Here is a 56,352-nt window from a genome sequence, read left to right as displayed (position 1 = left end):
ACCTGCGCGACGGCATCGAGCTCGGCCACGTCAACAACCTCGCGCCGGGCGCCGTCTGCGCCGACCTCTACGGCGCGACCGGCGAACGCCGCTACGCCGACGCGTGCGAGCGCATGCTCGACTGGCTGCACGGCGACGAGACCGTGACCCGCGCGCCCGGCGGCGCCATCGAGCACTGGCCCGGCGGCGTCTGGGCCGACACCGTCTACATGGGCGGCACCTTCCTCATCCACTACGGCGTGCACGCCGGCCGGCCCGAGCTGATCGAGGAGGCGGGCGAGCAGATCCTCGCCCATGCCGACATCCTCCAGCACCCCGAAACCGGGTTGTACGCGCACGGCTCCCACGAGGGCCGGACGATCTGGAACTTCTGGGGCCGCGCCAACGCCTGGACCGCCCTGGCGTCGGTCGAATACCTCGAAGCCGGCGGAGCCCTGTCGCAGCCGATCCGCGAGGTGCTGCGCCGCCAGCTGCTCGCCCTGGCCGACCACCAGCCCGACCACGGAGTGTGGGACGTGCTGGTCGACGGGCAGCCGGAGAACCGCGGCATCCTCGAGACCTCCGCCGCCGCCGGCATCGCCGCCGCCATGTTCCGCGCGGCCGCCCTCGGCATCGAGCCGGAGCGCCTTCGCCCCTGCGCGTGGCGCGCGCTCGCCGGTGTGCACGCGTACGTCGCCGACGACGGCACCCTCACGCGCACCAGCGCCGGCACGATCCTGCAACTGCTGCCGTTCGGCTACTCGGTCATCCGCGACGACATGATCCAGCCATGGGGTCAGGGACTGGCCCTGCAGGCGTATGCGGCCGCACTCAGGGAGACCACATGAAGATCAGGTACGCCACCGACCCGGACCAGATCCCGGGATTCGACACCGACGCGCTCCGCTCGCGCTTCCTCATCGAAGACCTCTTCGGCGACGGCATCAGCATGGTCTACAGCCACGAGGACCGCATGGTCGTCGGCGGTGTGCGTCCGTCGGGCGCGCCCGTGACGCTGGAGACGGCCGATCCGCTGCGCGCCGACTACTTCCTCGCCCGCCGCGAGCTCGGCGTGGTCAACGTCGGCACCGACGCGGGCACGGTCACCGTGGACGGCGCCGACCACGAGCTCGGTGCCAAAGAGGTCCTCTACGTCGGCAAGGGCAGCCGCGAGGTCTGCTTCGCCGGCGCCGGAGGGGCCGCCTTCTACCTCGTGTCCACGCCGGCGCACGCCACGTATCCGACGCGCAAGGGCACGCTGGCCGACGCCGCCCCGATCCACCTCGGTGAGCAGCGCAGCTCCAACGAGCGCACCATCTACAAGTTCATCCACGCCGAGGGCATCCAGAGCTGCCAGCTCGTCCTCGGCATCACCGAGCTCGCGGCCGGCAGCATGTGGAACACCATGCCCGCGCACCTCCATGACCGGCGCACCGAGGTCTACCTGTACTTCGGCCTGGAGCCGAGCGATCGGGTCGTCCACCTGATGGGCCGCCCCGACCAGACCCGCAACCTCATCGTCGCCGACCGGCAGGCCGTCATCTCGCCGCCCTGGTCGATCCACTGCGGCTTCGGGACCGGCGACTACGCGTTCGTGTGGGCCATGGGCGGGGAGAACGTCGACTACACCGACGTCGAGCCGTACCCGATCACGGAGCTGCGCTGAGCCGGCCGTTCAGTCCCGCCGGACGCGACGCCCGTTGATCCACACGTCGTGCAGGACGAGGCCGGTCACGTCCTGCACGACGCCGGCCTCGGTCATCTCCGCGAACACGCTGTCGGTCACCCGGACGTCGCGGATCGGGTTGCCCGGGTTGCCGATCAGGTTGAACGCCCGCGGCGCCCGGCCGGCGCGCAGGCTCCGGATGTCGCGGTCGCGGACGTCGGGGAAGTACGGGCCGGTGTGCTTGTTCTCGTAGTTCAGCGCCACCTCGACGACCGCGTCGGCGGCCTGGCCGACGGTGATGTCCTTGAAGTAGAGATCGCGGACGTAGCCGCCGCGTTCGGGGTTGGTCTTGACGCGGATCGCCCGTTCCAGGCGTTCGCTGCTCATCGTGCAGTTCCACGCGAAGACCCACCGCACCCCGCCGGTGGTCTCGCCGCCGACGGTCACGCCGCCGTTGCCGTCGCGCATGACGCACGAGCCCACGAGCACGTTCATCGACGGGGCGTCGACGCGGCGGCCGTCGGCGTTCTCGCCGGCCTTGATCGCGACGCAGTCGTCGCCCGTGCTGAACTCGCACCGTTCGATGAGCACGTCCACGCACGACTCCGGGTCGCAGCCGTCGTTGTTCGGGCCGTGGGGGCTGTCCACGGTGACGTCGCGGATGGTGACGTTGACGCACAGGACCGGGTGGATGTTCCACATGGGGGAGTCCTTGACCGTCACCCCCTCGATGAGGACGTTGCGGCAGCGGTAGAGCTGGATCAGGTTGGGACGTAACGTGTGGCCCTCGCCGAAGACGCGCTCGGCCACCGGCACGCCCAGCTCGGCCATGGCGGCCAGCAGCTTCTTGTCCGGGCCCTCGGACGGGGGCGGGTCGCCGGACCAGTCCCACCAGTGGGCGGCGCCGGCCTGGCCGTCGATCGTGCCGCGGCCGGTGATCGCGACGTTCGTACGGCCGTAGGCGTAGATGAACGGGGAGTAGTTCATCAGCTCGATGCCCTCGTAGCGAGTGTGCACGACGGGCAGGTAGTCGGCGGGGTCGCGGCTGAAGCGGATCGTCGCGGCGGGGGCGAGGTGCAGCTCGACGGCGTCGGCCAGGTGGATGGCGCCGGTCAGGTACGTCCCCGCGGGGACGAGCACGCGCCCACCGCCCGCCGCCGCGCACGCCGCGATGGCCTGCTTGAAGGCGTCCGTGCACTTCGTGGTCCCGTCGCCGATCGCGCCGTGGTCGGTGATGGGGAAGGTGCGGCCGGGGAAGCGGGGCGGCCGGATCCGGCGCCTGATCTGCGGCACTCTGGCCCAGGCCGGGGCATGGACCGCCGCGTTCCCGGCGAGAGGATCCCCGCCCGCGCCGACGGCCGCCGCCCGGCCCGGCGGCTGGGTCAGCAGCAGGCCGCCTCCGACCGCCCCTGCCAGGAACGTCCTACGCGAATGCCTGCCCGATGACTCGCCCATCATGTCCTCCGATCAGCCATGTGCCATCGAGATGCCGCGGCGCTCGGTCAGCGTGTGTCCGCCGACGCGGTACGGCTCGCAGCGCCGCACCGCCGTGTAGAAGTGGTGGACGCGGCCGCCCCGGGTGATGATCGCGGGTTTGTGCGCGTAGGTGTCGTCGGCCGAGCCCGGCGGGCCGACGTCCACGAGGATCTCGCCGCTCTTGTGCCACGTCCGCAGGTCGCGGGAGACGGCGTAGCTCTCGCGGGCGTGGCCGCCGTACGAGAGGCCGAACTAGAACATCACCCACCAGTCGCCGTCGCGCTGGACGATCTCGAGCGGATCGGGCGGCGCAAGGAGCCCGCGCCCACGGGGTGACGCCCTAGGACGACCTCCGGCGGCGCGGGCTGCCGTTCCTGCTGTGCGAGTACGCTCACGCCATGGGGAACGGGCCCGGCTCGCTGAGCGACTACCAGGCGATCCTGGAGTCGTCCGAGCGGTTCTGCGGGGCGTTCGTGTGGGAGTGGATCGACCACGGGCTCACCGGGTCCGACGGTGGGTTCCTGCACGGAGGGGACATCGACTACGAGCCGAACGGCGGCGCCGGGCGGGCGCCGACCGACAACGACCGCGGCCAGGGCACCAGGAACGCGCTGGCCGCCGATGGGAAGGCCGTGGGGCTCGACCGGTTCCTCCACCGCAGTGGCGGCATTGAAAGACCCGACGACCGCACCCTGGTCGTGCGCGGGCGCAGCGGCCCCGCGACCCGGTCCCTCGGGTTCCGCACCGCCTACACCTACCGTTGGCAGGACGACGGCACGCTGCACCTCACGATCGAGGCCGACCCGGTGGGGGACTGGCATGACACGGCCTACGGGCACCTCAGCGTGACCCCGCCGCGCATGGGCGCGCGGTTCGCCCTGCCCGGCGGCTACACCGACGCCACCTGGTTCGGTCTCGCGCCCGGCGAGACGTACGCCGACAGCCGGGCCGCGGCTCGCGTCGGACGATTCTCCCGACCCATCGACGCGCTCCAGACCCCGTACGTCGTGCCGCAGGAGAACGGCAACCACATCGAGACCCGCTGGCTGGAGCTGTCGGGGCCGGGACTGGCGACGCTGCGGGTGGACGCCGAGCCGTACCTGGACTTCACCGCGCGCCGGTGGAGGAGCGAGGCCCTGCAGGCGGCCGACCTGCGGGACTCCGGCCGGGTGTGGCTGAATCTGGACCACGGCCGGCAGGGGCTCGGCAGCGCCTCCTGCGGGCCCGCGCTGCCCGAGCGGTACCGGCTGGCGGTCCGCCCCTACCGCTGGTCGATGATGCTGACGTTGGCGGATTGAAAGGACGTTGACCATGACCGAGTTCGACTTCTGCCCGTGGCTGTTCTGGGACCAGGCGAGCGAGGAGGACCGGAGGGCCCAGGCCGAGCACGTGGCGGAGCTGCGCGGGCGGACGGAGCTCGAGGTGCCGGAGAAGGTGTTCATCTCGCCGCTGGCGGCCGTGTACGCGGATCGGCTCCGGATGGGGGAGCGCAGCTACATCGCGGCGCACGCGTACGTCACCGACGACGTGGTGATGGGTGACGACTGCACGCTCAACCCGTACTCCGTGGCGCGGGGGCGGGTGGTGCTCGGCGACGGCGTGCGGGTGGGGGCACACACCTCCCTGCTCGGCTTCAACCACTCGGCCGCCCCGGACCGGCCGGTCTTCCGGCAGCCGATCACGTCGAAGGGGATCCGGATCGGGAACGACGTATGGATCGGGTCGCACGTGGTGGTGCTGGACGGGGTGACGATCGGCGACCACGCCGTCATCGGCGCGGGCTCGGTGGTCACCAAGGACGTGCCCGCCTGGGCCATGGTCGCCGGCAACCCGGCCCGCCCCCTCCGCGACCGCCGCACTCCCCGCCGCACTCCCCGCCGCGCGACCCACCACACCACCTCTTCGGCCACTTCGGCCGCCACTTCGGCCACCGTCACGTCGGTCACCGTCACCGCCTCGGCCACCGGCGCGACCGATTCGGGTGGCGGGGCGCAGGGGGCTGTGGGGGGCGATCTGGCGCGGTTGCTGTCCGGCTTCGCCGACCGGGCCAGGGACCAGGCCGAGGCGGTGCTGCGCCGCTGCTGGACCGGCGAGCGGTACGTGGACCGCCCGGAGGCCGAGCCGACCGTCCGCGCCTGGTGCGACGCGGTCGAGATCGCCGACCTCCTCCTCGGCGGCCCGCCCCCGATCCCCGCCAGGGAGGAGATCGTCGCCTTCCTGCGGGACCGGCAGGACCCGGCCACCGGCCTGGTCCCGGAGCTCGGCGCCACCGGATCGCCGGCGCTCGACGGAGCCACCGCGTACCACGTGCTCTGCGTCGGCTACGCCCTCGACCTGCTCGGCACCCGCTTCGAGCACCCCGTGCACGCCGTCGCCAGCCTAGGCTCTCAGGAACTGATCGCCGCACTCGACGCCCTCGACTGGACGCGGCAGGCATGGACGGCCGGCTCATGGGTGGACGCCGTCGGCACCGGCCTCTACCGCAACCTCGCCGACTTCGGCCTGCGCGGCGAGATCGAGACCCTGTACGGCTGGCTCCTGACTAGATGCTTCCAAGCCCACGGGATGTGGGGCGAACCGGACCCCGACGCCGGCCTCCTGCAGATCGTCAACGGCTTCTACCGGCTCACGCGGGGCACGTTCGCGCAGTTCGGGATGCCGCTGCCGTACCCCGAGAGGGCCATCGACACCGTGCTCGCCCAGGCCCGCGACCCGCGCTACTTCCGCCCGGACGCCGGGAACGCCTGCAACGTCCTCGACGTCATCCACCCGCTCTGGCTGCTGGGCAGGCAGACGCCGTACCGGCGCGCGGAAGGCGAGGCGTGGGCCAGGGAGCGGCTCGTCCGCGCGCTGGGCGGCTGGCACGACGGCGAGGGCTTCAGCTTCGAGCTGACCCGGGGGAGCGGCCCCACGCGCACGCCGGGGCTGCAGGGCACCGAGATGTGGCTCGCCATCATCTGGCTGCTCGCCGACTACCTGGGCGTCTCCGACGCGCTCGGTTACCGCCCGCGCGGCATCCACCGCCCGGAACCGGCCATCCGCTTCGCCGGCGGGCGCTAGGCGCGGCTGCGGGAGCGGCATGATCGTGAGAGTCGGCAGCGTGGGCCTGCTCCGAGCTGCTCGCCCGCTTCGTCACTCATCAGCGAAGGGATCCGCATCGATGGCTCTCGACCGCGGCCGCCATCGCGTGGTGGCCCGACGCGCTGGGGTGCAGGTGGTCGCCGGAGTCGTACGCGGCGTGCAGGCGGACGGGCGCGGCGGGGTCGCGGAGCGCCGCGTCGAAATCCGCCACCCCGTCGAACGCGCCGCCGTGCCGGATGAACGCGTTCACGGCCGCGCGGGTCCGTTCGCCGGCGGCGGTGAAGTACTCCGCCCCGGCGAACGGCGGCAGCGTGCCGCCGATCACGCGTGCTCCGGCGGCGTGCGCGCGCCCGATCATGCGGCGGTACGCGGCGACGAGCGCGTCCGGGCGGTCGCCCGCGCCGATGTCGTTGATCCCGGCCAGCAGCAACACGGCGTCGATCCCTGGCTTGGTCAGCACCTCGGCGGCCAGGCGTTCCTCAGCGTGGCGGCCGGTGCCCGGCGTGAGGACGCGCCCGCCGGACACGCCCTCGTTCGCGACGGCGAGCGGCCACGACTCCAGGTGGGCGCGGTGGGCGAGCAGGTCCGGCCAGCCGTGCCCGGTCTCGGCGCCGACGCCCGTCGTGATCGAGTCCCCGAGCACCGCCACGCCCGGCACAGAGGCTGTGACGATCAGCGCGTCCAGCCAGTGCCAGGTCGCCACCGGCTCGGTGAACGGGGCCCCGGTCTCGTCGGCGGCATGATCTCCGGGCCGCGACCGGTAGGCGGCGGCGGTGGGCATGGTCGGCTGCGAGCGGTGGGCGGCGGCGGGCGTGCTCGGCCGAGAGCGGTCGGCGGGGGTTGTGGCGCGGTTGCGGCCGGTCGGCGCCGCGCATTCGCCGCGCAGCCAGAGGCTCACGGCGAGGCGGCGCAGCGGTGCCACCTGGCCCAGCAGCGGGTCGCTGAGGGCCGTCCCGCCCGATGCCACCGTCACGTCGGGACGGCCGCCGAACGTGAGCATCCGGTTCGAGCCCGGCTCCAGCGCCGCGCCGGTCACGCCGACGGCCTCGACCAGCGGCGCGCGGGCGGCTGCCGATGAAGACGCGGGTGGATGATCGGTGGCCGGCGCGGGGATCGGGGCGCCGGACTCGCGGACCGACGACGGGTCCGTGGTCGGGACGTGGACGGTGGCGACGGCGCCGGGCGGGATCCGGACCGCAGGCGCAGCGTCCCGCCGTCCGCCTCCCACCGGCTGCTCAACCGCCCCAGCGGCGTGTCGTACGAGGCCCCGGCCCACGTCAGCGTCCCGCCGGGCAGCGGGCGGACGAGCGGCCGGCGGAACCCCACGGACCCCTCCTCCTGCCCGAGCCCCGCCACCCCGCTGTAGAGCCACGCCCCCACCGATCCCAGCGCGTAGTGGTTGAACGAGTTCATGGCGACGGGACCGAAGCCGCTCTCCTCGGTCCAGCCGTCCCACCGCTCCCAGATCGTGGTCGCGCCCCGCTTGATCGAGTACCCCCAGGACGGGTACCGGTCGTCGTGCAGCAACGCGTAGGCCAGGTCCGCGTGCCCGTGCGCGGACAGGACCGGGCCGAGCAGCCCCACTCCGGCGAAGCCGGTGGTCAGGCGGCGGCCGCGGCGTTCCAGGTCGGCCACCAGGCGCCCCACGGCCGCCGGCACGAGGGGCTCGGGCACCAGGCCGTGGGCGAGCGCCAGCAGGTAGCCGGTCTGCGTGTCACCGGTGATCCGCCCGTCCGGCGACACGAACCCCCGGGCGAACGCCTCCCCGATGCGCGAACGCAGCGCCGCGTACCTCTCGGAGGCGACGTGATCGCCCAGCACGGCGGCGGCCTTCGCGGTCAGGTCCGCGCTCAGCGCGAAGAACGCGGTGGCCAGCACGTCCCTGGAGGTCCGCACGCCTGCCTGCAGCCAGTCGCCGTAGTGGCTGCCGACCCGGTCGCGCCAGACGAGATCGGGGTTGTGGCGTTCGACGTGATCCACCCAGCGGCGCATGCTGGGCAGGCTGTCACGCAGCACCCGCTCGTCCCCGTACACCCGGTAGAGGTGCCACGGCACGATCGTCGCGGCGTCGCCCCAGCCGGGCGTGCCGTGCCGCTCGGTCATCACGTGCGGCACCACGTCGAGCACCGCGCCCTCCGCCGTCTGCGCGCAGCGCAGGTCGGCCAGCCAGCCGGTGAAGAACGCCGCCACGTCCGCGTTGTAGCAGGCCGTGGGCAGGAACACCTGCGCGTCCGCGGTCCAGCCGAGCCGCTCGTCACGTTGCGGGCAGTCGGTCGGCACCGAGACGAAGTTGCCGCGCTGGCTCCACCGGCGTTGCCGATGAGCTGCCGCACCGTCGCGTCGGAGCAGGAGAACTCGCCCGCGACCGGCGTGTCCGAGTGCAGCACCCGCCCGACCAGCTCGAAGTCGCCGGGATGGCCGGTGATCTCGACGTGGCGGAAGCCGTGGACGGTGAAGCGCGGCTCGAACGTCTCGACTGGGCGGCCGGCGGCGACGTAGTGGTCGGTGGCCTCGGCGGAGCGCAGGTTGGCGGTGTAGAGGCCGCCGTCGTCGTCGAGCGCCTCGCCGTGGCGGAGCGTGACGCGGTCGCCCGGCCGGGCGCCGCGGATCGTCAGCCGCACCCGGCCGGCGAGGTTCTGGCCCAGGTCGACGATCGTCCGGCCGTCGCTCCGCCTGACGTCGACCGGCTCGACGTCCTGCGTGACCCGGACGGGCTCGGCGGGCGAGGGCACCAGCACGCCGTGGTCGAAGGAGAGCACGCGGGCGGGCGCCCAGGCGGAGTCGTCGAACCCGGGCCGGTCCCACCCGTCCAGCTCCAGCCGGGCGTCGTACCACTCGCCCATCAGCAGGTCGGCGTAGCGGAGCGGGCCGGTGGTCTCCCGCCAGCCCGCGTCGGTGCCGGCCACCGTACGGGGGTCCGTCACGTCGTACACCTGGTACGGCACCCGATGGCGGTAGTCGGTCCAGCCGGGGGTCAGCTCGCCGTCGCCGACGCGCACGCCGTTGACGTGCAGTTCGTACAGGCCGCGGGCGGTGCACGCGATCCGGACGGAGGTGGCCGGGCGCAGGTCGAGCTCGCGCCGGAAGTACCGGGGCGCGGGCAGGTGCGCGGTGCGGGGCGTGCGCGGCTCGCGGTCGTCGGCCGGCGGCTCGAACGGCGGCTCGGTCTCCGGATCGTGGCCGATCCACGCCGCCTTCCACTCGTCGGCGTGCATGACCCCGGTGCCGAACCACGACTCGGCGGAGCCGCCGGGGCGGACCGAGACCTTCCAGCGGCAGCGGGCGAACGACGCCAGCGGCGCGCCTCCGTAGTCGGCGCTCACGTCCTGGCCGTCGACCCAGCCGCTGTCCAGGCCAGGACGTCGTCGGGGCCTTGGACGCGGATCCGGTACGCGACGGGGGCGTCGCCGCGCCGGTCGGAGGCCAGGCGCCAGCTCAGCCGGGGCACGGGCGTGCCGATGCCGAGCGGTGTGTCGTGATGCGCCTGCTGTCCTCCCTCGACCACTACCTCGCCACCCAGGACGGCGACGGCGTCCAGCTGCACCTGTACGCGCCCGCCACGATCCGGTCGGGGGCGGTGCTGCTGGAGGTGGACACCGGCTACCCGTGGAGCGGCCGCGTCGAGGTCGTCGTCCGCGAGACCCCCGGCCATCCGTGGACGCTGTCGGTTCGCGTCCCCGCCTGGGCGGACGCGGCGGGCGTGGACGGCCGGCGCGCCGAGCCCGGGCCTACCACCGCATCGCGCGCCGGTGGCGGCCGGGCGACCGGGTCGTCATGGACCTCGGGGTCCGGCCCCGGCTGACAGCCGCCGTGCCCCGGCTGGACGTGGCCCGCGGCCAGGTCGCGGTCGAACGCGGCCCGCTCGTGTACTGCCTGGAGCAGACCGACCACCCCGGAGTCATCGTCGACGACCTGTGCGTCGCGGGAGACCGTCTCGCCGACGGGACGGCGGTGACCGGGCTGCCCGCCGGCGTGGTGCCCGTCATCGCGCGCGGCCGGGTCCACGTGCACCGCGAGGACGACGGCGGCTTCCCCTACCGCACCGCCGCCGCGCCCTTGGAGCCGGAGCACGCGGGCCCGGCCGAGCTCACGTTCGTCCCGTACTACACGTGGGCCAACCGCGGCCCCGGCCCGATGACCGTCTGGGCCCCCATGCACAAGGCTTGATCTCGCCCCCGATCCCCGGGCGCGCCAGGCTCGACCGCAGCCGTCGCCGGGCGCGTCCGGTCACCACCTCAGGTCTCCGCCCCCCGCTGCGCCGCCCGCCGGAAGCATGTGATGATGATTGCCGACGCTCGACCGGGAGGAAGCGATCGTGGGGTCTTTCGCGGGCAGCACGCTGCCCCCGGATGACGTCGTCGTCTCAGCCCTGCGGGCGGGCGATGAGGAGATGTTCGCGACGTTGCTCGACACCTGGTCGCGGGGCATGCTGCGGGTGGCCAGGTCGTACGTCTCCACCGACGACTCCGCCGAGGAGGTGGTGCAGGACACCTGGCTGGCCGTGATCGGCGCGATCGACGGCTTCGAGGGCCGCTCGTCGCTCAAGACGTGGATCTACCGCATCCTCGTCAACACGGCGAAGAAACGCAGCGTGCGCGAGAGCCGTACACTGCCATGGAGCACCTTCGAACAGGACGGCGGGCCGACCGTCGATCCGTCGCGGTTCCACGGCGCCGACGCCGCTCTGCCGGGAAGCTGGAAGGAGTCGCCGGCGGCCTGGCCGACGCCGGAGAACCAGGCGCTCGCCGCGGAGGTCCGCGGGCTGATCGGCGCGGCCCTCGCGGGGCTGCCGCCGCGGCAGCGGATCGTGATCACACTTCGTGACGTGGAGGGATGTACCTCCGAGGAGGTCTGCGAGATCCTTGAGATCTCCGCGGCCAACCAGAGGGTTCTGCTGCACCGCGCGCGTGCGACGGTCCGCGGGCGGCTGGAGGACTACTTCAACTCGGTGAAGCAGTCAGAATAGGTGAAACGGTTCATGTGGCAGAGGGTAAGGCGGGCAACGTCGTGAAGCGGTTCACGTGCGGCGAACTGGTGGAAGTCATCACCGCCTACCTCGACCACGCCCTCGACGAGCCGTCCCAGGTCGCCGTCGAGACCCATCTGGCCTGCTGCGACGACTGCGGGCACTACTTCGACCAGTTCCGCACCACCATCCGGGCCGTCGGCGACGCGCCGCCGGAGAAGCTCTCGGCGCCCACGCGCGACCGGCTGATGGCCGCCTTCAGAAACCGGCGACAAAACTAAGAGATCTCCCGTAACGCTCGCGGCGCTCGCGGGTCTGTAGACCCATGTGCCACGCGAGGGGGAGACGATGACCGGCCGGCCCGCCGGCCCGCCGCTCAGGGGAGCCACCGAGGCGGCCGACCGGGACCGCACACGATCCGAGGCCACGCCGCTCGCGGGCTCCGCGCAGGCGGATGGTGACCATACGTCGCCGGTGGGCGCCCACGCGGCGGCGAACGGGATGGCCGTGCCGCACGGGGCCGACGACGCGCATGCGACACCACGTGGCGGCACCGCCCCGGTCATGGACAGCCATGTTCCGCGGCGTGGGCGCGCCCCAGAGCCGGACGAGAGGGGCGCTCGACGCCGCGACGAGCCGGACGAGAGGGGCGTGCGACGCCGCGACGACGGGACGGCGGGCGTGCAGGGTGCTCGTCCTTCCGAGGCGGGCGGGCGGAGCGCGCCGGTTCCCCACGATGACGAGGCGGTGGATGGGGAAGAGAGGCCGCTCAGGGGTCTCGCGGATGTGGGTGACTTCGCGAGCCGGTGCTTTCAGGGCAGCGGTGGGGATCGGGTCGGGGTCGAGCTGGAGTTCCTCGTCTTCGATCGTGCGGCGGCCGGCCGGCACGTGCCGCTGGAGGAGGTCGCGCGGACCCTGCCGCCGCTGCCCGGCGGGAGCCGGGTGACCTTCGAGCCGGGCGGCCAGGTGGAGCTCTCCGGACCGGCGGGCCCGCTGCCCGACGCGATCGACGGCCTGGCCGCCGACCTGGCCGCAGCCCGCCGTGCCCTCGCCGAGGCGGGCCTGGCGCTGGCGGGCGTGGGCCTCGATCCGGTACGCCCGCCGCTCCGCCAGCTCCGCCTCCCCAGGTACGAGGCGATGGCGGAGTTCCTGGGCGGCCCGTACGGCCCGCTGATGATGTGCTCCACGGCCTCGATCCAGGTCAACCTGGACCTGGGCGAGCGACCGGGGACCCGATGGGAGCGGGCGCACCTCCTGGGCCCCGTCCTGACCGCCGCCTTCGCCAACTCCCCGCTCAGCGGCGGTCGTCCCTTCGGCTGGATGTCCGGCCGCCAGGCCGTGTGGGAGCATCTCGACCCCACGAGGACCACCCCCGTCCGCGCCTCAGGAGACCCGGCGGCCGACTGGGCGGACTACCTGCTCGACGCCCGCCTCATGCTGGTGCGGGAGGGCGGCGACCGCTGCCGCCCGGTACGCGACGGCTCGACCTTCCGCGACTGGCTGGCGACCGGCGAGCCCACCGCGGCGGACCTGGCCTACCACGCCACGACCGTGTTCCCGCCGGTGCGGCCGCGCGGCTGGCTGGAGATCCGCTACCTCGACGCCCAGCACCCGGCGACCTGGCCGGTGTGCGTGGCCGTGACGTACGCGCTCATCACCGACGACCGGGCCGCCGACGCCGCGCTCGCCGCCGCCCAGCCGTACGGGGAGCCCTGGCCCGAGGCCGCCAGATGCGGGCTGACGGATCCGCGGCTCCGCAAGGCGGCCGAGGGCTGCTTCCGCGCCGCGCTCGAGGCGCTGCCCCGCCTCGGCGCGCCCCCCGCCCTGGCCGGCGCGGTCGCCGCGTTCGCCGACCGGCACGTGACTCCCGGCCGCTCACCGGCGGCCGACCTGATCGATCTGGTGAGAGGACCGGGACGGCGCCTGTCGGCCTGGCTGACCGAAGAGGGGGATGCATGAACGACTTCAAGGAACGCATCGCGGCCGAGCTCATCGCGGTGCGCGACCGGTCGCTGGCCTACACGGCGGCGGACGACGACCTGCTCGTCCGCCAGCACTCACCGCTGATGTCGCCCCTGGTGTGGGACCTCGCCCACGTCGGCAACTACGAGGAGCTGTGGGTGCTGCGGGCGGCCGCGGGCATCACGCCGCTCCGGCCGGAGATCGACGACATCTACGACGCCTTCAAGACCCCGCGCAGGGACCGGCCCACGCTGCCGTTCCTGCGCCCGGCCGAGGCCAGAGACTACATCGGCGGCGTGCGCGGCCGCGTGCTCGACGTCCTGGACGCCGTCGACCTGGAGGACCCGAGCCCGCTGCGCCGCGACGGGTTCGTCTTCGGCCTGGTGATCCAGCACGAGCACCAGCACGACGAGACCATGCTGGCCACGCTGCAGCTGTCCGGGCAGCCCGGCATGGTGCGCGACGGCGACCTCCCGCCCGGCCGCCCGGCAGGTCCCGGGGAGGTGTACGTCCCGGCGGGCCGGTTCCTGATGGGCACCGACAGCCTCCCCTGGGCCTACGACAACGAGCGCCCGGCCCACCAGGTGGACCTGCCCGCGTACTGGATCGACCGGCTCCCCGTCGGCAACGCCGCCTACGCCGCGTTCATCGAGGACGGCGGCTACCACGACCCGCGCTGGTGGACGCCCGAGGGCTGGCGGTGGCGGCAGGAGAGCGGCGTCTTCGCGCCGCTGTTCTGGGTCAAGGACGGCGGCACGTGGTGGCGCAGCCGCTTCGGCCGCACCGAGCCCGTGCCGATGGACGAGCCGGTCCAGCACGTCTGCTGGTACGAGGCCGACGCCTACGCGCGCTGGGCCGGCAAGCGGCTGCCGACCGAGGCCGAGTGGGAGAAGGCGTGCGGTTGGGACGCGGCGGAGCGACGGGCCCGCAAATACCCCTGGGGCGACCAGGACCCGACCCCGGACCTCGCCAACCTCGGGCACCGGGCGGCCCGGCCCGCCCCGCTCGGCGCCTACCCGGCCGGGGCGAGCCCGTACGGGGCCGAGCAGATGGTCGGCGACGTGTGGGAGTGGACGGACACCTGGTTCCAGGGCTACCCCGGCTTCCAGGCCTTCCCCTACCGGGAGTACAGCGAGGTGTTCTTCGGCGGCGACTACCGGGTCCTGCGCGGCGGCTCGTGGGCGGCCGACCCCGCCGCGGTCCGCACCACGTTCAGGAACTGGGACTACCCCATCCGGCGGCAGATCTTCACCGGGTTCCGCTGCGCCCGCACCGCGGAGCAGCGCTAGTGTGCCGCCACGCGGCCTGGCTCGGCGCGCCCCGGGCCCTGACCGCGCTGATCCAGGAGCCTCCGAACGGGCTCCTGACACAGTCGTACCGGCCACGGCGGCAGCGGCACGGCACGGTCAACGCCGACGGCTTCGGCATGGGCTGGTACGCCGCCGCCCGCGCCGAGCCCGTCCGCTACCGCCGGTCGATACCGATCTGGGCGGACGCCAACCTGCCCGCGCTCGCCGAGATCGCCCGCTCGGCCTGCCTCCTGGCGGCCGTGCGGTGCGCCACCACCGGCATGCCCGTCGAGGAGAGCGCCACCGCGCCGTTCACCGAGGGTCCGTGGCTGCTCAGCCACAACGGCCGCGTCGCCAGGGACGCGGTCAGGGACCTCGCGGACGGGGCCGAGAGCGCCTGCGACTCGGCCTGGCTCGCCGCCGCCGCGTTCCAGCGGCTGCGTGCCGGGCTCGCGCTCGGCGACGCCCTGTCCGAAGTCGTCGTGAAGGCCGCGGCCAAGGACCCCTCCGCCCGCCTGAACCTGCTCGCCTGCGACGGCGCCGCGCTCGCCGCCACCGTCTGGGGCGACACCCTCTTCCACCGGCTTTCCGAGGACGGCGTGCTCGTGGCGAGCGAGCCGCTCGACGACCTGCCCGGCTGGCAGGCCGTGCCGGAGCGGAGCCTGCTGCTCGCCACCACCTCCGACGGCGTACGCGTCCAGCCCCTGTGAATCCCAGGAGATCTTTGTGCCCACCAGCCAGTCCACCGTGCAGCTGATCAACCATCTTGACCGCGACTACCTGCGCCACGCCCTCGAACACGACGTCAGGACCGGCCTGACCGCCACCCCCAAATGGCTGCCGCCCAAGTGGTTCTACGACGAGGCGGGCAGCGACCTGTTCTCCCGGATCACCCGGTTGCCCGAGTACTACCCCACGCGCCGCGAGCTGGCCATCCTGCGGGCGCGGGCCGGCGAGCTCGCGGCGGCCAGCGGCGCGGACACGCTGGTCGAGCTGGGGTCGGGAACCAGCGAGAAGACCGTCCTGCTGCTCGACGCCCTCACCGCCGCCGGGACGTTGCGCGCGTACACGCCGGTGGACGTGGACGCGGTGACGCTCGCCGCGGCATCGGAGCGCCTGACAGGCCGTTACCCGGGGCTCGCCGTGCAGGCGGTGTGCGCCGACTTCGAACGCCACCTCGGCCTGCTGCCCCGTACGGGCCGCCGGATGGTGGCCTTCCTCGGCGGCACCATCGGCAACCTCGACCCCGACGCCCGCGAGGTCTTCTTGAAGGAAGTGCGCGACGGCCTCCGCCCCGGGGACACGTTCCTGCTCGGGGCCGACCTGGTGAAGGACCGGGGACGGCTGGTCGCCGCCTACGACGACGCGGCCGGGGTGACGGCCGCCTTCAACCGCAACGTCCTGCGCGTGCTCAACCGGCAGCTGGCCGCCGCCTTCGACCCGGACGCCTTCGAGCACGTCGCCCTGTACGACGAGCGCAACGACTGGATCGAGATGCGGTTGCGCGCCTCCAGGGCCATGCGGGTGCCGATCGACGCGCTGGGCCTGGTGGTGGACTTCGCCGAGGGCGAGGAGATGCGCACCGAGATCAGCGCCAAGTTCCGTCCGGACGGCCTGAGAGGCGAACTGGCCGCCGCGGGCTTCACGGTCCGCCACTGGCACACCGACCCGGCAGGCGACTTCGCCCTGCTCCTGGCGGAGGCGTGACCGACGTCGGGGACAAGTGGCGGGCGGCACGATCAGTCATGCCGCCCGGCCACCTGGACGCCGCCGGCTGCAACGTCCCCAGCGACCAGGTGCTCGGCGCCGTCGTCGGGCACCTGCACCTGGAACGCGAACGCGGCGGCTACGCGGCCGAGCCCGACCTGATGGCGGCCCGCTCGGCCCTGGCCGCCCTGGTCGGCGCGGCTCCGGCCGACGTCGCGTTCCTGGAGAGCGGGACAGCGGCGACGGCGGCGCTGCTCGGCGGCTGGCGTCTCCCACTGGGAGGCCGCGTCGGCTTCGCCCGCACCGAGTACGGCAGCACGCTGATGCTCCTGCGCCGCCTGGCCGAGGAGCGCGGCTGGATCCTCGTCGAGCTCCCCGTGGACGACGACTCCCGCCTCGACCTGGACGGGCTCCGCTCCCGGCTGGCCGCGGGCCTGGACCTGGTCAGCGTGGTCCACATCGCCTCACACCGCGGCGTCGTGCAACCGGCGCAGGAGATCGGCGCGCTGTGCCGGGCCGCCGGAGTCTCACTGGTGCTGGACGTCTGCCAGTCCCTCGGCCAGGTCGACGTGACCGGGGTCGGCGCGACCGCTTACGTGGGCACCTCCCGCAAGTGGCTGGCCGGGCCACGTGGCGTCGGCTTCCTGATCGTGCCCGGCCTCACGCCGGAGATGGACGCCGCCGTCCCGACACTCGGCGGCCACACCTGGGCCGCCGCCCGCCCGTCGCCCCAACCGGGGGCGATCCGGTACGAGGGCTCGGAGGGCGCGATCGCGGCCCGCTTCGCCCTCGGCGTGGCCGCCGGGGAACACCGGCCCGACCTCCACATGCACCTGGCCGACCTCGGCAGGACGGCCCGGCACATCCTCGACGGTGCGGGCGGCTGGCGGGTGATCGAACCCCTCGACGAGCCGTCCGCCATCGTCACACTCACACCACCGCGAGGCGATTCCGTCGCCGACGCCAGAACCCGGGCCGCCGAGGCGGGCCTGCTCATCAGCTCCGCCCCTGTCGCCCGGGCGCCCCTGGACCTCGGCGAACCCGTCCTCCGCGTCTCCCCGCCCCCCGGCACCCCCACGGAAACCCTGCTGAAACTCGCTCGCGTCCTCGGCTGACCGTCCCCATCTTCAGGCTGTCCGTGGAAGATCGGTGGGCCGCCGCCTACTCGTGACCCTTCGTGCCCGTGCCCCACACGAAATCGGTGTCGCCGCTGATGTGGCTGCCGGTCACGAACCCCTTGCCCTGCAGGCGCAGCGTGTCCTGGAAGCTGCGCAGGCGCACGCGCTCGAGCACGATGCGCTCGTTGTTCCCCCTGAACGCCTCCGCCTGCGAGCCGCCGTCGGGCGTCGTGTTGTGCAGCGTGATGTCACTCATCCGGGAGTCGGCCGCGTCCACCCCGAACATGGCCCGCCAGCAGTTGTGCAGGTCGGACGTCTCCAGCACACGGCGCGGGCACACGTCCGCCGGCCCGCCGTCCTTCAGCGCATTGTCGCCGTTGCGCAGGTCGTTGTTGGCGTACTGGATCACCGTCCGCCGCGCGCCCGCGCCCCGCACGGTGATGTGCGGCCGGTCCTCGCGCACGTAGACGATCTCGGTGTAGACGCCGGGCCGCACGTCGATGGTCACCGGCCGGTCGTTGCCGATGGGGACGGCGTCGACGGCGCCCTGCACGGTGCAGAAGTCACCGTTCCCGGCGGCGGACACCGTCAGATGGCGGGAGTGGGCAGGCGCTTTCTCGTGGCGAAGCGCCAGCTTCGCGGATCCTGGACGCCGTCGAAGCCCGCGAAGACGCCGGGGTCGACGGTGACGTAATAGGTCTGGCCGTACTCCAGTTGCCGGTGCAGGTGGACGAGGGCGGTGCGGCCGTCGATCGTGATCGACTCGTACGAGAAGTCGTGCGGCAGGCCCGTGTCGGAGACCGTGGCGCCGATGTTCTTCCTGTCCGTCTTCGCCGTGGCCGCCTCGATGCGGTCGAAGAGGGTGCCGTCGGCGCGGTGCACCTCGATCGCGCCGGTGGAGCCGAGGGCCGGTGGTGCCGGGAAACTGATCTTCAGGGATGCGTCGACGCAGATCCCTCCGGCCCGCCCCGGCACCGAGAAACGGGGGACCGTCCCGGCCGCTGCCGTCGCCGCCGGGCATAAGGCCAGGGCCGCAGCCGCCACGAGCACCGTGAGCGTCGCCCTCACGCTCACCTCGCTGGTGCGAATGGATAAAATGGATTGAATATATATGTAGACCTTCCTGTCGGGGCGGTCAAGGCCGGACTCCTGGTCGGGCGGCCGGCCGGGCAGGCCCTCGCAAAATCTGCCCCATGCGCGAGCCCGAGGTTGGCCATGGGTTGCCGACGATCTGGGATGCGATCCCGAAATATGCGATGACCAGGGATGTTGTCCGGGTTTCGGCCCTGCTACGGGGCATATGTTGGTTACATCGGCTCCTTGCCGCATGCGGTTGCCCACTCGCCAGAGCCGATGCGAGGCATCGATGACCAATGCCACATGGCGCGCCTTGGCGGCGCGCACGTATCCCGACGGACTGCCTGCCGAGACGACAAGCTTCATCGGGCGCCGGCACGAAGTGGCGACGGTCAAGCGCCTGCTGGCCGACTCTCGCATGGTGACGCTCACGGGGCCGGGCGGCGTCGGCAAGACCCGGTTGGCGCTGCGCGTCGCCGCCGATCTGCGACGGGGGTTCCCCGGCGGAGCGTGGCTGGTCGAACTCGGTGAACTGGACAACCCGAGTCTGCTGCCCCAGGCCATGGTCGCCGCATTGAGGATCCAGGATCACTCCGCCCGGTCGCCCATCCAGGTGCTCACGGACCACCTGCGCGAGAAGCGGACGCTGGTCCTGCTGGACAACTGCGAGCATGTACGCAACGAGTCCGCCATGATGGCCCAGACGCTGCTGTCCTCCGCCGCCGAGCTGCGCATCCTGGCCACCAGCCGGCAGCTGCTGGGAATCGCCAGCGAGCAGGCGTTCGCCGTGCCGACGCTGTCCGGTCCCGAACCCCGGCACGGCGCGCAGTCCCCCGCGTCCGACGCGGCCCGGCTCTTCGCCGAGCGGGCCGCGGCCGTCGTGCCCGATTTCACGCTCACGAAGGAGAACCAGGACGTCGTCGAGCAGATCTGCTGCCGCCTGGACGGTCTGCCCCTCGGCATCGAGCTCGCCGCCGTGCGGCTGCGCGCGCTCTCCGTCCACCAGCTGCTCGACCGGCTGGACGATCGCTTCCGGCTGCTCACCGCGAGATCGAGCGCCACCGTGCCGCGCCACCGGACGCTCCGCGCGCTGATCGACTGGAGCCATGACCTGTGCTCCGAGCACGAGCGCCTGCTGTGGGCCCGCGTGTCGGTGTTCACCGGCAGCCTCGATCTGGAGGCGGCGGAAGCCGTCTGCGCCGGGGACGGCATCGCCCGTAACGAGATCGTCGGCCTCGTGGTCGGCCTGACGGAGAAGTCCGTCCTGATCAAGGAGGAGCAACCGGGCGGAGTGCGATACCGGCTGCTGGACACGATCCGGCAGTACGGGCGGGAGCGGCTGATGGCCTCCGGGGAGGAGCGGCAGCTCAAACGCCGGTATCGCGACTACTACCGGCGGCTGGCGCGCGAGGCGCGGGCGCAGCTGTTCGGCCCCGCGCAGGTCAACATGCTGAAGCGGTTGCGGGTCGAGCATCCCAACCTGCGCACGGCTCTGGAATACTGCCACGCCGAGCACGCCGGGCTCTGCATCGACATGGCCAGCGACCTCCTCTACCACTGGATCTCCACCAGCCACCTCGGCGAAGGACGCGACTGGCTCGAACGGGGACTCGCGGACACGGCCGGCCTGTCGGAGATCAGGGCTCGGGCGTTGTGGGCGTGTGCCCGGATCGCCATCATCCAGGGCGATCGGGCCTCGGCCGCCGAGTTGCTCGCCGAGAGCAGAGCGCTGGGCGAGCGGCTCGGGCTCGAACCGGTCCTCGGCTACGTCGCGCAGTACTCCGGCATGATCGCGATGGAGGAGGGACACACCGCACCGGCCATCAACTGCTTCCAGGAAGCGCTGGCCCGTCATCGCGCCACAGGAGATCCGGCGGGCGAGGTGCAGGCGCTGGACTGGCTCTCCCTCGCGCACTCCGTCCTCGGCGACTCGGGACGCGCCGTCGCCGCCGCAGAGGAGGCCATCGCCGTCTGCGACGCCCATGGCGAGAGCTGGCACAAGTCGTACACGATGACGGCGCTCGGCATCGAGTTCTGGCGCCAAGGCGACACGCGCCGCGCGACCACCTTGGAACAGCGGAGCCTGCGCTTCTTCCACGAACTGGACGACTGGGCCGGGGCCGGGGGCAACCTCGAGGTGCTGGCCTGGGTCGCCGCCTCGGAAAGGGAGTTCACGCGGGCCGGCGAACTGCTGGGCATCCTGCGTACCCTCTCGGAGTCGATCGGCGTGCCACTCCTGGGCATCGGCCACCTCATCCGATACCACGACGAATGCGAGGCCCGTACCCGTCGGGCCCTCGGCGAGAAGGACTTCGAGGCCGCCGTCGAGCGGGGCGCCAGGCTCTCCCTCGATCAGGCGGTCGCCTACGCCCTCATGGAGGAGGTGCCGTCCCGCGAGACCGGCCGGCATTCGCCCCTCACAGGACGGGAGACGGAGATCGCCCACCTCATCGCCCAGGGGATGAGCAACAAGGAGATCGCGTCGACGCTGGTGATCGCTCAGCGCACCGCCGAGGCCCACACCCAGGCCATCCTGCGCAAACTCGGCTTCCATTCCAGGGCCCAGATCGCCGGCTGGGTCGTCGAGCAGGCCCGCCTCTCCGGCGAGGAGCCTCCTGGTGGCGCATGAGCATGACCGCGAAGGACACGATCACGAACGTCCCGGCCGCCGAACAGCCGGCGGCGGAGCGGTCACGGCCCGACGCCTCCACGTTCGTCGGGCGAAGGCACGAGATCTCCGAAATCAGGCGGATCCTGCCCAAGACCCGCCTGCTGACCCTGACCGGCGCGGGCGGTGTCGGCAAGACGCGGCTGGCACGACGGGTCGGCGAGATCCTGCGGCGGCAGTACCGGGACGGGGTCTGGCTGGTGGGGCTGGACGCCGTCGAAGACGAGGACGTGCTGGCCCCGGCGGTGGCCGCCGCGCTGAGAATCCGTGACACCGGACCGGACCTCGTGGCCCTGCTGGCGGAGCGTCTGGCGGACAAGCGGATGCTGATCGTGCTGGACAACTGCGAGCATCTGCTGAGTGCGTGCGCCCGCCTGGCGGACCGGCTGCTGCGCGGCACCTCGCGGCTGCGGATCCTCGCCACCAGCCGCCAGTCCCTCGGGGTGTACGGCGAACGGGTGTTGACCGTGCCGTCGCTCCCGGTCCCCGCGCCCGGCGACACCCCGCGCGGCATCGCCCGGCGAGACGCCGTGCGCCTCTTCACGGAGCGGGCGGCGGCCATCCGGCCCGGCTTCCTCGTCGACGCGGCCAATGCCCGGGCGGTCGCCCGGCTGGTCCGGCGCCTCGACGGGATCCCGCTGGCGCTCGAGCTGGCGGCGGTACGGCTGCGCACGGTCTCGGTGGAAGACCTGGTGAACGAGCTCGACGAGTGGCTGGACGTCCCGGCCGAGACCGCCCCCGGCATGCGGGAGCGCCACCAGACGATGCGGGCGACCATGGACTGGAGCTTCGGGCTGTGCTCGTCCGGTGAGCGGCGACTGTGGGAGCGGCTGTCGATGTTCCCGGGAGGCGTGGACCTGGAGACGGCCGAAGCCGTCTGCTCCGGGCAGGGCCTGGTGTGCGAGGACGTGCTGGATCTGCTGACCGGCCTGGTGGACAAGTCGATCCTCTGCAGAGCGGAGCAGCACGGCGGCGGACTCCGCTACCGCATGCTGGAGCCGATCCGCGCGTACGGGCGCCGACGGCTGCCCTCCGCGGACGCGGAGGCGCTGCGTGAGCGCTACATCGACCACTATCGCCGGCTGACGGGGCGAGTGCGCATGGACCTGATGGAGCCCGGCCAGATCGACGACTACCGAACGCTGAACGCGGAGCTTCCCAACGTGCGCGTCGCCCTCGACCTCTGCTTCGACAGGCCCGGCGACGCGCCCGCCGGATTGGAGATCGCCTCCGCGCTGTGGGCCTACTGGCTCGTCGCCGGCGCGCACAGCGAAGGCCGGCACTGGCTGAATCGCGGTCTCGCGCTCGTGTCGCGACCGGTCGCCACCCGGGCGATGGGCCTGTGGGCCAGCGGGCTGTTCGCCCTCTACCAGGGCGATCCCGCGGCCCGAGCCGACCTGCGGGAGTGCATGGCGCTCGCGCGGCAGTCGGGCGACGAGGCGGTGCTCGCGTTCGCCACCCAGATGTCCGGCGTCGCGGCGCTGTCCGAGGGCGACGCCGAGGGCGGGCTCGCGCTGGTGGAGGAGGCGCTCGCCCGGCACCGGGCGAGAGACGACGTCCACGCCGTCGGGATCACCCTGTACTTCGCCACGCTGTTCGCCGCCCACCTGACCCCCGACCGGGCCGCCGCCTACGGTGAGGAACTCGTGGCCATGTGCGAAGAGCGCGATGCCGCGCTCTTCCGCGCGTACGGACGCTACGCGCTCGGCATCGCCCGCTGGGAACAGGGCGACTGGCGCCGGACCGAGGCCAAGATGCGGGAGGTCGCCGCCTTCTGGAGCACCGTCGAGGACCGGTGGGGCCTCCTCCAGTGCCTGGAGGTGCTGGCGTGGACCGCCGGGGTGCGCGGGCGGCACGAGCGGGCCGCCCGGCTGCTGGGCGCCGCCCACGACCTGTGGCGGGCGGTCACGTCCTCCTCGTCACGGCCACGGTTCCAGGCGCAGTCACACCAGGAGTGCGTGGAGCGGGCACGTCGCGCGCTGGGGCCCCAGGGGTACGCGGCGGCCTTCCGGGAAGGCGAGAGGTTCACGTTGTCCCGTGCGGTGGCCTACGCGCTGGAAGAGCCCTGACCCGGACCCTCAGCCGACTCTCCGCGCCGAGCCTCCGGCCCCATCGGGCGCTTCCCTCTCCGCTCCCTGGGCCCTCCCTTTGCACGGAGGCGCCACCGGATCCATGCTGCCCGTGAAGACGAGGGCGTCCGCGACGTACTTCTCGCCCCTCGGATCGATCTTGTTCCACACCCTGCTCGGCCCGTGCAGCCCCTGGATCTCTTCTCCCCACCGGACGCAGTAGATCTGGACCCGCGCGCCGTCCGCCAAGGGAGGGGCGGCGATCGCGTATCCGGTGCCGGGACCGCTGCGGACGTTGAGCATGCGCCCGTCGGTGGCGACCCGGCCCATGGCCGGCTTCCTCAGCTGCCCCTCCGGCGGCGCGACCGTGCCCGTGGACGCCGCCGTCGGCGGCACTCCCATCGTGCCCGCGAGCACGGTCGCCACCGCCCCCACGCAGGCGCCCCGTACCGCCTGCCGCCATGAAGATCGTCCAAGTCCCATGATTCGTCTCCTCGCCGTCAGGATCATCGCCGTCACGTCACACATTGACTTCCGTGCTGACGGCTGTCATGTCGGCAGAAAACACCACACCCGATGTGGATCCTTGCCCCACACCGGATCTCTGCTCAGCGCACGCGAACCTCTCCGTACGGCACGACCCTGACAGGACCGAGGAGGCCGTACGGCTGGCGGGTCAGCCCGCCGTAGACGGCCGGGTCGGCGACGCGGAGCCGGTTGCCGAGCGGCGTGGCCACCTCCACTTGGAGGGTCTTGACGCCGCGGCCGAGGTCCACGACCGGGTTGAGCTGGTTCACCGGGTCCAGGGGGCGGCCGTCGACGAGCACGCGGCAGGTGTCGGTGACCTCGCCGAGCTCCAGGTAAGCCCCGCCCCCCAGGCGCACGTCCGTGGTGTAGACGCCGATGCCCGACACGTCGGCCAGCTCGGGAATCTCCGACCAGGGCGCGAGCCGGTCGAGGTGGAGCCGGTGCGCGACCGTGCCCTCCGGCCTCCAGTCCTCGACCTCCAGCCGCCACGACGACAACACGACCGGCTCGGGCACCGGGCCGATGACGGAGGTCACCGTCCGGCCGTCGGACAGCGTGGTCGTGTACGTCCCGGCGCGGGAGGCCCGGACGACCAGCGAGTCCCCGTCGAACCGGACCGGGTCCGCGTCCGTGGCGATGACGTGCGGCGACTTCCGCGCAGGAGTGCCGAACAGGCCGGGGCGGCCGATGGCGACGACCATCGACTCGCCGGGGCGCAGCGCCACCCGCAGCCTGATCCCGTCCCCGTCCGCCACGTAGCGGGCCACCCGCTGGACCCGCCCCGTCCACGGGGCCAGCAGGTACGGCACCCCGTCGCGGGCCGTGCGGGCCAGCGTGACCTCGTGGTCGACGGGGAGATCGGCGGCCTGGGGTTCTCGACGTGTTTGCCGTTGCACAGGTAGTAGTAGTCGACGTCCCCGGCCACGCGGCGGGCGGTGAGCAGCGTGGACGCGGTGGCGTACCGGACGTCCGGCCGGACGCCGAGCGCGTCCAGCGCGGCGGGGATCTCGGTCTGGGCGGCGACCATGCGGACGGTGGGCCGGGCGAGCACACCACGCAGCCGCGCAGGTCGAGCAGCGGACCGCTGATGAACTGGTGGGTCCAGCCGAGGGGCACCCCGCTCGCGGTGAACCAGCCGGCGCCGAGGCCGGTCTTGGTGTAGCCGGTCTGCCGCAGGACCGCGACGTCGGCACGCGCACTCGATGATGTTGGTCGGCCCGGCCGGCCAGTAGTTCATCTCGCAGTTGATGTTGATGGTGTACTTCGACTCCCAGGCGGGCGTGAGGGAGTCGTTCCAGACGCCCTGCAGGTTGGCGGCGTAGCCGGGGGAGCGGGAGCAGGAGATCAGCAGGTAGCGGCCGAACTGGAAGTACAGCGCGGCGAGCTGCGGATCGGTGTCGAGGTCCCGGCGGGCGATGCGCTCGTCGGTCGGCAGCGCGGCCGCCTCCGAGGTGCCCAGGTCGAGCTCGACCCGGCCGAAGAGCCGCCGGTAGTCGCGTACGTGCCGGCGCCGCAGCACCTCGTACGGCTGCCCGCTCGCCCGTACGAGATGCCGGCCGGCCACCTCGGCCGGGTCGCCTCCGACGTCCCGGTAGCTGCGGTAGCTGGAGCCCATGGAGATCAGCAGGGTGACCGCGTCGGCGCCCTCGACGACCAGCGTGCCGCCGTCGGTGCGGACCGTGCCGCCCTTCGCCTGGGCCTTGGCCAGGGCGAGAAGCGGACCTCGCCCTTCAGCCCCTGGGTGTCGCCGCTGACCCCGTCGAGGGCGACGGTGTCCCGCCCGGCAGCGGAGACGGTCGAGCTCTGCGGGCTGGAGAAGGCCGCCTGGAAGGTCACCGAGCCGGGCTTGTCGGCCGTGAGCCGCATGACGACCACCTGGTCGGGGTTGCTCGCGAAGACCTCGCGCGTGTGGCGTACGCCGTCGCGGAGGAAGGTCACGGTGGTGACCGCCTGCGTCAGGTCCAGCTCGCGGCGGTACTCCGTGAACTCGGCCGCCCCGGGGAACGTCAGCGTGAGGTCGCCGAGCACCTGGTACGGCGCCTGCTCGCTGGGCTTGCCGGGGAACTTCTGGTCGGCCAGGTTCTGGGCCGCCTGCCACTTGTCCTCCCAGACCAGCCGCCTGATCTCGGGGAGCGCGGCCAGGGCCTCGGGGTCGTCGTAGGTGTGCGGCCCGCCGGCCCAGATGCTGTCCTCGTTGAGCTGCCGCCGTTCGGTGGCCACGCCGCCGAAGACCATGGCGCCGAGCCGCCCGCAGCCGACCGGCAGCGCCTCCAGCCAGGCGGCGGCGGGGCGGTTGTACCAGAGCGTGAGAGGGTTGCCGCGGGTGGCCGCCTTCGCGGGGGCGTCGGGGATGAGGAGGGATCCGGCGGCGGCGCCTAAGCCGGTCGCCAGCACGCCGCGTCGTGTGTAGCCGTCGTTGGTCACCGTTGCTCCTGTTCCAGAACATGAGGGCAGGGGGTCGCGAGAGCGATGAGAGGAGATCGCGCCGGCAGGGACGCCTCACGGGCGCTCGACCTGCGGATACGTCGAGGTTCTGCTAGGTTTCGGTCTGTAAACGATCTCTCGCCCGAGAGGAGAACCGAGACGTGAGGCTCGGTCGCAGCGGCGTCAGCGTTTCCAGGATCGGCCTCGGCACCGCCCCTCTGGCGGGGCTCTACGCTCCGGTCGGCGACGAGCAGGCCGCGGCCACGCTGGAGGCCGCGTGGGAGGGCGGCGTCCGCTACTTCGACACCGCGCCCCGCTACGGCGCGGGCCTCGGGGAGCTGCGGCTGGGCCGCTTCCTGGCGGGCGTCGACAGGTCCCAGGTGACGGTGTCGACCAAGGTAGGCGCCCTGCTCGACCCCGTCAGGCGCGACTACACCGTGGAGGGCGTCTACGCCTCGCTCGCCGGCAGCCTGGAGCGCACCGGCCTCGACGCGTTCGACATCCTGCTCATCCACGACCCCGACGACCACTGGGAGCAGGCCGTGCGGCACGCCTACCCGGCGCTGGAGCGGCTGCGCGAGCAGGGCGGGGTGCGGGCGATCGGGGTGGGCATGAACCAGGCGGAGATGCTGGCCAGGTTCGTGCGGGAGACCGACGTGGACTGCGTGATGGTGGCCGGCCGCTACACGCTGCTCGACCGCACGGCGGCCAAGGACCTGCTGCCGCTGTGCGCGGAGCGGGGGACGGGCGTGCTGGTGGCCGGCGTGTTCAACGGCGGCGTCCTGGCCGATCCCGGGCCCGGCGCGCACTACGACTACGCCCCCGCCCCGGAGCGGGTGCTGGAGCGGGCGCGCGGGCTGGCCGAGCGGTGCGCCTCCTATGACGTGCCGCTCGCCGCGGCCGCCCTGCAGTTCCCGCTGCGGCACCCGGCCGTGACCGGCATCGTGGTCGGCGCCCGCAGCTCCGAGGAGGTGGCCGAAGACCTCGCCCTGGCCGCCGCCTCGATCCCCGATGACCTCTGGACGGAGCTGGAGCTCGCATAACCCATGGACCGCATCGACGCCCACCACCACGTCTGGGACCTCGCCGTCCGCCCGCACGCCTGGCTGGACCCGCAGGAGATGGCCCCCATCCGGCGCACGTTCACGCTCGACGACCTGGCCGGGCCGGCCGCCGCGGCGGGGGTGACCCGCACCGTGCTGGTGCAGGTGCTGCCCGACCTGGCCGAGACCGTCGAGTTCCTGGCCTTGGCCGCCGCCTCCGACCTGGTCGCGGGCGTGGTCGGCTGGGTCGACCTGACCGCGCCCGACGCCGCCGGAGTGCTGACCGCCATGCCCGACGGGCTGGTGGGCGTGCGGCACGGCGTGCAGTCCGAGCCTGACCCGGCCTGGCTCAACCGGCCCGACGTGCGGCGCGGCCTCGCCGCGGTGGAGGCCGCCGGGCTGGCGTACGACCTGCTGACGCTGCCGCATCAGCTGCCCGCCGCCATCGACACGGTCAGGGCCATGCCGGGGCTGACGTTCGTGCTCGACCACCTGTCCAAGCCGCCGATCGCCGCGGGCGAGCTGGAGCCGTGGCGGAGCCGGATCATCGAGCTCGCCGCGCTCCCGAACGTCTTCTGCAAGCTGTCCGGCATGGTCACCGAGGCCGACTGGACGTCGTGGCGGGTGGCCGACCTGCGGCCGTACGCCGAGATCGTCCTGGAGGCGTTCGGGCCCGAGCGGGTGATGTTCGGCTCCGACTGGCCGGTCTGCCTGCTCGCGGCCGAGTACGAGCAGGTCGCGCAGGCCGCCGAGGAGTTGTGCGCCGGGTTGTCGGAGGGCGAGCGGGCCGCGGTCTTCGCGGGCACGGCCCGCCGCGCCTATCGCATCAGCTGACACGGAACGTCGTGTGGTACACCCGCGACTCCAGCGGCCCGAGCCAGATCATGCTGCCGTCCTCCCTGGCCGCCGCGTCGCCCGCCACGTGGTGGGTGGACGGCTCCAGGCCGACCGCGTGGTTGCCCGAGCGCAGGTTCAGCCACTCGAAGAAGTACGGGAACTCGGCGGCCGGCCACTCCACGCTCACCTTCATGCCGAGCCGGTCGTTGACCACCGCCACCCGGTGCATGCCGTCGTCGCCGGGGACCAGCGCGTGCTCGTACACCTGCTCCACGAACCCCGGCGCGGGCCCGGGGAAAGGTGATGTGGTCGGCCTTCTGCTCGGCCACGCTGTCGGTCTGCCAGAGCGTCTCGCGGATGTCGGCCTCGAACCTGGCGCCCTCGTCGAGCAGCGGCCAGCCGAGGTTGATGTGGTAGAGGAACATGTGCGGCGCCGGCTCGAACCCGGCGTTCGTGACCGTGTCGACCAGCCTGATCTCGTCGCCGCCGAGGTCGGCCTCGATGCGGCGGACCAGACGCAGGTTCTCGGCGAATACCGCGGCCTGGCGCACCTCGCCCTCGGCCCACAGCACGCAGCGGTCACCTTCCCACCGCTCGCCGTAGCTAGCCGGTCCCGGCGAGACGCAGTTGACCCGGATCTCGCGCGGCCGAGCTCGCGGGCGAGCGCCCTGGTCAGCGTGGCCGCGGCGCCCTTCGTGGCGACGTAGGCGGCCAGGTCCGGCCAGCCGCCGTGCATGGTGATCGAGGCGATGTTGACGATCGCGCCGCCGCCGGTCATCTGCTTCGCGGCGTGCTGGGCGGCCAGCCAGTAGGCGCGCTGGTTGACCTCGTGCACCTCCTCTCCTCGGCCAGCGGCACCTCCAGGAACGGCCGGCTCGGGTAGACGGCCGCGTTGTTGACGAGGATGCCGACCGGGCCGAGCAGCGCGGTCGTCTCGGCGAACGCCTGCTCGATGGCGGCCGGGTCGCGCAGGTCCACCTTGAGGTCGAGTGCGCCGCCGAGCCCGCCTGCGTCGCGGTCGAGCGCCGCGACCTGGTGGCCGTCGGCGGTCAGGCGGCGCACGATCGCCCTGCCGAGCGCCCCTGCGGCACCGGTGACGAGCGCCGTGCTCATGCTTGCCTCCATTCCTTGTGCAGGTCCTTGAGCAGGTCGCGAGCCGGGACGCGGGCCAGCAGGCCCTCCCGGATCAGCGCGGACGACGTGTCCTGCAGGGCGATGTAGCCGGGGGAGCGTGGCCTGATCCAGGCGGCCTCCATGGTGGTGATCTGTGGTGGCGTCCTGCCACGCGGCCCGGGCGGCGGGTTGCCCGCCGGCGGCCGGGAACAGGCGTCTTCGCGGGCAGTACTCCGGCCCGCCCGCGGCCCCGCTGGTCGACAGGGCGTCGAGCACGCCGATCGGGTTGAGCAGCGACAGCGCCCGGTCGGCGCCCGAGCACAGCGCGCAGAACATCAGGAACGCGTGCGGCCCGCCCAGGCACAGCACCGTCCGCGTGCCCCGCGCGAACGCCGGGAGCTCCGGCCAGGTCGCCGGCGCCTCGACGCCGGGGCGGGCGATGGCGACCTGGGCGGCCGGTCGAGCGGCAGTGCCCACTGGCGTCCGCCCAGGTGGTAGCTCTCCCAGGTGCGACCGACCGAGCCCGCCTGGAACGCGGCCAGCTCGTCCGGCTCGAACAGCTCCTCCATCGGCACCAGCGCGTCCACGGCCGCGCCCAGCCCAGGGTGGTCGATCACGAGCACGTCGTAGGTCTCGCACAACTTCGCGATCGGCTCCGACTCGAACCCTTCGAGCGGCTGGCGGTCCCACTCGATCGGCTCGGGGACGTCGCCGTACGGGTTGCCGCCGGCCAGGTCGAGCCGGGTCAGCTCGTCCAGCGGCGCGTACCCGCGCGGGTGGTCCCAGGTCAGTCCTCGCATGCCAGCACGCCCCTCGCCACCAGCTCGGCCGTGCGCTCGGCCGTGTAGCCGAGCTCCTCCAGCAGCTCGCGCGTGTGCTCGCCGACCAGCGGCGCGCCCCGGCGGACCGACGGCGGGGAGGCGCTGAGGACGTACGGGAAGCCGGGCGTGGTGACCGTGCCCTCGGTGCGGTGCTCGTAGGTGACGAAAGAGCCGTTGTGCTCGACCTGCGGATCGGCCACCAGCTCCGGGTAGCCGTACACGGGGCCGGCCCACAGGTCGTGGCGGGCGCAGATCTCCAGCCACTCGGCGGTGGTGCGGCCGGGCAGGCGGCGGGCGACGGTCGCGGTGATCTCGTCCCGCTGGGCGTGGCCGTCCATTTCGGCTACTTCGGGCAGGTCGAGCGCCACGGCCAGCGCGTCGAGCCGGGGCATGCCGAGCGCCAGGTAGCCGTCCTTGGTGGCGAACACGCCGTACGGGGCGCGGATGTAGGTGTGGCCGTGCGGCTCTCGCCCGCGCCGCTGCGGCACCTTGCCGACCGTGTAGATCGACAGCTCCTGCATCTGCACGGCGATGGCCGCGTCCAGCATGTTGACGCTCACCCGCTGGCCCTCGCCGGTGCGCTCGCGGTGCAGCAGCGCGGCCAGCGCGCCCTCGAAGGCGCTGTAGGCGGTGACGGCGTCGATCGCGTACGTGCCCGCGGGCGCCGGCGGGTCGCCGTCGCGGCCGGTGCTGAACATGGCGCCGCTCATGGCCTGCAGCAGCAGGTCCTGGCCGGGGCGCGAGACGTAGGGGCCGCTCTCGCCGTAGCCGGACATGGAGACGTACACGATGCCGGGGTTGAGCGCCCTGATCGTGTCGTGGTCCATGCCCAGGCGCTCGGCTACCCCGGGCCGGTAGTTCTGCAGGAAGACGTCCGCCGTCGCGGCCAGCCGGTGCACGATGTCGCGGCCCTCGTCCGACTTGAGGTTCACGGCCAGGCTGCGTTTGTTGCGGTTGAGCGACAGGAACGAGGCGTTGACCCGGTTTCCGGCGGCGCCGCCCGCGGGCGCGTGCCGCTGCCACTCGCCGGTCACCGGCTCCACCTTGACCACGTCCGCGCCCAGGTCGCCCAGCCGCATGGCGGCCAGCGGCCCCGCCATCGCGATGGACAGGTCGACGACGCGTTAGCCGTCCAGGACGCCCATCAGCGCCCCTCGAAGACCGGCTCGCGGCGGGCGGCGAACGCGGCCCTGCCCTCGGCCGCGTCGGCGGTCGCGAAGCAGACGGTCTGCAGGTCCCGCTCGTACTGGATGGCCTGGTCGAGCGGCATCGAGTAGGCGGCCTTGAGGTTGGCCTTGGCGGTCTGCGCCGCGATGGGCGGGCGTGCCGCGATCCTCCCGGCCAGCTCGCGGGCGGCCTTCATCAGCTCGTCCCTGGGGTGGACGTCGGTGACCAGGCCCCACGCCTTCGCCCGCGCCGCGTCGATGGGGTCGCCGGTCAGCAGCATGGTGGCCGCGTTGCCCCGGCCCGACCGAGTGGGCGAGCAGCGCGGACTGGCCGTTGCCGCCGATCCAGCCGAGCTTGATCTCCGGCGCGGCGAACGTCGCCGTGCCCGCGGCCAGCCGGATGTCGCAGGCCAGGGCCAGCTCCAGGCCGCCGCCGCAGGCGTAGCCGTTGACGGCCGCGACGATCGGCTTGCGCAGGGCGCGGACCGCGTCGCCGTAGTCGCCGCGGTTGCGGAACTCCCACGGGGTCTCGTACGCGTCCAGCTCGCCGATGTCGCTGCCGACGCAGAACGAGCGCTCGCCCGCGCCCGTCAGCACCGCCACCCGGATCGCCGGGTCGGCGTCGATCCGGCCCAGGCACTCGCGCAGCGCGGCGGCCATGTCGGGGGTGACGGCGTTGAGCTTGGCGGGTCTGTTGAGTGTGACGAGGGCCACCGGCCCGTCGACGTCGAGGAGGACGTCCACGTGAGTGCTCCTAGCAGCAGAGACGGATGTGCTGCTCGGCGTCGGCGCGGGCGACCTCGACCACCTCGCGCATGGCCTCCTCGGCCTTGCGATGGTGGTGGCGCCTGATCGCCACCGCCACGCGCTCGTGACCGGGCAGCGTTTCCTTGTTGTGCGCCACCGAGCGGGTGTGCACCTGGCGCACGGACCGCAGGGCGATGCTGATCATGTCGTAGATGTAGAGCAGCAGGTCGTTGTCCGCCGCGGCGAACACCGCCTTGTGAAAGGCCAGGTCGGCCTGGATGAACGGCTCGGGGTCGTCGGCGGTGGCGTACAGCGCGGCCAGGGCCTCGTCGACGCGCTGGATCGCGGTCGCGTCCGCCCGCTCGGCCGCCACCCTGGCCGCGCCGGGCTCCAGCGCGACCCGCAGGTCGGCCAGCACCCGGATGTCCTCCGGCCGCGGCTCGGGCTCGAAGCGCCAGCTCAGCACGTCGGCGTCGAGCAGGTTCCAGGACGCGCGGGGGCGCACCCGGGTGCCGGCGCTCCGCCGGGTCTCCAGCAGGCCCTTGCCGGCCAGGACCTTCACGCCCTCCCGCACGGCCGAGCGGCCGACGCCCAGCTCACCGACGAGGTCCTCCTCGATGGGGATGGACGTGCCGGGGGCCAGGGAGCCGCCGACGATGCGGGCGCCGAGGGCGTTCACCACCTGGACGTGCCGGGCGGCGTCCCTCTGAGGGTCAGTTGCCACGATGCGCACGCTAGCGGGCAAATCCGATTTTTCATAGTGCTTCATCAGATGAAACTGGAATTTCATCTGATGAAGTGATACGACCGGTTCATGCCTAGGACGCTGGGATCGTGCCGGTCGGCTGCGTGGGGCAACCGGTCGCGGGTCCGCTGGTGCGGGTCTCCTCCGGACGTCGGCTGGCCTGGCCGGTGGGCCGGGTCGTGGCCTCCCTCGGGGCACGGGCGCTGGACGTGGTCGCCCCGTTGCATAGATCGCGGCTCACATTCCGCAGATCGAGATCATGACGTGGATCACTTTGCGCAAGCACCAATAAATGTACGGATTCTGTGACATAGGCCTTCTTGGGGTGATGTTAGAAGAGCCTAAATAGCTCACATCTCTGCAGGTCAGCCCCATAGTCGCGCAACCCGTGAAGGTCCGTACGTGCTATTGCGAGTGATCTGACTGTTATGTTGGGCCGTTTCTGACTGTTACATCTTTACTTATATTCTGCGCCCAGATCGCCGATCCACACGGGTCAGTGCGATTTCCCGATGCGGGACTGCTTTACGTTGCGGGGGTGCCTCTCCAGCCCGAGGCGCCGCCCCGGTCGGCGCGAACGGAGAGTAATGGGCAAGTACCTGCTTCGCAGGTTGGCAATAAACGTGATCTTGGTGGCGGTCGCCGCGAGTCTGGCGTACATGCTCGCCGCCACGACCATGAATCCGCGTGGCGCGTACGAAGGCCGCCAGCCCCCGGTCCCCGAGGCCGTCATCGACGCCACGCTCGACGCCTACAACCTGAACGACAAGACTCCCGTGCTTCAGCGTTACGCGACCTGGGCCTCCGGCGTCATCACGGGGGACTTCGGCAAGACCTGGAACGGCGGGTCGGTCAACGACGAGATGGGCCGGCGGGTCTGGGTGAGCCTCCGATTGCTGCTCATCGGCACCATCGTGGGCTTCGTCGTCGGTGTGGCGCTCGGCGCGTGGTCGGCCGTCAGACAGTACAAAATCAGCGACCGCGTGATCGGGGTGAGCGCGTTCGTGCTCATGGCGATCCCGGTCTTCGTGCTGGCCACGCTGCTCGCCATCGGCACCTACAACCTCAACCGCGGGCTGGGTTTCACGCTGATCGAGTACACCGGTGAGTACAACCCCAAGCTGGCGGGCTGGGACCAGCTCATGAACCGGTTGAACCACCTGATCCTGCCGACGATCTCCCTCAGCATCGGCGTGTCGGGGGCGGCCTTCTACAGCCGGATCCAGCGCAACATGATGCTCGACGTGCTGGGCCAGGACTTCGTCCGCACGGCGATGGCCAAGGGCCTGCGGCGCAGGACCGCGCTCATCAAGCACGCGCTGCGCACCGCGCTGATCCCCTCCGCCACGTACTTCGCCTTCGCCCTCGGAACGATGTTCACCGGAGCCATCTTCACCGAGAAGATCTACGCCTGGCACGGCATGGGCGCCTGGCTGGTCGACGCGATCAACGCGAACGACGTCAACTCCGTCGCCGCGGTGACCTTCTTCGCCGCCGTCTGCGTCCTGGCCGCCGGATTCCTGTCCGACCTGCTGGTCGCGGCCCTCGACCCCCGGGTGCGGGTGAGCTGAGATGCGTTCGAAAGTCGTCCTCAGGCGCCTGTTCCGCAACCCGCAGGCCCGCTACGGCATCATCGCCTTCGTCCTGCTCGTGGCTCTGGCGTACATCGGCCCGTACTTCGGCTCCTACGAATGGACCGAGAAGGACTTCATGGCCTTCCTGTCGCCCCCCGACGCCGACCACTGGTGGGGCACGACCTCCATCGGCCAGGACATGTACGCGATCACGCTCCGCGGGATGCAGAAGTCGATCGTCATCGGCGTCCTGGTGGCGCTCATCGCGACCGGACTGGCCGCCGTCGTCGGAGCCTTCGCCGGATATTTCGGCGGCTGGCTGGACAGGGTGCTCATGTGGGGTGTGGACCTCCTCCTGGTCCTTCCCAGCTTCCTCATCCTCGCGATCGTCTCGCCCAGGCTGCGGGACGGCTCCTGGATCTGGTTCGTGGTCCTGCTCGCCGCGTTCACCTGGATGATCACCTCCAGGGTCGTGCGGAGCATGACGATCTCGCTGCGCGAGCGCGAATACGTCCAGGCCGCCGTCTACATGGGCATCCCCCGCTGGAAGATCATCTTCCGGCACATCGTGCCCAACCTGTCCTCCCTGCTCATCATCGACGCCACCCTCAACGTCAGCGGCGCGGTCGTCGGCGAGGCGGCGCTGTCGTTCTTCGGATTCGGCATCCAGCCGCCGGACGTCTCGCTGGGCACGCTCATCGCCGAGGGCTCCCGCAACGCCACCGGCTATCCGTGGCTGTTCGCCTTCCCCGCCGGGATGCTCGTCCTGCTGGTGCTGAGCGTCAACCTGATCGGCGACGGCCTGCGTGACGCACTCGACCCGGGGAGCAACTCGTGAGCATCCTTGAGGTAACCGACCTCACCGTGACCTTCCCCGGCGGCGTCCAGGCGGTGCGCGGGGTGTCGTACGGGGTGGAGCGCGGCGAGGTGCTCGGCATCGTCGGCGAGTCCGGCTCCGGCAAGTCCGTCACCTCGCTGGCCATCATGGGCCTGCTGCCCAGGGGCGCCCAGGTCAGCGGCTCGGTGAAGCTGCACGGCCGCGAGTTGCTCGGCATGGACGAGGACGAGATCGTCAAGGTGCGCGGCAAGTCGATCAGCATGATCTTCCAGGATCCGCTGTCGGCCTTCACGCCCGTCTACACCATCGGCGACCAGATCGCCGAGGCCGTGCGCGTGCACCAGAAGATGGCCAAGGACAAGGCCGCCAAGCGGGCCGTCGAACTGCTCGACCTGGTCGGCATCCCGAACCCGAACCTGCGGGCCAAGGCGTTCCCGCACGAGTTCTCCGGTGGCATGCGCCAGCGCGCGATGATCGCCATGGCCATCGCCAACGACCCCGACCTGCTCATCTGCGACGAGCCGACCACCGCGCTCGACGTGACCATCCAGGCCCAGGTGCTGGAGGTCCTCAAGACCGCGCAGCAGGAGACGGGCGCCGGCATCGTGATGATCACCCATGACCTGGGCGTCATCGCGGGCATGGCCGACCGGGTGCTCGTCATGTACGCGGGCCGGCCGGTGGAGCAGGGGCCGGTGGACGACATCTACTACCGGCCGCGCATGCCGTACACGATGGGCCTGCTCGCCTCGATCCCCAGGATCGACGGCGAGGAGGGATCGCTGGTGCCCATCGAGGGCAACCCGCCCTCGCCGTCGGCGCTGCCGCCCGGCTGCCCGTTCGCGCCGCGCTGCCCGATGAAGGTGGACATGTGCGACGACGAGGAGCCGCCGCTGACGCCGTTCGGCAGCGGGCGGCACGTGGCGTGCATCCGCTCGCACGAGATCGAGCACAAGGGCCTGACCGGGGCCGACGTGTTCCCGGTGCCGGTCATCCCGCCGAGCGACGTGGTCCGCGTGCCGCGGGCCGAGCGCGCCACGGTGCTGCGGCTGGACGACATGATCCGGCACTACCCGCTGATGAAGGGCGCGGTCTTCAAGCGCCGCGTCGGCACGGTGTACGCGGTCGACGGCATCAGCTTCGACATCGCCGAGGGCGAGACGCTGGCCCTGGTCGGCGAGTCCGGCTGCGGCAAGACCACCACCCTGCAGCAGATCATGCAGCTGGCCCCGCCACAGGGCGGCCGGGTCGTCGTGCTCGGCAAGGACAGCGCCAAACTGGACAAGGCGGCACGCAAGGCGCTGCGGCGCGACCTGCAGATCGTCTTCCAGGACCCCATGGCCGCGCTCGACCCGCGCATGCCGGTCGGCGACATCATCGCCGAGCCGCTGCGCGCGCACGGCAGGAAAGACGTGCGGGCCCGGGTCTCCGAGTTGCTGGAGCTGGTCGGGCTCTCGCCCGAGCACGCCGAACGCTACCCGCAGCAGTTCTCCGGCGGGCAGCGCCAGCGCATCGGCATCGCCCGCGCGCTCGCGCTGGAGCCGAAACTGCTCGTCCTGGACGAGCCGGTGTCGGCACTCGACGTCTCCATCCAGGCGGGTGTGATCAACCTGCTGGAGGAGCTGAAGAACACGCTGGGACTGTCGTACCTGTTCGTGGCCCACGACCTGGCCGTGGTCAGGCACCTGGCCGACCGGGTCGCGGTGATGTATCTCGGCAGGATCGCCGAGATCGGCACGGTCGAGAACGTCTACGACCACCCGGCGCACCCCTACACGCAGGCGCTGTTGTCGGCGATCCCGCTGCCGGACCCGGAGATGGAACGCACCCGGAAGCGGATCCTGCTCGAAGGCGACCTGCCCAGCCCGGCCGACCCGCCATCGGGTTGCCGGTTCCGCACCCGCTGCCCCAAGTTCGCCCGGCTCAGCGAGGCGGAGCGGCAGAGGTGTGTGGACGAAGAGCCTTCGGTTGCCCGGCTCGGCAACGCCGTGGACCACGGCGCGGCCTGCCACTACGCGGAGGAGATCGAGGTCATCACGGCCTCGGACGATCAGGAGGAAAAGTGAAGGTTCGTTACCGGGCTGCCGCGGGGATCGCGGCCCTGGCCTTGGCCGTGGCCGCCTGCGGCGGTGGCGGCGGGAACAAGCAGCCGAGCGCCGAGAAGTCGCAGCAGGCGCAGCAGCAGATGGCGGAGACCCCGGCCATCAGCATCAACCCGGTCGAATACGACAAGGTCAAGGACGGTGGCACCCTGACGCTGGCCATCGGCCAGTGGCCGAGCCAGTGGAACGGCAACCACGTCGACGGCAACCAGGCCGACACTGCGGACATGCTCGACCCGATCATGCCGCAGCTCATGGTCTCCGACGAGAAGGCCAACCTGACGCCGAACCCGGACTTCGTGACCGACGTCAAGAACGAGACGTCGGGGGGCAAGCAGATCGTGACCTTCACGCTCAACGACAAGGCCCAGTGGTCGGACGGCACGCCGATCACATGGAAGGACCTCGAGGCCGCGTGGAAGGTCAACAGCGGTAAGGACAAGGCGTACAAGCCCGCCTCCACGGACGGCTGGGACAAGGTCGAGTCGGTCACCAAGGGCGACTCGGACAAGGTCGCCGTCATCACCTTCACCAAGCCGTACGGTGAGTGGCTGGACCTGTACTCCCGGTCCCCGCACCTCTACCCCGCCTCGCACATGGTGGATCCGGAGAAGTACGAGAAGGACTACCTCCAGAAGATCCCGGTCACCGCGGGCCCGTTCAAGGTGGAGTCGATCAACGAGGGCACCAAGACCCTCACCCTCGTGCGTGACGACAAGTGGTGGGGCAAGAAGGCGAAGCTCGACAAGATCATCTTCCGCACGATCGAGTCGCCGGCCGCCGAGGTGAACGCCTTCGCCAACGGCGAGCTCGACGCCGCCAACATCCAGGCCGGCAACCCTGCCGACCTCAAGCGGGCCAAGGAAGTCCCCGACGCGGACATCCGCAAGTCGCTCAGCCCGAACTGGCGGCACATCACCGTCAACAACCAGAGCGAGTTCCTGAAGGACAAGTCGGTCCGGCAGGCCGTCGCCTACGGCATCAACCGCGAGGCGATCACCGCGTCCGACCTCAAGGACATGGACTGGCCGATCCAGACGCTCGGCAACCACGTCTTCATGAACAACCACAAGTCCTACGTCGACAACTCCGGCGACATCGGCAAGTACAACCCCGAGAAGGCCAAGCAGCTCCTCGACGCGGCCGGCTGGAAGCAGGAGGGCGAGTTCCGCAAGAAGGACGGCAAGGAGCTCGCGCTGAGCTTCGTCATCCCGACGGACACGCCCACCGCGAAGACGGAGGGCGAGCTCACCCAGGCCATGCTCAAGGAGGTCGGGATCAAGGTCAACATCCGCCCGGTGCCCATTGACAAGTTCTTCACCGACTACATCATCAAGGGCGACTTCGACCTGGTGCCGTTCACGTGGATCGGCGAACCGCTCCCGCTGGGCAGCCTGGCGCAGATCTACAAGACCGGGTCCGAGAGCAACTTCCCCAAGAGCAACGACCCCGCCCTCGACCAGGCCATCCAGGCCGTGGTGGACGAGGCCGACCCGGCCAAGGCCGTCGAGAAGGCCAACGCCGCGGACAAGCTGATCTGGGACCTGGTCCACACCATCCCGCTGTACCAGCGGCCCGAGATCTGGGCGGCGAAGAAGACGCTCGCCAACTTCGGCGCTCGCGGCTACAAGTTCTACGACTGGTCGGCGGTCGGCTTCACCGGCTGATCACTCGCTGATCCCCGCCTGACCTGAGCCCCCGGCCGATCCGTCGGCCGGGGGCTCACGGCATCCGTCGGAAGTGGCCCCCGATCACCGCAACCCCTGGGCGAACTCGCGTATCGTCATCGGCGGCCGGCCGCCGTACCGCTCGATGCTCTCGTAGACCCCGTAGACCGGATGGTGCCCGGCCCCGATGAAGCGGAAGAGGGCCCACAGGTGCGTGAGGTGCTCGACCGCGACCTCGTCCCGGTAGATCTCCATCGCGCGGGCCTCCCACTCCTCGGGAGGCACGTCCACGTACGGGATCCCGAACGCGTCGGCCACCTCGCCGATGGTCGCCATCTGCCCGTTCACCAGGCACACCGGATCCGCTGTGTCATCTACCGGGCCGGGGTCGAGCAGGAGCCCGGCCCCGACCCTGGCCACGTCGGCGGCGGCCACGAGCGGGATCAGCGTGTCCGGCCCGCCGAGCGGCAGCGCCAGCTCGCGGTTGCCGGACGCGGCCGCCACCACGGCCAGGTTCTCGAAGAACACGCCCGCGCGCAGGTGCACCGCGCCCACCCCGGCCCAGTCGAAGACCTGCTCCGACAGCCAGTGGCGGCGCATGCGCGGGGTGCCGGCCTCGGGGGAGGCGTCCAGCTGGGACACCTCCACGACCCGCTCCACGCCCGCCTCCCGGGCCGCCGCCGCGAACGCCGCGGTGGCGTCGAGCAGCCCGGCCGTCACCGGGTACGTGAAGTACGCCCGCCTGACGCCGCGTAAGGCCGGCCGCACCGCGGCGATCTCGCAGAGGTCGCCGACGACCACCTCCACGCCAAGCTTGCGCAGCTCGGCGGCCCGGTCGTCGTCCGAGTGCACGAACGCCCGCACCTCCTCGCCACGCTCCAGCAGCAGGTCCACGACCTGCCGCCCGGTGCCTCCCTGCGACCCGCCGGCCGCGCCCGTCACGAGGATCATCGGACCTCCTTGAATGTGCGAACCCCAGGCTCGGCCCTGGGGGAGCCAGCGCTGTAGACGCCCGGCACGGTCGCCGCCGTCGGCCGCGGGCGCGCCGCCTTTCGGGACGGTGTGTCGTGCTGTGTCGTGGGTACGGCCTCCGGGCCTCCCGAGCCGGCCGCCGCCGACCCCGGCCCTTCCGGGCCGTGCCCTGCGAACCGTGTGCCGCGGGGCGGGGGAGACGAGGTCACAACTCCGCCTCTCCCGGCAGGGTGAGGGTGAAGAGGCCGAGCCGTTCCAGGTCGCGCAGGAAGGGGCCTGGAGGGAACGCCTCGGCGGGGGCGTAGACGCCGGGGCGCTCGGGGCCGTGGCCGTCGGCCAGGCGTACCGCGGCCTCGACGGAGGCGAGGGCGCTCAGGCGCCACAGGTCGCGCCCGGCCGCCTGCCCCGCGGCGCCCCCGCCTTCGGTGACCGCCTGCACGGCGACCGTGAACGCGGAGCCCGCGCGGGTCTCGGCGTCGGCGTGCTCGCTGGTGAACGCCTGCTCCTCCTCGAACGTGTGCGCCGTGAGCTGCGCCTCCACGCGGCGCGCGGACACGTGCCTGGGGACGGTCACGACCTCGGACGACGGGACCGGGGCGATCATCGTGCGCGGGCCGAGCGGCGGCGGGAACGGGAAGACGGCGTTGCGCGGCTCGACGTAGCGGACGTGCTGGGCGCCGTCCTCGTACGTGATCCGCCGGGTGTCGGCGAACAGCAGCTCCGCCGTCTTCCTGGCCCCCGTCGTCAGCCGCCAGCCGGTCACCGCGTAGGCCGAGATCACCCGGTCGATCCCGGTCAGGCCCTCGGCGACGGCCCCGGCGAGCAGGTCGCCCATCCCGCCGTAGAAGCTCATCGCAGTGATCATGGTGATGCCGGCCTGCCTGGAAGGCTCCTGCATCGTGTCGAAGATCCACTTGGTGTGGTGCTGTTCGAGCGCGTGGTCGACGTAGTGGCAACCGCCCTCGACGGCGGCCCGGGCGACCGGCTCGCCGGTGTGGGTGAAGGGGCCGGCGCAGTGGATCAGCACGCCTGCCTGCTCGGCGAGCGCTCGCAGGGCGGCGGGGTCGTCCAGCGTGGCCTGGTGGACGACCACCCCCGGCTCGCCGCCGAACTCCTCGGCCAGGGCCTTGAGGGCGGCGCCGTCCCGTCCGGCCAGGATCACGTCCCGGCCACGGGCTCGGAGCTCGGCCGCCGCCAGGCGGCCGGTGTGGCCCGTGGCGCCGTAGACGGCGATGTGCGGTGAGGACATGCTCACCTCCAATGAGACATACTCTCAGTACGTAACTGTGTTCGAAGTTACGTACCGCGAGTATGTAAGTCAATGGGAGCACGATGATCCGCCGTACTCAGGCAGAGCGGAGGGACGAGACGACGGCGGCGCTGGTGCGTGCCGCGCGGGAGCTGTTCGGCGGCGACGGCTACACGGCGACCTCGATCGACGCGGTCGCCGCGGCGGCGGGGGTGACCAAGGGGGCCGCCTACCACCATTTCGGGGGAAAGGCGCCGTTGTTCCGCGCGGCCTTCGAAGGCGAGCTGGCGGAGGTCTCGGCCAAGTTGGAACGGGTGGCCGCCGAGGAGACCGGCCCGTGGGCGGCGCTGCGCCGGGGCGCCCGGACGTTCCTGGAGCACTGCCTCGATCCGGGGTTCCGGCAGATCGTGCTGCTGGACGCGCCGTGGGTGCTGGGATGGGAGACGGCGCGGGCCGTCGAGCACCGTTACCTGCTGAGCATCCTGCTGGCCGGGTTCACGCTGGCGGCCGAAGGTGAGGACGCCGCTGCCGTGCCCGCCCGCGCGCAGCTCGTCTTCGGGGCGCTGTGCGAGGGCGGCATGCTGCTGGCCAGGTCCCCGGACCCGGCGGCCGACCTGCCCCGCCTCGCCGCCGAGGCCGACCGCCTGCTGGAGTCCCTCCGGTCGTGACCCGCCGCCATCGGCCGGGACGGCGCCGGGGTCCCGCCCGGGGCGAGCCGGGCGGGACGGTGCGCCCACGGGCCGGCGGGGGATGGGCCGCTCGCGGGCGGGGGATGGGGCTTATCCCGGCGTCGCCGTCATGGGGTGATCTTCCCGACGCCCGCGCCCGCGCGGACCGCCGACGGGACGCCCTGCGGCGCATCCAGGGTGTAGCCGTAGTAAGTGCGCGGCTCGACGACGGTCCCGTTGGTCTCGGGGGTGCCGGAGTTCACGAACACGTTGTTGCGCTGCACCGCCCGGCCGGGTCCGCTGTCGCCGTACCCGCTGGTCGAGTGGAGCGGGTGGGGCACGTTCTCGAAGTAGTTCCCCTCGACGACGGCGCCGGCGTTCATCGTGGAGGCCACGCCGTAGAGCTCGTTGCCCAGGAAATAGTTGTTGTAGACGTGCACCGGCTCGCCGAACCTGATGCGCGGGTGGCGCTGGCGGCTGCGGTCGAAGAAGTTGTGGTGGATGCTCACCTTGAGGTGGCCGACGTCCGTGCCGGCGGCGCCGTCGGAGTGGCCGATCAGCATGGACTTGTCGGAGCGGTCGAAGTGGTTCCACGAGACGGTGACGTAGTCGGCGCCCCGCACGATGTCCACCGAGCCGTCCACCGCGCCGGAGAAGGTGTTGTGGTCGATCCAGATGTGGTGGGAGTTCTGCCCGATGTTGACGGCGTCGTCCTCGGCGTTGGTGAAGCGGAGGTTGCGCACGATCACGTTGTACGACCGATAGAAGTCGAGCCCGCCGCCCGTGATGTGCCCGGACGTGCCGACGCCGACGATCGTCTTGTTGGGCCGCACCCCCTGCTTGCTGGTGATCGAGATCGTGCCGTTCACCTGGATGATCAGGGGTTCGAGGCTGTCGATGTACTCCAGGAACTGCTCGGCGTCGGTGGCCGTGACCGTCCGCCCTCCGGCGCCGCCGGTGGTGCCGTTCTGGCCGAGGGCGTTGACGGCGGCGAACCCGGTGGGGCCGTCGGCCGCCGCCGCGTGCCCGGCGGGTGCGCCGATCGAGGGAAGGGCGAGGACGACCGCCGCGACGAGGGCGGACGTCCACCGCGGGGCGCGTGGTGAGATCAGGGGCATGGTTGCTCTCCGCTTGGCAGGTACCTCCATCAAGGGTTGGAAAGCGCTTTCCGACCCGTATTATCCGTACTGCCTCACAGGCGGTAAAGCGCTGATGAAAGTTTCATGGCGGCGCGTCATGCGCCGGCCGGCCAGGTGAAAGTTTCACGGCTGTCCGGCTGTTTCCGCTGGTGGGGGCGGTGGGCGGGCTGCGGTGGAAGCGAGGGAGGGGGATTGGGTGTGACGCTGTCCTAGAGTCGCCTCTGGGAGCGCTCCCAACCTTTACCCCGACGTGCTGACCAGGAGCGGCGGCCATGAGAGACGCGAGCATGAAGTGGGTGACGCGGGCGGCCGTGACGTTGCTGGTGGTTGCCGTGCTGGGGGTGCCCGGGGCGCCGGTGACGGTCGGCGGCGGGCCGGTCGCCGTGGCGGCGGCCGCGCTCCCGTACCAGGATCCCAGCCTCCCCGTGCGGGACCGGGTGGCCGACCTGATGGGCCGGATGTCGCTGGAGGAGAAGCTCGGGCAGATGACGCAGGCCGAGCGCGGGTCGGTCAGCACGGCTGACGTCACGACGTACCGGCTCGGCTCGGTGCTGTCCGGCGGCGGGTCGGCGCCGTCCCCGAACACGGCCGCATCCTGGGCGGACATGTACGACAGATTCCAGAACGCCGCCCTGGCCACCCCGCTCGGCATCCCCATCCTGTACGGTGTGGATGCCGTGCACGGCCACAACAACGTCGTCGGCGCCACGATCTTCCCGCACAACATCGGCCTCGGCGCGACCCGGGACCCGGCGCTGGTGGAGCGGATCGGCCGGGCCGTGGCCGAGGAGGTCTCCGGCACCGGCGTGGACTGGAACTTCGCCCCTTGCCTGTGCGTGGCCCGCAACGACCGGTGGGGCCGCACGTACGAGTCGTTCGGCGAGACCCCCGAGCTGCCCTCCTCGATGGCCACGCTCGTGACCGGCCTGCAGGGCACGGCGCTGAACGGCCCCGCCTCCGTGCTGGCCACGGCCAAGCACTACGTCGGCGACGGCGGCACCACGGGCGGCGTCGACCAGGGTGACACCCAGCTGTCCGAGGCCGACCTGCGGGCGATCCATCTGCCGCCGTTCCGCGCCGCCGTGGAGCGCGGCGCCGGCTCGGTGATGATCTCGTTCAGCAGCTGGAACGGCGTCAAGCTGCACGGGCACCAGTATCTGATCACCACCGTGCTGAAGGGCGAGCTGGGCTTCTCCGGCTTCGTGGTCTCCGACTGGAACGGCATCGACCAGATCGACGGCGCCCCCGGGACCTCCGCGCTCGACGTGCGCACGGCCGTGAACGCCGGCATCGACATGGCCATGGTGCCGACGGCGTGGCGGCAGTTCATCGACCTGCTGCGGGCCGAGGTACAGGCAGGACGGGTGACGACCGCCAGGGTCGACGACGCGGTGCGGCGCATCCTGACGAAGAAGTTCGAGCTGGGCCTGTTCGAGAAGCCCCTGACGGACCGGTCCTACACCGCGACCGTGGGCAGCTCGGCGCACCGCGCCCTGGCCCGCGAGGCGGTGGCGAAATCCCAGGTTGTGCTGAAGAACAGCGGCAATCTCCTGCCCCTCGCCCCGGGCGGCAAGATCTTCGTGGCGGGCAAGAGCGCGGACGACATCGGCCTGCAGAGCGGCGGCTGGACGATCTCCTGGCAGGGCTCGCCGGGCGCGATCACGCCCGGCACCACCATCCTGCAGGGCATCAGGAACGCCGCCGGCTCCGGCACCACCGTCACCTACAGCCGCGACGGCCGCGGCATCGACGGCTCGTACCGCGTGGCGATCGCCGTGGTCGGCGAGACCCCGTACGCCGAGGGCGAGGGCGACCGCCCCGGCGGCCTCGGCCTGGACACCACGGACCTGAACACCATCGCCACCCTGCGCGCCGCCGGGGTGCCGGTCGTGGTCGTGCTCGTGTCCGGACGACCGCTCGACATCGCCGCCCAGTTGTCCGGCTGGAACGCGCTGGTGGCCGCCTGGCTGCCGGGCACCGAGGGGCAGGGCGTGGCCGACGTGCTGTTCGGATCCGTCCGGCCCACCGGCAAGCTCCCCATGACGTGGATGAGCAGCGCCTCGCAGCAGCCGATCAACCAGGGGGACGGGAAGACGCCGCTGTTCCCGTACGGGTTCGGTCTGACGTACGAGGAGCCGGACGACGACACCAGCCCGCCCACCGTGCCCGGCACGCCCGCCGCGTCGGAGGTGACCGCCTCGTCGGTGCGCCTGTCGTGGGCGGCCTCGTCCGACGACGTCGGGGTCACCGGCTACGAGGTGGTGCGGGTGCAGTCGTCGGAGACGTCGGTGACCACGTCCGCGACCACGAACGCCACGGTCACCGGGCTCGCCGCGAACACCTCGTACACCTTCGCCGTCTACGCCAGGGACGCGGCCGGCAACCGCTCGCCGCGCTCCGGCACCGTGACCGTGACCACGCGGCCGGACGGCGGGACCGCAGGTTGCTCGGTCACGGCGACGGTGCAGAGCCAGTGGAGCACCGGCTACGTGATCCAGCTGACCGTCACCAACACCGGCACGACGGCTCTGGGCGGCTGGACCGTCATCTTCACGCTGCCGTCCGGCCATCAGATCACCGGCGGGTGGAACGCGTCCTTCACGTTGACCGGCCAGAACGTCACCGCCCGCAACGCGGGGCACAACGGGACGCTCGGGCCTGGTCAAACCGCTTCCTTCGGCTTCCAGGCCAGTCGCCCCGCCGGCGACACCCGCCTGCCGTCCGGCTACACCTGCACCTGACCGGCAGAACCGATGGTCACGGCTTCTGCCCTGCCTTGGCCGGCTCGAGGTACCGGCGCATCTCGGCGCGGCGGTGCAGGGTGATCAGGAACGTCTCCGCGGCGACCTCGTCGGCCAGGCCCCTGCCCAGCCGGCGTCCCCGGCCGGTTCCGCGGAAACACCGGATGGGGCGGCGGCGCACCTTCCGGGGGGTGCGCCGCCGCCCGGCTGTCCGGCGTCAGCGGTCCACGTGGAGCCGGTCGAACTCCACCTCCGGCGTGCCGCCGGAGAAGTTCCCGTCCACCTCGGCCCGCTCCGCCGCGTTCGGGTACGGGTTGGTGCAGGCGACACCCGCGCTGGAGCCTGACATCAGGTCGGAGCAGCGGCCGGTGCGGCGGTCGGGGAGCCCCAGGATGTGGCCGATCTCGTGGGTGGCGATGCGCAGCCGGTCGTAGCCCTGGGAGGTGGCCTGCCGGCCCATCCAGATCGTGCCGCGCCCGAGACTGGTGGGCAGGGCACGAGGCCAGCCGTTGTCCGCCAGCACGACGAAGTGGGCGGGCGAGCCCTGAACGAGCCGGACGTTGGAGACGCTCGAATTCCAGATCTGCGCCGCCTGGTTCACCGTGGACTGGAACTCGGCGGCCCGGCTCGCGTCGTACCTGAGCACCGTGACATGCGACGCGGCCTGGGCGGGTGCGGTGACCAGGAGTAAGGCGAGGCCGAGGACGAGGGACAGCACGAGACGAAGGGGTCTTGCCATGGGGCGTCCTCCGACGACGGTGGGGGGTGGCTGTCACGGTATGCGCCACCCCCGCGCCGGGGGACGTATCAGATTGCCCCTATCTCCGTGGTATGCCCGCCTCAGCAGATGCTCTGGCTGCTGTTGACCAGGGTGTTGTTCCTGAACGTGGTGTTGACCCCGCAGGGGCTCTCCCTGATGGCGGAGTTGGTCACGCGCAGGTTCTGGATGATGACGTCCGAGGTGTTGGGGAACTCGGACCGGGCCGCGATCCGGATGTCGCCCGGCCCCGTGACGCTGCCGCTCTGGGCCGCGATGTTCACGTTGTGGCAGTTCTCGATCAGGATGGCGTTGCCGCCGGTCTGGGCGATGTCCACCCGGTCGATGACCGCCCCGCCGCTCTCCGACACGCAGAAGACGCCGCGCCCGCCGCCGCGGGCGATGACCTGGCCGACCCGGATGTTGGTGGGGTACGAACTGCCGATCCGGCCGTTCCTGTTGGCCATGCGGAAGGCCGCGTAGCCGGTGCCGGTGCCCGCGCCCTGTGCGTCGACCGTGTTCACGGTGGCGTTGATGGTGTCGTTCAGCAGCAGCCCGGAGTGGCCGGTGTTGCGGGCCACGACCGTGCCGACGGTGAGACCGTCCACGCCGTACGTCTCCACGCCGTGGGTGCTGGTGCCGGAGACGTAGACGTTGTCGATCCTGACGTTCCTGGTGCGTACGCTGCGGTCGCCGTGGTTGTCGATGCGGATGCCGAGGCCGCCGGACAGGCGCATGTCGATCTGGCCGAGGGTGATGTTGGTGCCGTTGCGCACGAAGATGCCGTACAGCGGGGCGCCGGTCACGGTCAGGTGCTGGACCTCGACGTCCCGGACGCCCCTGGCGTACACGACCGCCTGGTCGCCCGAGCCGGAGCCGGTCACGTTGACGGTGCCGCAGACGTCCAGCACCGTGTAGCTCGGCAGCGACAGCCGGGATCCGGCGCTGATCGTGCCGGAGCCGCGCACGACGACCCGCTGCTTGGCGGTGCGGCCGGCGGTGAGGCTGTTCACCGCGCTCTGCATGGCCGACAGCATGCTGGTGCCGGTGTAGACGGTCCTGTTGCCGTTGCGCGCGGTCCACGTGCTGCCGCTGAGCACGGCTTCCGCGTTCGCGGTGCCGTCGCCGCAGGCCAGCGCCGATGTCCGGGAGGCGGCGCCGGCGGGTGCGGAGAGCGCGGTGGCGGCGAGGGTGAGCGCGGCCAGTGCGGCCGTCAGGCCGATCCCGCGTCGGGCGATGGGCGTTCCCTTGCTGGTTTCCATGCATCGTTCCTGTGATCGTAGACTGAATCGATTCATTCGCTGTTGAGCATGTGACCTGCGGAAAGAGAAAGACGGGGACGGCTCGTCGAGAGCCGGTCGGCCGGAGTATTGCAACGTTCAAATGCGGCCGTCAAACATCCGTGAAACTTACACGTGAGGCTGCCCGCCCCGGCCCGCCACGAGATCGAGGACCTTGCCGCGGCGGGTCAACTCCCTTCCCTGCCGCACGCGACGGTCCTGGGACGGGAGAAACTGTCAGTGTCCGCGGGCACACTCACGGTATGCCCGATGAGCCCCTCGAACTCGGCGAGATCGCCCTGCCCGACTGGCACGCCCACAGCGACAAGATGGCGGAGGTCGGCTTCCTGACCATCGCCCGACGACTCCCCTCCCTCATCAGCCAGGCGATGCGCATGGCCTGGGAGGCCAGCCCGCGCGACACCGCGGCCACGATCTCGCTCAATCTGCTCGGCGGGGTCTTCACCGCGTTCGGCCTGCTGGCGACCACCGGCGTGCTCACCGCGCTGTTCAGCGAGGGCCCGACCCCCGACCGCGTGATGGCGGCGTTGCCCAGCCTGGTGCTGGTCGGCGCGGCCGCGGTGATCCGCACGATGACGCAGGCGGGCGCCGGCTGGGCCGAGGCGCGCCTCACGCCCCAGATCGAGCGGGCCTCCGAGGAGCGTCTCTACGGCCTGACCAGCCGTGTCGAGCTCGTCGCCTACGACGACCCCGAGTTCCACGACGCCTTGGAACGCGCCAAGGGCCGCGGCGTCGCCACGGCCGACTGGGTGGTGTCCGCGGCCGTCGACGTGGTCACCGCCGCCGTCGGCATCGCGGCGGCGGCCGGCGTGCTCGGCATCCTGCATCCGGTGCTGCTGCCGCTGCTCCTGCTGGCCGTGCTGCCCGACGCGTGGGCCGCGGTGCGCAGCGCGCGCATGCGTTACTCGACGATGTACGGCCTCATCCCGGCCCGCCGCCGGAAGTGGATCATCAGTGAGCTGCTGGCCGACCGCGCGCCGGCGGCCGAGGTCCGCTCGTTCACCATGCGGCGGTTCCTGCTGCGCATGTACGACGCGGTGGCCAGGGCCGAGCAGGACATCATGCTCAAGCTGGTCAAACGGCAGACGATCACCCGGCTCGCCGGCGAGGCGCTGGGCGGCGTCGGGACCGCCCTGGTTTACGTGGCCCTGGGCATCCTGCTGGCGATCGCCGCGATCCCGCTGGCCGTGGCCGGCACCGCGGTGCTCGCCATCCGCTCGGGGCAGACCTCGCTCAGCAGCCTGATGTACGCCACCAACCGCCTCTACGAGCAGGGCCTCTACTTCACCGACTTCCTGGAGTTCTGCGCCGACGCCGAGCGCCGCCTGATCAGTCCCCGCCCGCTCGCCGCCCCCGGCGGCTTCGAGCGCATCGTCGCCGACGGCGTGACGTTCACCTACCCCGGCGCCGACGAGCCCGCCCTGCGCGGGGTGTCCATCGAGATCAAACATGGAGAGGTGATCGCGTTCGTCGGCGAGAACGGCTCCGGCAAGACCACCCTCGCCAAGATCCTCTCCGGCCTCTACGAGCCCGACACCGGCGCGGTCTTCTGGGACGACACGGACCTCAAACAGGTCAGCCCGGAGGAGCTGCGCCTGCGCACCGCCGTGATCGCCCAAGACCACACCCGCTGGCCGCTCACCGCCCGCTACAACATCACCATGGGCACCGACAAGGGCGAGCCCGCCCTCCACTCGGCCGCCGCCGTGGCAGGCGCCGACGAGGTCATCGCCGACCTGCCCCACGGCTACCGCACCCTCCTCGACCGCCGCTTCAAGGACGGCCACGAGCTGTCCGGCGGCCAGTGGCAGCGCATCGCCGTGGCCCGCGGCTTCCACCGCGACGCCGACCTGCTCATCTGCGACGAGCCCACCGCCGCCCTCGACGCCCGCGCCGAGCACGCCCTCTTCGAACGCATCCGCAGCCACTCCGACGGCCGCACCGTGCTCCTGATCACCCACCGTCTGGCCAGCGTCCGCTATGCCGACCGCATCTACGTCCTCGACCACGGCAAGGTCGTCGAGCAGGGCGACCACGACACGCTCATGTCGCTCAACGGCCTCTACGCCGACCTCTACACGCTCCAGGCGAGCGCGTACCAATAGCCGGGCCCATCCGTCTGAGATGCCGGACGCCGCTCGCGATCAGCAGCACGCCGAGTGTGACCCCGCGGGCGGCGTCTCTCCCCCGAGCCGCCGGTTCTGCAGGCCGAAGTCCCGGCCGTCCGCCGTCCATTGGCCGAAAGTATCGGCTCCATCGACCTTCGGCCGTTGTCCGTGCGCGTCGGCGTGCGGTGAGGTGCTGTTACGGTCGAGCCGGGCGCCGTAGGGAGGAAAGGATCACATGACCTCGGAGCAGAGCCCCGACGATGGCAAGCCGGACATCGGCGATATGATCGGCGATCTGCTCTCCTTCTGGATGTTGGGCTCGATCGGCTCCACCTCCGAGCACAACCTCCGCTACCACCCGGTCAAGCTCGTCGTCTGGACGCTCGTGGCGATCGCCGTGGCGACCGTCGTCTCCGCGGTCAAGCTGGCCCTGTTCGGCGAGCCCAGGGCAGGGTGGGCCACCACGTTGATCCCGTTGCTGCTGCCGCTGACCGGCGCCGTGGCGCACCGGCCGCCCCGCTACGCCTCCGCCCTGGCCGGGGGCCTGGCGGCGGGCGTGGTCACGGCGCTGCTGATCGGCATCGACATGGGCACCACGCTCAGCTCGTTCTGGGCCGGGTTCGCGGGAGTGTGCGCCGGGTTCCTGGCATGCTCGGTGGTGTTCGCCGCGGTCACCTGGCCGCGGCCGGAGCCTCCCGAGCAGCCCGGACAGTAGCTACTTGCTGAACCCGGCGGTCAGGCCGGCCAGCAGTTGGCGGCGGCCGACCACGTACAGGATCAGGATGGGCAGCGTGGTGAGGACGACGGAGGCGAGCACCGCCGGCACGTTGATGCTGTACTGGCCCTGGAAGCTCCACAGCGCCAGCGGCAGCGTGCGCTTGTCGGGGCTCTGCGTGAGGATCAGCGGCAGCAGGAAGCCGTTCCAGATGGTCAGCGCGTTGTAGATCGTCACCGTCACCACGGCCGGCCTGGTCAGGGGGAGGGCAAGGTTCCAGAGTGTGCGGGACTCGCTGGCGCCGTCCAGGCGCATCGACTCGAACAGCTCCTTGGGCACGTCCCTGATGAAGTTCGACAGCACCAGCACCGACAGCGGGATCGCGAACGCGATCGACGGCAGGATCAGCGCCATCAGCGAGTCGTAGAGGCCCAGCTGGATGATGATCAGGTAGATGGGGATGATCGTGGCCTGGTGCGGGATGGCCAGTCCCATGAGGAACGTCGAGTTCGTCCAGCGCAGGAACCGCCCCCCGCCGCTGCGGACGATCGCGTACGCCGCCATGAACGACACCGCGACGGCGGGCACGACCGCGCCGAGCGTGACGATGACGCTGTTGATGAAGTATTGGATGAAGCCCGCCTCGATGACCATCCCGTAGTTGGCCAGCGTGGGCGCGGGCGGCGGCAGAAGCGGATTCTCGATGTAGTAGTTGCTCTGCGACTTGAAGCTCGTGATGACGATCCAGTAGATCGGCACGATCACGATCACCAGCCAGATCCAGGAGATCGTGCCGGCCACCCAGTTGGGGCGGCGGGTCACCCTCTTGGGTGGGGGAGCGGAGTGCCCCGCCGTCGCCTGCGAGGAGTCCTTCGCGAGGGTCGTCGCCATGTCAGGCCCCTTCCAGCTGGCTGTGGGTCGCGTCCCGGCCGCCGAGCCGGCGCAGCAGCAGCGCCAGCGCCAGGCCCACCAGGACGAGGATGACGGCGATCGCGCTGGCCGGACCCATCAGGTTGGCCTGGAATCCCCTCTTGTACATCTCCAGGGCGAGCACCCGGGTGGCGTCCCCGGGACCGCCCGCGGTGAGCACGAAGATCAGGTCGAAGAAGACCAGCGAGCCCACGACCATCAGGGTCGAGGACGTGATGATCGTGTACTTGAGCTGGGGCAGGGTGATGCTGAAGAACATGCGGATCCGGCCCGCGCCGTCGATCTCGGCGGCCTCGTACATCGAACGCGGGATCTGGCGCACGCCGCCCTGGTAGATCAGCGAGTGGAACGGGATGAACTGCCACGACACCACGAAGATCACCACGCCGAAGGCGAGGACCGGCTCACCCAGCCAGTCCTGCACGAGGATCGGGATGCCGAGCCCGGCGCCGAGCCCGAAGTTCGGGTCGAGCAGGGCCTTGTAGGTGATCGCGATGGCGGCCGAGCTGAGCAGCAGCGGGATGAAGTAGAACACGGAGAGCACGGCGCGGTAGCGCTGGAAACCGGCCAGGAACGTGCCGAGCAGGATGCTCGCGGGCGTCTGCACCGCCCACGACAGCGCGATGACGAGGAACGTCACCCACAACGCGTGCGGCAGGCCGGGATCGGTGAGAACCGCCCGCCAGCTGTCGAAGCCGGTCAGGTGGATCTCGCCGAGCCCGTCCCAGGAGGTGAAGCTGAGCGCGAAGACCCCGAAGAGCGGGATGACGCCGAAGGCGACGAAGAACAGCAGAGCCGGCACGGCCAGCCAGGGCAGGCCGCGTCCCTGGCCGCCGGGCACGGCGGCCAGGGACGCGCTCCCCCTGGCGGGAATCGGGGGAACAGTCACTTGCCGATGACCTCGTTGAGGTTCGTCGCGAACTGCTGCGGCGAGATCGACATCTGGAACAGCTTGGCGATGTTGTCCAGCAGGACCTCGGCCGCGGTCGGGCTGAGCGCCTGGTCCCAGGACTGCTGGAAGGACTTGGCGTTGCTGGCGATGTCGTAGACGAACTTCTGCCACGCCGAGTCCGCGGAGGAGGCGAACTGCGCGTCGACGCCCTTGACGATCGGCACCTGGGAAATGCTGACCCAGTCCTTGGCCTGCGCGTCGGAGTTCATCTCGGTGGCGAAGAACTTCTTGGCGATCTCCTTGGCCTCCGGGGTCGCCTTGGAGGAGATCGACATGTACTGGCCCGGGTTGCCCACGGTGTTGCCGGGGTCGCCCTTGCCGCCGGTGACCGGCGGGAAGTTCATGTAGCCGAGGTTGCCGCCGGTGACGAAGTCGCCGCCGTCCTGCTTCATCGACCCGTACGTCCAGCCGCCGTGCAGCATCATCGCGGCCTTGCCGGTGTAGAGCAGCGCCTGGTCGGCGTTGGAGTCCGCGGTGATCGACGAGAAGCCCTTGACGAAGCCGTTCGCCTTGATCAGCTCCTGCATCTTCGTCAGGGCGTCGATGGCGGCCGGGTTGTTCCAGGCGTCCTTTTCCCCGTCGTAGATGGCCTGGAAGACCTCGGGGCCGCCGATGCGGTCGAAGAGGAACTCCAGCCACATCATGTTCGTCCAGCGGGACTGGCCGCCGAGGGAGAACGGCGCGATGCCCTTGGCGTTGAACTTCTTCACCAGGTCCATGATGTCGCCCCACTCCTGCGGGGGCTGGGCGCCGATCTGGTCGAAGAGCTTCTTGTTGTAGAACAAGACGATCGGCGTCACGCACTCGACCGGCAACGCGTAGATCTTGCCGTCGACGGTGGCCGCGCCGAAGGCGGACGGGAACAGCCGGTCCTTGATGGCCGGGTTCTGGTCGAACCAAGAGGTGAGGTCGTCGACCGCGCCGGCCTGCACGTAGCTCTTCAGGCCGCCGCCGCCCCAGCCCCAGATGATGGTCGGCGCCTCGCCCGCGCCGATCGCCGTCTTGATCTTGGTCTTGAAGGCGTCGTTCTGGAGGGTCGTCGTCGCGATCTGGGTGCTCGGGTTGGCCTTGTTGAAGCGCTCGACGGCGCGTCTGCGCACGCCTTCGTTCGGTTCCACGCTGAGGTACCAGTAGGTGGCCTTGCCTGCGCCGCCGCCGCTGGTGGTGCCGGTGCCGCCACCGGCGCCGGTCTGGGTCGGCCCCTGGCCGCCGCAGGCCGCTAGCGCGGCTCCCAAAGGCAGGCCCATGGAGAGGCTGAGAAAGGTACGGCGAGAGGTTTTCCTGGTCTCCACGCTGATCTCCGTACTTGAACGCCGGGGGGATTGGCCGCGCGGCTCGTTGATCAATCGAATGCGGTGCCGGCCGGCCGCAGGCGGCGCCGGGCGATGCCGCTCGTCATGTCTCCTTAAGAGTGAGCCTGTCGAAACATTTACGACATGCCGCGTGGTCCGCCAATCTAGGTTTCGACCATGGGCCTGTCAAGAGTGCTCGAATCAGGAATCTCCCCATTCCGAAAGGGCCTGTGTAGAGTACTCAGGCGCGGCGCTCAACTGGTCATCTGATGCCGGGAGGTTTCGCTCGCGAGTCGCTCAACGACGTCGAAACATTTCGAAAAACTCACGCTGGAATCGCCCTTAAGGAGAGCATGCAGATGACGGCTGTAGATCGGACGCCCGCGGTGGACGGCGTGCTCCGTCCGTGGCAGGATCCGACTCTCCCCGTGGCCGACCGGGTCCACGCCCTCCTTGAGGAGATGACCCTGGAGGAGAAGGTCGGCCAGCTCGGCAGCCGGTGGATCGGCAACGACATGCAGGACCAGGAGCTGTCGCAGGACGAGGCGGCGCCGAACGTGGCGCCGATGCAGGACGTGTTCTCGGCCTCGGGCACCGTCCCCTTCGAGGAGGCGATCCGCCACGGCCTCGGCCACCTGACCCGCGTGCACGGCAGCGGGCCCGTGACGGCGCGGGAGGGCGCCGCCGAGGTGGTCAGGCTGCAGCGGCAGGTGGTGGAGCAGTCCAGGCTCGGCATCCCGGCGATCGTCCACGAGGAGTGCCTGACCGGGTTCACGACGTACGGGGCGACGGTCTATCCCGCGGCCATCGCGTGGGCCGCCACGTTCGATCCCGGCCTGGTGGAGCGGATGGCGGCCGCCATCGGGCGCGACATGCGGGCCGTGGGCGTGCACCAGGGGCTGTCGCCGGTCATGGACGTGGTGCGCGACTACCGGTGGGGACGGGTCGAGGAGACCATGGGCGAGGACCCGTACCTCGTCTCGATGCTCGGCGCCGCCTACGTGCGCGGCCTCGAGAGCGCGGGGATCATCGCCACGCTCAAGCACTTCGCGGGCTACTCCGCCTCCCGGGCGGCCCGCAACCACGGCCCCGTCCCGATGGGACGCCGCGAGCTGATGGACATGATCCTGCCGCCGTTCGAGACGGCCATCGCGATCGGCGGAGCCCGGTCGGTGATGAACTCCTACTCCGACGTGGACGGCGTGCCCGCCGGGGCGGACCCGTGGCTGCTGACCGAGGTGCTGCGCGAGGACTGGGGCTTCACCGGGACCGTCGTGTCGGACTACTGGGCGGTCCCGTTCCTGGCGACCATGCACAAGATCGCCGCCGACCCTCGAGAGGCCGGCGTGCGGGCACTGGAAGCCGGCATCGACGTCGAGCTGCCCGACACGCTCGGCTTCGGGCAGCACCTCGTCGAGCGGGTGCGGAGCGGCGAGATCCCCGAGTCGCTGATCGACCGGGCGGCGCGCCGGCTGCTCACCCAGAAGGTCCAGCTGGGGCTGCTCGACCCGGACTGGACGCCCGAGAGATCCGTGGCCGGGGCCGACTCCGTGGACCTCGACTCGCCGGGCAACCGGGCGCTGGCCCGCGAGCTGGCCGAGCGGTCGATCGTGCTGCTCGACGCCGGTGACGTGCTGCCGCTGCGGCCCGGGCTGCGCCGGGTGGCGGTCGTCGGGCCGTGCGCCGACGACCCGCGGACGTTCATGGGCTGCTACGCCTTCCCCAACCACGTGCTGCCCCGCCACCCCGGGCTCGGGCTCGGCGTCGAGGCGCCCAGCCTCCTCGACGCGCTGCGTGCCGAGCTGCCCGACGCGGAGATCGTCCACGAGCGGGGCTGCGACGTGCAGGGCCACGACCGCTCCGGCTTCGCCGCCGCGGCCGCCGCGGCACGCGGGTCCGACCTGTGCGTGGTGGCCGTCGGCGACCTCGCCGGCCTCTTCGGGCACGGCACGTCGGGGGAGGGCTGCGACGCCGACGACCTGCGGCTGCCCGGCGTGCAGGAAGACCTGCTGGCCGAGCTCGCGGCCACCGGCACGCCGGTCGTCGTGGTGGTCGTGTCCGGCCGCCCGTACGCGCTGGGCGACGTGCACGCCGGCGCCGCCGCGCTGGTCCAGGCGTTCATGCCGGGCGAGGAGGGCGGCGCCGCCATCGCCGGCGTGCTGTCCGGCCGCGTCCAGCCCTCGGGCAGGCTGCCGGTGCAGATCCCGCGCGGCCACGGCGGCCAGCCGGGCACCTACCTGCAGCCGCCGCTGGGCGCCGACAGCCACGGCATCAGCAACCTGGACCCGACGCCGCTGTTCCCGTTCGGGTACGGCGTCTCCTACACCACCTTCGAGGTCGGCGACCTGCGCATCGACGCCGCCGACGTGCCCACGGACGGCGAGTTCGCGGTGACCGTCCGGGTGCGCAACACCGGCGGGCGGGCCGGCGAGGAGGTCGTCCAGCTCTACCTGCACGACGTCGTCGCCCAGGTGACCCGGCCGGTCCGGCAGCTGGCCGGCTTCGCCAGAGTCCCGCTGGAGCCCGGTGCGAGCGCCCGCGTGACGTTCCAGGTGCACGCCGACCGGACGGCCTTCACCGGACGCGATCTGAGGCGCATCGTGGAGCCCGGAGACGTCGAGATACTCGTCGGCACGTCCGCGGCCGACCTGCCGTGCCGGGGCACGGTCCGGCTGACCGGCCCCGCGCGGGTGGTCGGGCACGATCGGCGTCTCGTCACACCTGTAGTGGTGGAGCAGCAGGAGGGAAGCGATGCCGGCCAGTCCTAGACGCGCCACGCTGGCCACGGTCGCGGCCTCGGCCGGCGTGTCGGTGGCGACCGTGTCCAAAGTGCTCAACGGCCGCAGCGACGTGGCGCCCGCCACG

General features: G+C 71.6%; 52 protein-coding genes and 5 pseudogenes (2 of these 57 only partly in view). 27 read left to right on the top strand and 30 right to left on the bottom strand.

Annotation, left to right across the window (positions count from 1 at the left end):
• Positions 1 to 827, top strand: partial view of a glycoside hydrolase family 88 protein gene (locus tag ID574_RS17535; protein WP_188189952.1) — the 3' portion only. Its footprint begins 235 nt before the window's first position; only the last 827 of its 1,062 coding nucleotides appear in the window; the start codon falls outside the window, past its left edge; the stop codon is at positions 825 to 827.
• The gene (gene kduI / locus ID574_RS17530) at positions 824 to 1,645 is read left to right on the top strand and encodes a 5-dehydro-4-deoxy-D-glucuronate isomerase (protein WP_188189951.1); all 822 of its coding nucleotides are present in this window, start codon (positions 824 to 826) and stop codon (positions 1,643 to 1,645) included. The genes ID574_RS17535 and kduI overlap by 4 nt, the downstream gene beginning before the upstream one ends.
• Before the next feature lie 9 nt (positions 1,646 to 1,654).
• On the opposite strand, the gene ID574_RS17525 is transcribed toward kduI, so the two are convergent.
• Positions 1,655 to 3,103 carry a glycoside hydrolase family 28 protein gene (locus ID574_RS17525; protein ID WP_223166791.1) on the bottom strand — a complete coding sequence of 483 codons (1,449 nt, stop codon included), beginning with the start codon at positions 3,101 to 3,103 and terminating at the stop codon, positions 1,655 to 1,657.
• Between the two features lie 9 nt (positions 3,104 to 3,112).
• Positions 3,113 to 3,286, bottom strand: a complete 174-nt coding sequence (locus ID574_RS17520) for a hypothetical protein (protein WP_188189950.1) — start codon at positions 3,284 to 3,286, stop codon at positions 3,113 to 3,115.
• A 200-nt stretch (positions 3,287 to 3,486) separates the two neighbouring features.
• On the opposite strand from ID574_RS17520, the gene ID574_RS17515 reads away from it, so the two are divergent.
• Both ID574_RS17515 and ID574_RS17510 read left to right on the top strand, forming a co-directional pair.
• Positions 3,487 to 4,419 carry a beta-galactosidase small subunit-related protein gene (locus tag ID574_RS17515; RefSeq protein WP_223166854.1) on the top strand — a complete coding sequence of 311 codons (933 nt, stop codon included), beginning with the start codon at positions 3,487 to 3,489 and terminating at the stop codon, positions 4,417 to 4,419.
• Between the two features lie 13 nt (positions 4,420 to 4,432).
• Entirely contained in the window at positions 4,433 to 6,181 is a 1,749-nt protein-coding gene (locus tag ID574_RS17510; protein ID WP_188189948.1) for an acyltransferase, read from the top strand.
• A gap of 79 nt (positions 6,182 to 6,260) precedes the next feature.
• On the opposite strand, the gene ID574_RS17505 is transcribed toward ID574_RS17510, so the two are convergent.
• From ID574_RS17505 to ID574_RS61595, 4 genes and pseudogenes are all read right to left on the bottom strand, one after another.
• Complete coding sequence (locus ID574_RS17505; RefSeq protein ID WP_188189947.1) at positions 6,261 to 7,238, bottom strand: GDSL-type esterase/lipase family protein; 978 nt, start codon at positions 7,236 to 7,238, stop codon at positions 6,261 to 6,263.
• On the bottom strand, positions 7,235 to 8,482 hold the full coding sequence (locus tag ID574_RS17500; protein ID WP_262496002.1) for an alpha-L-rhamnosidase-related protein: 1,248 nt from the start codon (positions 8,480 to 8,482) through the stop codon (positions 7,235 to 7,237). The genes ID574_RS17505 and ID574_RS17500 overlap by 4 nt, the downstream gene beginning before the upstream one ends.
• A 137-nt stretch (positions 8,483 to 8,619) precedes the next feature.
• A pseudogene (locus ID574_RS59760) lies at positions 8,620 to 9,417 on the bottom strand (family 78 glycoside hydrolase catalytic domain); the annotation flags it as partial.
• A 104-nt stretch (positions 9,418 to 9,521) separates the two neighbouring features.
• Positions 9,522 to 9,650 (bottom strand): hypothetical protein, encoded by a 129-nt coding sequence (locus tag ID574_RS61595; RefSeq protein WP_262496020.1) that lies wholly within the window; start codon positions 9,648 to 9,650, stop codon positions 9,522 to 9,524.
• 30 nt (positions 9,651 to 9,680) lie between these two features.
• Here ID574_RS61595 and ID574_RS61590 point away from each other — a divergent pair, with 30 nt between their 5' ends.
• The 9 genes from ID574_RS61590 to ID574_RS17450 all read left to right on the top strand — a co-directional run bounded on the left by ID574_RS61590 (position 9,681) and on the right by ID574_RS17450 (position 17,241).
• Positions 9,681 to 10,004: a glycoside hydrolase family 127 protein gene (locus ID574_RS61590; RefSeq protein ID WP_262496015.1), complete on the top strand. Its 324-nt coding sequence runs from the start codon at positions 9,681 to 9,683 to the stop codon at positions 10,002 to 10,004.
• The gene (locus tag ID574_RS61585; protein ID WP_188190327.1) at positions 9,977 to 10,369 is read left to right on the top strand and encodes a hypothetical protein; all 393 of its coding nucleotides are present in this window, start codon (positions 9,977 to 9,979) and stop codon (positions 10,367 to 10,369) included. Before ID574_RS61590 ends, ID574_RS61585 begins: the two co-directional genes overlap by 28 nt.
• Before the next feature lie 148 nt (positions 10,370 to 10,517).
• Positions 10,518 to 11,168, top strand: a complete 651-nt coding sequence (locus ID574_RS17480; RefSeq protein WP_188189944.1) for an RNA polymerase sigma factor — start codon at positions 10,518 to 10,520, stop codon at positions 11,166 to 11,168.
• Between the two features lie 14 nt (positions 11,169 to 11,182).
• Positions 11,183 to 11,449, top strand: coding sequence for an anti-sigma factor family protein (locus ID574_RS17475; protein ID WP_223166790.1), 267 nt, complete (start codon positions 11,183 to 11,185; stop codon positions 11,447 to 11,449).
• A 67-nt stretch (positions 11,450 to 11,516) separates the two neighbouring features.
• Positions 11,517 to 13,127: an ergothioneine biosynthesis glutamate--cysteine ligase EgtA gene (gene egtA, locus ID574_RS17470; protein ID WP_223166789.1), complete on the top strand. Its 1,611-nt coding sequence runs from the start codon at positions 11,517 to 11,519 to the stop codon at positions 13,125 to 13,127.
• Positions 13,124 to 14,419, top strand: a complete 1,296-nt coding sequence (gene egtB / locus ID574_RS17465; RefSeq protein ID WP_188189943.1) for an ergothioneine biosynthesis protein EgtB — start codon at positions 13,124 to 13,126, stop codon at positions 14,417 to 14,419. The genes egtA and egtB overlap by 4 nt, the downstream gene beginning before the upstream one ends.
• Positions 14,419 to 15,129 (top strand): ergothioneine biosynthesis protein EgtC, encoded by a 711-nt coding sequence (egtC, locus tag ID574_RS17460; protein WP_188189942.1) that lies wholly within the window; start codon positions 14,419 to 14,421, stop codon positions 15,127 to 15,129. The genes egtB and egtC overlap by 1 nt, the downstream gene beginning before the upstream one ends.
• Positions 15,130 to 15,145: 16 nt before the next feature.
• Entirely contained in the window at positions 15,146 to 16,126 is a 981-nt protein-coding gene (gene egtD, locus ID574_RS17455) for an L-histidine N(alpha)-methyltransferase (protein ID WP_188189941.1), read from the top strand.
• Entirely contained in the window at positions 16,123 to 17,241 is a 1,119-nt protein-coding gene (locus ID574_RS17450; RefSeq protein WP_223166788.1) for an aminotransferase class V-fold PLP-dependent enzyme, read from the top strand. Before egtD ends, ID574_RS17450 begins: the two co-directional genes overlap by 4 nt.
• A gap of 46 nt (positions 17,242 to 17,287) precedes the next feature.
• On the opposite strand, the gene ID574_RS17445 is transcribed toward ID574_RS17450, so the two are convergent.
• Both ID574_RS17445 and ID574_RS17440 read right to left on the bottom strand, forming a co-directional pair.
• Positions 17,288 to 17,830, bottom strand: coding sequence for a pectinesterase family protein (locus ID574_RS17445; protein WP_188189940.1), 543 nt, complete (start codon positions 17,828 to 17,830; stop codon positions 17,288 to 17,290).
• A 2-nt stretch (positions 17,831 to 17,832) separates the two neighbouring features.
• Complete coding sequence (locus ID574_RS17440; protein ID WP_188189939.1) at positions 17,833 to 18,312, bottom strand: Ig-like domain-containing protein; 480 nt, start codon at positions 18,310 to 18,312, stop codon at positions 17,833 to 17,835.
• Between the two features lie 298 nt (positions 18,313 to 18,610).
• On the opposite strand from ID574_RS17440, the gene ID574_RS17435 reads away from it, so the two are divergent.
• Together ID574_RS17435 and ID574_RS17430 are read left to right on the top strand one after the other, a co-directional pair.
• Complete coding sequence (locus ID574_RS17435) at positions 18,611 to 20,950, top strand: ATP-binding protein (RefSeq protein ID WP_188189938.1); 2,340 nt, start codon at positions 18,611 to 18,613, stop codon at positions 20,948 to 20,950.
• Positions 20,947 to 23,058: an ATP-binding protein gene (locus tag ID574_RS17430; protein ID WP_188189937.1), complete on the top strand. Its 2,112-nt coding sequence runs from the start codon at positions 20,947 to 20,949 to the stop codon at positions 23,056 to 23,058. The genes ID574_RS17435 and ID574_RS17430 overlap by 4 nt, the downstream gene beginning before the upstream one ends.
• 9 nt (positions 23,059 to 23,067) lie before the next feature.
• On the opposite strand, the gene ID574_RS17425 is transcribed toward ID574_RS17430, so the two are convergent.
• The 4 genes and pseudogenes from ID574_RS17425 to ID574_RS59745 all read right to left on the bottom strand — a co-directional run bounded on the left by ID574_RS17425 (position 23,068) and on the right by ID574_RS59745 (position 26,010).
• A complete protein-coding gene (locus ID574_RS17425) occupies positions 23,068 to 23,541 on the bottom strand; it encodes a hypothetical protein (protein WP_188189936.1) in 474 nt (157 codons plus the stop codon).
• Between the two features lie 125 nt (positions 23,542 to 23,666).
• Entirely contained in the window at positions 23,667 to 24,482 is an 816-nt protein-coding gene (locus tag ID574_RS59750; protein WP_223166787.1) for a hypothetical protein, read from the bottom strand.
• A 308-nt stretch (positions 24,483 to 24,790) separates the two neighbouring features.
• Positions 24,791 to 25,201 (bottom strand): annotated as a pseudogene (locus ID574_RS62810) (glycosyl hydrolase family 95 catalytic domain-containing protein); the annotation flags it as partial.
• Positions 25,202 to 25,206: 5 nt separating this feature from the next.
• The gene (locus ID574_RS59745) at positions 25,207 to 26,010 is read right to left on the bottom strand and encodes a glycoside hydrolase family 95 protein (protein WP_223166786.1); all 804 of its coding nucleotides are present in this window, start codon (positions 26,008 to 26,010) and stop codon (positions 25,207 to 25,209) included.
• 161 nt (positions 26,011 to 26,171) lie between these two features.
• On the opposite strand from ID574_RS59745, the gene ID574_RS17410 reads away from it, so the two are divergent.
• Positions 26,172 to 27,053: an aldo/keto reductase gene (locus tag ID574_RS17410; RefSeq protein WP_188189934.1), complete on the top strand. Its 882-nt coding sequence runs from the start codon at positions 26,172 to 26,174 to the stop codon at positions 27,051 to 27,053.
• Between the two features lie 3 nt (positions 27,054 to 27,056).
• A complete protein-coding gene (locus tag ID574_RS17405) occupies positions 27,057 to 27,887 on the top strand; it encodes an amidohydrolase family protein (RefSeq protein ID WP_188189933.1) in 831 nt (276 codons plus the stop codon).
• On the opposite strand, the gene ID574_RS61580 is transcribed toward ID574_RS17405, so the two are convergent.
• The 9 genes and pseudogenes from ID574_RS61580 to ID574_RS17370 all read right to left on the bottom strand — a co-directional run bounded on the left by ID574_RS61580 (position 27,880) and on the right by ID574_RS17370 (position 32,461).
• Positions 27,880 to 28,164 carry a DUF4432 family protein gene (locus ID574_RS61580; RefSeq protein ID WP_442939312.1) on the bottom strand — a complete coding sequence of 95 codons (285 nt, stop codon included), beginning with the start codon at positions 28,162 to 28,164 and terminating at the stop codon, positions 27,880 to 27,882. The genes ID574_RS17405 and ID574_RS61580 overlap by 8 nt on opposite strands.
• Positions 28,165 to 28,258: 94 nt before the next feature.
• Positions 28,259 to 28,441, bottom strand: a pseudogene (locus ID574_RS62805) (DUF4432 family protein); the annotation flags it as partial.
• Positions 28,442 to 28,593: 152 nt separating this feature from the next.
• A pseudogene (locus ID574_RS17395) lies at positions 28,594 to 29,003 on the bottom strand (SDR family NAD(P)-dependent oxidoreductase); the annotation flags it as partial.
• Positions 29,000 to 29,146, bottom strand: a complete 147-nt coding sequence (locus ID574_RS17390; RefSeq protein ID WP_188189932.1) for a hypothetical protein — start codon at positions 29,144 to 29,146, stop codon at positions 29,000 to 29,002. The pseudogene ID574_RS17395 and the gene ID574_RS17390, both read right to left, overlap by 4 nt.
• 192 nt (positions 29,147 to 29,338) lie before the next feature.
• Complete coding sequence (locus tag ID574_RS17385) at positions 29,339 to 29,803, bottom strand: hypothetical protein (RefSeq protein WP_188189931.1); 465 nt, start codon at positions 29,801 to 29,803, stop codon at positions 29,339 to 29,341.
• Entirely contained in the window at positions 29,791 to 30,936 is a 1,146-nt protein-coding gene (locus tag ID574_RS17380) for a CaiB/BaiF CoA transferase family protein (RefSeq protein WP_262496013.1), read from the bottom strand. The genes ID574_RS17385 and ID574_RS17380 overlap by 13 nt, the downstream gene beginning before the upstream one ends.
• 32 nt (positions 30,937 to 30,968) lie before the next feature.
• On the bottom strand, positions 30,969 to 31,271 hold the full coding sequence (locus tag ID574_RS62800; RefSeq protein ID WP_442939311.1) for an enoyl-CoA hydratase/isomerase family protein: 303 nt from the start codon (positions 31,269 to 31,271) through the stop codon (positions 30,969 to 30,971).
• A 7-nt stretch (positions 31,272 to 31,278) separates the two neighbouring features.
• A pseudogene (locus tag ID574_RS62795) lies at positions 31,279 to 31,704 on the bottom strand (enoyl-CoA hydratase/isomerase family protein); the annotation flags it as partial.
• A gap of 40 nt (positions 31,705 to 31,744) precedes the next feature.
• On the bottom strand, positions 31,745 to 32,461 hold the full coding sequence (locus ID574_RS17370; RefSeq protein WP_188189930.1) for a FadR/GntR family transcriptional regulator: 717 nt from the start codon (positions 32,459 to 32,461) through the stop codon (positions 31,745 to 31,747).
• A 608-nt stretch (positions 32,462 to 33,069) separates the two neighbouring features.
• Here ID574_RS17370 and ID574_RS17365 point away from each other — a divergent pair.
• Genes ID574_RS17365 through ID574_RS17350 form a run of 4 tightly spaced genes read left to right on the top strand, consistent with a single transcriptional unit; the run spans position 33,070 to position 38,663 of the window.
• A complete protein-coding gene (locus tag ID574_RS17365) occupies positions 33,070 to 34,053 on the top strand; it encodes an ABC transporter permease (RefSeq protein WP_188189929.1) in 984 nt (327 codons plus the stop codon).
• A 1-nt stretch (position 34,054) separates the two neighbouring features.
• A complete protein-coding gene (locus ID574_RS17360; protein ID WP_188189928.1) occupies positions 34,055 to 34,894 on the top strand; it encodes an ABC transporter permease in 840 nt (279 codons plus the stop codon).
• A complete protein-coding gene (locus tag ID574_RS17355) occupies positions 34,891 to 36,960 on the top strand; it encodes an ABC transporter ATP-binding protein (protein ID WP_188189927.1) in 2,070 nt (689 codons plus the stop codon). Before ID574_RS17360 ends, ID574_RS17355 begins: the two co-directional genes overlap by 4 nt.
• Entirely contained in the window at positions 36,957 to 38,663 is a 1,707-nt protein-coding gene (locus ID574_RS17350; RefSeq protein WP_188189926.1) for an ABC transporter family substrate-binding protein, read from the top strand. Before ID574_RS17355 ends, ID574_RS17350 begins: the two co-directional genes overlap by 4 nt.
• A gap of 84 nt (positions 38,664 to 38,747) precedes the next feature.
• On the opposite strand, the gene ID574_RS17345 is transcribed toward ID574_RS17350, so the two are convergent.
• Positions 38,748 to 39,614 (bottom strand): NAD(P)H-binding protein, encoded by an 867-nt coding sequence (locus tag ID574_RS17345; protein ID WP_188189925.1) that lies wholly within the window; start codon positions 39,612 to 39,614, stop codon positions 38,748 to 38,750.
• A 226-nt stretch (positions 39,615 to 39,840) separates the two neighbouring features.
• Positions 39,841 to 40,884 carry a saccharopine dehydrogenase NADP-binding domain-containing protein gene (locus tag ID574_RS17340; protein ID WP_188189924.1) on the bottom strand — a complete coding sequence of 348 codons (1,044 nt, stop codon included), beginning with the start codon at positions 40,882 to 40,884 and terminating at the stop codon, positions 39,841 to 39,843.
• A gap of 83 nt (positions 40,885 to 40,967) precedes the next feature.
• Here ID574_RS17340 and ID574_RS17335 point away from each other — a divergent pair, with 83 nt between their 5' ends.
• Positions 40,968 to 41,552, top strand: a complete 585-nt coding sequence (locus tag ID574_RS17335; RefSeq protein ID WP_188189923.1) for a TetR/AcrR family transcriptional regulator — start codon at positions 40,968 to 40,970, stop codon at positions 41,550 to 41,552.
• Positions 41,553 to 41,680: 128 nt separating this feature from the next.
• Here the strand turns inward: ID574_RS17335 and ID574_RS17330 are convergent, their stop codons facing one another.
• Positions 41,681 to 42,670 carry a pectate lyase family protein gene (locus ID574_RS17330; RefSeq protein ID WP_188189922.1) on the bottom strand — a complete coding sequence of 330 codons (990 nt, stop codon included), beginning with the start codon at positions 42,668 to 42,670 and terminating at the stop codon, positions 41,681 to 41,683.
• Between the two features lie 293 nt (positions 42,671 to 42,963).
• On the opposite strand from ID574_RS17330, the gene ID574_RS17325 reads away from it, so the two are divergent.
• A complete protein-coding gene (locus ID574_RS17325) occupies positions 42,964 to 45,432 on the top strand; it encodes a glycoside hydrolase family 3 N-terminal domain-containing protein (RefSeq protein WP_223166785.1) in 2,469 nt (822 codons plus the stop codon).
• Between the two features lie 16 nt (positions 45,433 to 45,448).
• Here the strand turns inward: ID574_RS17325 and ID574_RS17320 are convergent, their stop codons facing one another.
• From ID574_RS17320 to ID574_RS17310, 3 genes are all read right to left on the bottom strand, one after another.
• Entirely contained in the window at positions 45,449 to 45,613 is a 165-nt protein-coding gene (locus ID574_RS17320; protein ID WP_188189921.1) for a hypothetical protein, read from the bottom strand.
• 36 nt (positions 45,614 to 45,649) lie between these two features.
• The gene (locus tag ID574_RS17315) at positions 45,650 to 46,171 is read right to left on the bottom strand and encodes a snapalysin family zinc-dependent metalloprotease (RefSeq protein ID WP_188189920.1); all 522 of its coding nucleotides are present in this window, start codon (positions 46,169 to 46,171) and stop codon (positions 45,650 to 45,652) included.
• Between the two features lie 101 nt (positions 46,172 to 46,272).
• A complete protein-coding gene (locus ID574_RS17310; RefSeq protein WP_188189919.1) occupies positions 46,273 to 47,451 on the bottom strand; it encodes a right-handed parallel beta-helix repeat-containing protein in 1,179 nt (392 codons plus the stop codon).
• A 281-nt stretch (positions 47,452 to 47,732) separates the two neighbouring features.
• Between ID574_RS17310 and ID574_RS17305 the strand changes: the two genes are divergently transcribed.
• A complete protein-coding gene (locus ID574_RS17305; RefSeq protein ID WP_188189918.1) occupies positions 47,733 to 49,595 on the top strand; it encodes an ABC transporter ATP-binding protein in 1,863 nt (620 codons plus the stop codon).
• Positions 49,596 to 49,833: 238 nt separating this feature from the next.
• Positions 49,834 to 50,313 (top strand): hypothetical protein, encoded by a 480-nt coding sequence (locus ID574_RS17300; protein WP_188189917.1) that lies wholly within the window; start codon positions 49,834 to 49,836, stop codon positions 50,311 to 50,313.
• Here ID574_RS17300 and ID574_RS17295 read toward each other — a convergent pair whose 3' ends face one another.
• The 3 genes from ID574_RS17295 to ID574_RS17285 are packed head-to-tail and all read right to left on the bottom strand — an operon-like array spanning position 50,314 to position 53,487.
• A complete protein-coding gene (locus ID574_RS17295; RefSeq protein WP_188189916.1) occupies positions 50,314 to 51,204 on the bottom strand; it encodes a carbohydrate ABC transporter permease in 891 nt (296 codons plus the stop codon).
• Position 51,205: 1 nt separating this feature from the next.
• Positions 51,206 to 52,132, bottom strand: a complete 927-nt coding sequence (locus ID574_RS17290; protein WP_188189915.1) for a carbohydrate ABC transporter permease — start codon at positions 52,130 to 52,132, stop codon at positions 51,206 to 51,208.
• A complete protein-coding gene (locus ID574_RS17285; protein ID WP_223166784.1) occupies positions 52,129 to 53,487 on the bottom strand; it encodes an extracellular solute-binding protein in 1,359 nt (452 codons plus the stop codon). The genes ID574_RS17290 and ID574_RS17285 overlap by 4 nt, the downstream gene beginning before the upstream one ends.
• 359 nt (positions 53,488 to 53,846) lie before the next feature.
• On the opposite strand from ID574_RS17285, the gene ID574_RS17280 reads away from it, so the two are divergent.
• Positions 53,847 to 56,255 (top strand): beta-xylosidase/alpha-l-arabinosidase, encoded by a 2,409-nt coding sequence (locus ID574_RS17280; RefSeq protein ID WP_188189914.1) that lies wholly within the window; start codon positions 53,847 to 53,849, stop codon positions 56,253 to 56,255.
• A protein-coding gene (locus tag ID574_RS17275) for a LacI family DNA-binding transcriptional regulator (RefSeq protein ID WP_188189913.1) crosses the window boundary here: on the top strand, positions 56,239 to 56,352 show its 5' end (the start). 921 nt of this gene lie beyond the right edge of the window; only the first 114 of its 1,035 coding nucleotides appear in the window; it begins with the start codon at positions 56,239 to 56,241; the stop codon falls past the right edge of the window. The genes ID574_RS17280 and ID574_RS17275 overlap by 17 nt, the downstream gene beginning before the upstream one ends.

The organism is Nonomuraea sp. SYSU D8015, from assembly GCF_008065375.1.
In the GTDB taxonomy this organism is placed as follows: Bacteria; Actinomycetota; Actinomycetes; order Streptosporangiales; family Streptosporangiaceae; genus Nonomuraea.
The sequence above is the reverse complement of the archived record's forward strand: the minus strand, read 5'-3'. Positions and strand labels throughout refer to the sequence as shown.

What these genes read in the sequence shown, in the direction of transcription:
- ID574_RS17340 (WP_188189924.1), bottom strand. Translation starts at nt 40,884, where the DNA reads ATGTCCTCACCGCACATCGCCGTCTACGGCGCCACGGGCCACACCGGC.
- ID574_RS17360 (WP_188189928.1), top strand. Translation starts at nt 34,055, where the DNA reads ATGCGTTCGAAAGTCGTCCTCAGGCGCCTGTTCCGCAACCCGCAGGCC.
- ID574_RS17365 (WP_188189929.1), top strand. Translation starts at nt 33,070, where the DNA reads ATGGGCAAGTACCTGCTTCGCAGGTTGGCAATAAACGTGATCTTGGTG.
- ID574_RS17300 (WP_188189917.1), top strand. Translation starts at nt 49,834, where the DNA reads ATGACCTCGGAGCAGAGCCCCGACGATGGCAAGCCGGACATCGGCGAT.
- ID574_RS17405 (WP_188189933.1), top strand. Translation starts at nt 27,057, where the DNA reads ATGGACCGCATCGACGCCCACCACCACGTCTGGGACCTCGCCGTCCGC.
- ID574_RS17305 (WP_188189918.1), top strand. Translation starts at nt 47,733, where the DNA reads ATGCCCGATGAGCCCCTCGAACTCGGCGAGATCGCCCTGCCCGACTGG.
- egtA (WP_223166789.1), top strand. Translation starts at nt 11,517, where the DNA reads ATGACCGGCCGGCCCGCCGGCCCGCCGCTCAGGGGAGCCACCGAGGCG.
- ID574_RS62800 (WP_442939311.1), bottom strand. Translation starts at nt 31,271, where the DNA reads ATGCTGCTGACCGGCGACCCCATCGACGCGGCGCGGGCGAAGGCGTGG.
- ID574_RS17510 (WP_188189948.1), top strand. Translation starts at nt 4,433, where the DNA reads ATGACCGAGTTCGACTTCTGCCCGTGGCTGTTCTGGGACCAGGCGAGC.
- kduI (WP_188189951.1), top strand. Translation starts at nt 824, where the DNA reads ATGAAGATCAGGTACGCCACCGACCCGGACCAGATCCCGGGATTCGAC.
- ID574_RS17330 (WP_188189922.1), bottom strand. Translation starts at nt 42,670, where the DNA reads ATGCCCCTGATCTCACCACGCGCCCCGCGGTGGACGTCCGCCCTCGTC.
- ID574_RS17310 (WP_188189919.1), bottom strand. Translation starts at nt 47,451, where the DNA reads ATGGAAACCAGCAAGGGAACGCCCATCGCCCGACGCGGGATCGGCCTG.
- ID574_RS17335 (WP_188189923.1), top strand. Translation starts at nt 40,968, where the DNA reads ATGATCCGCCGTACTCAGGCAGAGCGGAGGGACGAGACGACGGCGGCG.
- ID574_RS17385 (WP_188189931.1), bottom strand. Translation starts at nt 29,803, where the DNA reads ATGCGAGGACTGACCTGGGACCACCCGCGCGGGTACGCGCCGCTGGAC.
- ID574_RS17525 (WP_223166791.1), bottom strand. Translation starts at nt 3,103, where the DNA reads ATGATGGGCGAGTCATCGGGCAGGCATTCGCGTAGGACGTTCCTGGCA.
- ID574_RS17295 (WP_188189916.1), bottom strand. Translation starts at nt 51,204, where the DNA reads ATGGCGACGACCCTCGCGAAGGACTCCTCGCAGGCGACGGCGGGGCAC.
- ID574_RS17280 (WP_188189914.1), top strand. Translation starts at nt 53,847, where the DNA reads ATGACGGCTGTAGATCGGACGCCCGCGGTGGACGGCGTGCTCCGTCCG.
- ID574_RS17315 (WP_188189920.1), bottom strand. Translation starts at nt 46,171, where the DNA reads ATGGCAAGACCCCTTCGTCTCGTGCTGTCCCTCGTCCTCGGCCTCGCC.
- ID574_RS61585 (WP_188190327.1), top strand. Translation starts at nt 9,977, where the DNA reads ATGGACCTCGGGGTCCGGCCCCGGCTGACAGCCGCCGTGCCCCGGCTG.
- ID574_RS17430 (WP_188189937.1), top strand. Translation starts at nt 20,947, where the DNA reads ATGAGCATGACCGCGAAGGACACGATCACGAACGTCCCGGCCGCCGAA.
- ID574_RS17325 (WP_223166785.1), top strand. Translation starts at nt 42,964, where the DNA reads ATGAGAGACGCGAGCATGAAGTGGGTGACGCGGGCGGCCGTGACGTTG.
- ID574_RS17390 (WP_188189932.1), bottom strand. Translation starts at nt 29,146, where the DNA reads ATGGAGGCCGCCTGGATCAGGCCACGCTCCCCCGGCTACATCGCCCTG.
- ID574_RS17425 (WP_188189936.1), bottom strand. Translation starts at nt 23,541, where the DNA reads ATGGGACTTGGACGATCTTCATGGCGGCAGGCGGTACGGGGCGCCTGC.
- ID574_RS17345 (WP_188189925.1), bottom strand. Translation starts at nt 39,614, where the DNA reads ATGATCCTCGTGACGGGCGCGGCCGGCGGGTCGCAGGGAGGCACCGGG.
- ID574_RS61590 (WP_262496015.1), top strand. Translation starts at nt 9,681, where the DNA reads ATGCGCCTGCTGTCCTCCCTCGACCACTACCTCGCCACCCAGGACGGC.
- egtB (WP_188189943.1), top strand. Translation starts at nt 13,124, where the DNA reads ATGAACGACTTCAAGGAACGCATCGCGGCCGAGCTCATCGCGGTGCGC.
- ID574_RS17435 (WP_188189938.1), top strand. Translation starts at nt 18,611, where the DNA reads ATGACCAATGCCACATGGCGCGCCTTGGCGGCGCGCACGTATCCCGAC.